Genomic DNA, 57,671 nt, shown 5'->3' on the forward strand with positions numbered 1-57,671 from the left:
AAAAACCTCTGCACATCCTGCAGAGGTTTTGTTTTATACTTGAACCGGCGTTGGTTCTTCAGCTGTTTGTTCGTGCTGTATAAGTCCGTAGTTTTCCCATGCTCGGCTTTTCCAGCGGAAAAACATAATAACCGCGCGCGTCCATTCATCGGCTGCGATGGCAAGCCAAATGCCAGCGAGCCCCATGTCTAAATGGAAAACGAAGAAATAACCGAGCGGCAAGCTCATCATGACCATCGACATCGCACCAATTAACACCGGATATTTGGCATCTCCTGCTGCCCGCAGCGAGTTAATCAGCACAATGTTCATCGTTCTTCCCGTTTCAAGCACAATGCTCAGAAGCAGCACCGTCGCCCCAAGCTCAATGATATGCGGATTGTCTGTAAACACGCTGATCAGCTGTGTTCTGAATGTCATCACAAGAACAACCATCATCATCGTTACGGCACTGGCCCATTTGACGCTTTTCCATACGCGATGGTACGCTTCATCTTTTTCGTTTCCGCCTACTAAACGGCCGACAATAATCGCTGTACCCATTCCAATTGCAATGGCAAATAAGTAAATGAACATTGAAATATTCATCGCGTACTGTCTCGCAGCAAGTGATTCTGCTCCTAGGTAGGTTGCATAGTATAAAAAGACAATTTGACAGCCTTGATACATCACTTGTTCAAAAGCCGACGGAATACCAATTTTTAAAATTTTACCGATATATTCTTTTGAAAGCGTAATGTAGTATTGAAATTTCACTCTATATTCCATCACTTGATACAGCAGCCAAAAGAACACAATAAGGGCAACGAATCGGCTGAACGCAGATGAAATTGCTGCTCCTTGTACGCCCATTTCCGGAAAGCCGAACTTCCCGAAGATTAAAGCATAGTTTCCTGCAATATGAAAAATGTTCATTCCAAGTGAAACAAACATTGCCTGCTTCGTAAAGCCATGTACGCGAATAATCGCTGCAAGAGAGTTAATAATGGCTTGAAGAAAAATAGCTCCTCCAACGATGGATAAATAGCTTTGTGCATACATCAGCACGTCACCTTGTAAGTTCATCGCTTCCATCATATGTCTTGAAAACAAAAGAAAACCCGCGCTAATGACTAGCCCGACTCCTAAATTTAACGTAACGGCCAAAGCAGAAATCTTTGACGCTTCCATATACCGTTTTGATCCTAAATACTGAGACACAACAATTGCCGCTCCGTTACCAATGACCTCTAACACCAAAATCGCAATGTGAAGGTATTGATTGGCTGCTCCGACTCCTGATACGGCATCATCCGACAGCGCACTTAGCATAAAGGTATCAGCAATCCCCATTAACATAAAAAGAAACACTTCTAAAAAGATCGGCCACGTTAAGAAAAACAAATTCAGCTTTTCTTTTGGCCCTTTTTTTGTTTCGACCGCGGTCATCCCATCACCTTCTTTACCGATATCCAATTTCAAACAAGAAGTATCTTACCACACATTTCCTTTGTATACATCCCCTTTTTAGCACATTTTTTATTTTATTTGTTTAGGCATAAAAAAAGCCGCTCCCTTGGAGGAAGCAGCTTTTTTTCCGTTATTAAATTGAAATTTTCACTTCCGCATTCATACCTGGAAGAACTTTATCTGATGCGTCATCAATTGAAATTTTCACCGGTACTTTTTGCGTTACTTTTGTGTAGTTTCCTGTATTTTGAGCAGGAAGCATAGAAGACACTGAGTTTGTTGCGCGGCCGATTGCTTCAACATGGCCTTTAAAGACTTTACCTGAATCTCCATCCACTGTAATGTCGACGCTGTCTCCTTCTTCTAAGTCACCTAAGTCTGTTTCTTTAATGTTTGCATTGATATAGATTTTAGATAAATCAGCTGTTTGTGCTAACACATCGCCAGCTTTTACTAATTGATTTTGAGATACGTTGTTTTTAATAATTGTTCCGTCAATCATAGACGTTACGTCTGTTGATTTTTCGCCTTCTTTTAAGCTTCCAACAGAATCACCTTGAGAAACGCTATCTCCTTCTTTTACATTCCATTCGCTTAACTGACCGTTAGCTGAAGCGATGACTTGTGAAAGCGGTGCTTCTACCTGCGCTTCATCTGTTTTAACGTAATTTGCTTTTTCGTAGAAATAATATCCACCAAAGCCTACTAGTAATAAAATCACAATGATTCCAACAATGTTAGTAACCAATAAACGACTTTTACTCATCGGAATTCCTTCTTTCTATAGTTAGTATATTATACAGATGTTTCTTCTGTTTGAGGTGCCGGCAGCATTTTTCTTTCTTCTTGCGGCTCAGCTTCTTCTTGACCCTCTTCTTTTTGAACAAGAATTCTATTTTCACCGCTCCATGCTTTACTTAGTGAAGCAATGAGCATAATTACGCCTAAAATACCAAGCATGAAAAATAAGTTGTGATACGCATGTAAAATCGATGCTTTTTTAGCGCCTGCTACAACAGCCGTCACAGCCGATGTTTTTGCATCCGCTTGACTCATTCCCATACCCATATAACGTTTGATCATTTCAGACAGCTGCACCTTCACCTGAGGATCTACTGAGCTAATTTGACCTCGGAAATCTTCATAATAAATCGCGTTTTGTCGAACAACAAACCATCCAATCACAGGTGCTACAATCGCCCCTAATAAATTTCGAATGGAGTGCAGTGAAATGGAACGCATCGAAGCTTGATGTAAATCTCCGGCTAGTGCCGCTCCTAGCGCACCGGATACCAGTGCCATACTAACACCCATACCAAAGAGCATAATGTGAACATACAAGCTCACTAGTGATGTATCGGCTGATACGTTTACCCAGCTAAATCCTACAATGACAATGAGAAGTGATCCAATCGCTCCAAGATAACCTGGACCAAACTTGTCATACAAAAATGTCGTTGCAAATGCTGAAATCAGTACCCCAACAAAAAAGTATAAATAAAAATAAGAAAGCGTGGTGTACGATGCATTTTGCACATTTTGCATGACGCCATTAATACCTGCGATTGCTAAGATGTATGCCATATGACCGCCAATGGCCATAATTGTACCCGCAACTGGTTTTACGGCTAGCAGCGATTTTAATGGTACTAGCGGATTTTCAGCCGCTAAATCAACTAAGACAAAAATGACAACTAACCCTGCTGCAGCTAGTAAAAACGGCCACACTTGAATAGAAGCGAATCCTTCGTATCTTAGTTCATACAGTGGATACACTAATAAAATCATAATAAGGCTAAGAATAAAGATACTTTTCTTATCCACTGGACGGTCTTCTTGCTGAGTTGGATCATGAGCAGGCAATACCTTATATCCGATAAACAGAGAGACAAGAGAAGCAAGTATTCCTAAAACAAACACCCAGCGCCAATTATCCATGCTAAGAGATACAGCGCCTAAAAAGGCTCCAATTGCTGTTGAACCGAACAGTCCGCCGATCGCTAATACTAAAAAGAAGTTTCGGATTTTATTCGGAAACGAAATCAGCGCAGCTGGAATAATGGTTAAAAACAGCATTCCTGAGCTTAAGCCTTGAATCAGACGACCAAGGGATAAAAACGCCACATTTTCAGAAAAAACGTTGATAATCGAACCTGCTAAAAAGACTAAAACGAACGTTAAGTATGCTTTACGTACGCCATATTTTTTCGCAAGCATCGGACCAATTGGTACCCCAAGTCCAAATGCCAAGTTAGAAATAATAGATGGCAATAGTAAGCTTTGTGTACTCGCATCAAATCGATTTTGAATCAATACTTGATTGACCGTGTAAGATAAATTCAAAAAATACTGAGGGCCAATTGAAAATAGCGTTAAAATCGCCATAATTAAGTATTTAGGTACGCTTAAACCTTGTTTGTCGGAGGCTACTGCTGGATTATTCTGACTCATATTTATTCCTCCTTTTATTAAATTCTTTTCATATGACTAACAATTCCTTACATATTTTATTGTACAAGTTGTATCATGCAAGTTATAGCAGCACTACATATTATACATCTTTTAATGAAGAAATCAACTTCTTTGTTTCAACTTAAAAAGACTATTTTTCAATAGCCTTTTTGTTCATCTATATGTATTCGCTTTAACATCCATTACTGCGCCATCTTTTAAAATCAAGATTCAAGCGTGATAAACTTTTTTCCAGTGCCAAAACCTCTTCTTCCGACCAATTTTCTAACACTTCAGCATAGGCCTGTTTACGCTTGCTTTGTACATGCTGCAAAATATCTTTCCCTGCATCCGTCATTTCAATTAAACTAATCCGCCCATTTTCTGGACTCGGAAAGCGACGAACAAACTGTTTAGTCTCAAGCGCAGATACTTGCCGGCTAGCTGTAGATAAGCTCAGCTTTAAATTTTCAGCTAATGCATTAATCCCGAGCGGACTGCGCTGATCTAGCTCGCTTAACAGTAAATACTCAGAACGGTCCAAGCTTCCAAGCTTAGGACTGTGCGTCGTTGTTAGACGAACAAGCAGCGCAATTTCGTGTTCAATGGTTTGCAGCGAGTCTCGCTTCACCTCTGTCTCCCCCTTTATCTCCTAGAACATTCTGTACTTTTCAATATGTTTACTATACCGCAACCGTTCGCGTGAACCAACCTTTTTTCCGTTTTTCTTCTATTATATAGAAAGATATCATAGATGAGGTACATTTAATTCTAGCATCACAGGACAGTGATCGCTTCCCATTACATGCGGATGAATAGTAGCTTCTTGAATAACGTCTTTGATTCTCTCCGATACGATAAAATAATCAATGCGCCACCCGATATTTCGTTCTCTCACTTTGTTCATATACGACCACCACGTATAGGCTTCTTCTTGATTCGGATACAAATAACGAAATGTATCAAGAAATCCGCTAGCAAGAAGCGTCGTCATTTTTCCTCGCTCTTCTATGGTAAAACCAGAATTTCCTCGGTTTGGCTTCGGATTACGCAAGTCAATTTCTGCGTGTGCTACGTTTAAGTCTCCGCACAAAATCACCGCTTTACGGCTATTTAATTTGTTTAAGTACACGAGCAGATCGTCTTCCCATTGAAGCCTTTCTTCAAGCCTTGCTAAATCTCTTTTAGAATTTGGCGTATACACATTTACTACATAGCATTGTTCAAACTCAAGCGTGATAATACGCCCTTCGTCTTCCGATTCTTTATCTACACCGTATGAAACGGATAAAGGCTTTTGCTTTGTAAAAACAGCCGTTCCGGAATAGCCTTTTTTCACGGCGTAATTCCAATACTGATAATACCCTTCTAGCTGCAAATCAATTTGGCCTTCCTGCAGCTTCGTCTCTTGAATACAAAATACATCTGCATCCACTTCTTGAAAATAATCTAAAAAACCTTTTCGCACACACGCGCGAATGCCATTTACGTTCCACGAAATCAACTTCATAAACTGTCCACGTTCTCCTCACTTGATTTATGTATCAGTGTTTAGTGTAGACAATTTTTTGCACGAGTTCAAATAATTTAAAGAGTACCCTTCTTTTTAAGGTATTCCTGATATTTCTTCTTATTTTATTTTCTGTACCTCAAACACTAGATACAAGAGGTGAAACATAATGTCAACAAACTACACGTATGAAAATAACGAAGAAGTTTCTACTGTTTCTAAAAAAGAAGAGCACCCTACTAAAGAATGCGAAACACAGAATCAAACGGTGCTTACCAAAGAAGATTTTTCTTTAAATGATTTTTCTTTAAATGATTCTGCCATTAAGCACTTCAGCAGATAATGGCTCCGCAAAAATAGAGCTTGAGACATAGTTAAGTAGGCGCAACCTTCGTTTACCAAACCAATAAAAAGATCCGAACGATTCATCGTTCGGATCTTCCTTAAACTATTCCTACCCTAAGTTCTTTCTTTACGAAATAAAGCTGCGAATCGTATCTGCCACAAGTGCATGATCTTCTTCTTGCGACATGCCTGATACGGTAATGGTTCCAATTACGCCGACGTTTTTAACCGAAATTGGAAATGACCCTCCTACTGCTTCGAATTCCTGGGGATTCGCTGCGTAAAACTGCGCGTAAGAACGATCTTTTAACTCGCAGTACAGCTTCATATAGTACGAGCTGTGATGGTGACGAAGAACGGTGTTTGATTTTCGTTTAATCCATTCTTCATGATCGGGAATAGCCCCTTCCATCGCATGTTGAAAGAGAGTTTGACCATTTCGTTTAATACTTACGGTTACTGCCTTACCTTTGCTTTTCGCTTCATTAATAATGGCCGTTCCGATCTGTAAAGCCTGGTCATTTGTAAATTGATGAAAGATCAGTTCTTTTTCCTGTTGAACTACTTTTTCAAGAAGCGTCTCTGCCGAATGATTACTCACTGTTTCTCGCTCCTTAGTTAAAATAAACCGCTTGTTTTTCTTTGCTGCTTTCAAATGCCGCTTCAATGACTTTAACCACGTCACGAGCTTCTTCTGCTGAAACCGGAAGCTCTTCTCCTCGAAGCAGGCTGTCGGCAATTTTTTGATAATACGTCACATAAGAACCGTGCAGCGTTTCAATTTCTGTTGTTTCTCCTTCCCCTGTTGTCAGCTTACCGTAGTGTTCAGGGCTGTCGGCTCCCCACGTATCATCCACAGGCTTCTTGCCGGCTCTTAGCATATCTTCCTGGCCGTCAATTCCGTATTTGATATAGCTTGCTTTTGTTCCGTGAACTTGAAAGCGAGGCCCGTTGCTTGGCACAATAGCGCTTGAATGTAAAATAACGCGAAGAGAACCGTATCCAAGCACTACGTGGAAGTAATCATCCGTACGTGCATGATCTCGCTGACCAAATACATCTGCTTGAACAAATTCAGGCATTCCAAAAAGGTGTAAAGCCTGGTCAATTAAATGAGATCCTAAATCATAAAGCGCTCCTGATCCAGGTCCTTCATTCTCTCTCCAACGGTCTCGAACAGCTGGACGATAGCGATCAAAATGAGCTTCATACATTTTAACGTCGCCTAATTTCCCTTCTTCAATCAGCTGTTTCACTGTCAAATAATCATTATCCCATCTACGGTTATGATAGACGCTTAGTTGAACACCTTGTTCTTTTGCTAATTGAATTAATTCATTTGCTTCTTTTTCTGATACGACCATCGGCTTTTCAACAATTACATGCTTGCCTGCACGTAGTGCGTCTTTCACCATTTCATAGTGCATGCCGCTAGGCGTTGTAATAATAACTAAATCAATGCTGTCATCTTCTAGAAGTTCAGATAAAGTACTCACTACTTCAACGTCTTCTAAGTCACTCGTCACCTTTTCAGGATTTGAACTCATTACCTTTGAAATATGAAATTCGTCTAACACGCTTAAAAGCGGCGTGTGAAAGACCGTTGCTGAAAATCCGTATCCTACTAATCCTACCTTTATTTTCTTCATTTCGTTTCCTCTCCTTTATCAAAATCTGTGACGATAATCCGCACTTGATTTTGTTCTATTTTTTCTTTTACATCCGCTTCTGGGTCTTTATTTGTAATTAAGATATCAATGTCGCTCATATCACAAACTCGATGTAAAAATTCACGTTCAAACTTCGTATGATCCGCAAGCATAATCACTTGTCTTGCACATTGAATCATCTGTCTTTTTAAAAACGCTTCTTCTTCACTTGGAGACGTAATACCATCTGCACCAACGCCGCACGTACCTAAAAACAGCTGATCTACTTTGTATTCCTGCAACGTAGAAATCGTTCTTGGCCCGGTGACGTTACGGTTTTTCCCGTTAAACTTGCCCGGCAGCAAAAACGTATCACACGGGGTATATTGATCAAGCAAATCCACATTATCGATGGAATTCGTAATAACGGTTACATGCTTTACATCCATATACTTCGCCATCAGTGCGATGGTAGAAGACGTATCTAAAAGCACGTCATACCCCTCCGACATTAACAAAGCTGCTTCTTTAGCAATTTGTTCTTTCGCTTTGGTAGGCGTTCGCTCACTGTAATCGATGATATGACTTGACGATAGCGTCGCTCCGCCTTTGACTCTCATAACCTCACCGTGTTCTTCAAGCTTGACTAAATCGCGTCTCGCCGTATCTTTTGAAACGGTGAACATATCGCAAATTTCGTCTAATGTAATTGTGCGGTGTGTGTGAAGGTATTCAATAATCGCACTCATGCGCTGTTCTTGATACACCCGAATACCCTCCTTTTTTACTTTGATATGAGCTAATTGTAGCGCAAAGAAAAGTTAAAAACCAGCAAAAAAACTTAAAAAAATTAAGTTTTTTGCATTTTTAACTTAAATTATAAAAGTACACAAACGATTTCTGGAAATAACTATCTTATTTTGGATAATACTTCTTTTATATCTGATACCCTTTCACGCTTTTCACTAATCGCTTATGGTTTAGACTTCTAGCAAACGTATATGCAAAAAAAGCGGGAATCGTAAAGATTCCCGCTTTTTCGTTACATCTTATGTTCAAGCGCTTTGAAGTTTTCTTGAAATTGCTCCAAGCGAACAAGTCCTTCTTCACGAAGGCGTTTATTTTCTTCTTCGATTGCTTTTGTTTCCTGCATTCCTTTCATAATAATATTCCACGTTTGTTCCATCGTTTCTACTTTTACGCTGGGCGCACCCGACATTTTGGCGATTTTAACGCTTTGCTGTGAAATATTTTCTGCATTTCGAATGAGCAGCTCATTTGTGCGTTTGTCTAATTCGTTCATCGACTCAGCTACTAAATTTTGACGTTTTGCTGCGATTGCGTTAATAAGTCCATTTTTAAAAATAGGAATCGTTGTAATAAACGCCGAATTGATTTTTCCGATCAGCTTTGTATTTCCTCGCTGCAGCATACGGATTTGAGGAGCGGATTGATAAGATACTTGTTTTGCCATTTCTAAGTCATATAATCGCTGCTCCATTAGCTCAACTGCGTTTTTTAAAGTTTGAAGCTCCATTGCCGCCAGCTGATTTCCACTCGACGCTCTTTCTTCAAGCACCTTTAGCTCTTGTTTTAACTCTTCTACTTTCACTTCGCCCGCTACAATGTATTTTTCAAGCTCCATATAATACTGATAGTTTTGCTCGTAAAGCTGTTCAAGCGTTGTGGTCGAATGCTTCATTTCCGTTTCATATTTTGTAATCTCTACATATACTTTATCAATTTCAGAGCCCATTGTTTCATATTTTTGAAACAGCTTATCCACTATTTTTTGACCGCGTTTAAAAAGCTTAGAGAAAAACCCTTTATCTTCAACAAAATCCTTTGCATCAAATTTATCCATAATCTTTCCAAGCTGCTTTAATAATTGACTGGACTCTTCCATACTAGACGATTTAATTGTACTAAGTACTTTTCCAGAAAACGAGGAAATTTCATTAGCTGTTTCTTTCCCGTATTCAAGCAGAGACAGCTGATTTTTATAATCAATTTGTTCTGCTAAGCGACGTACTTCCGGTTCTTCTCGCAGTTTTGCTTTTACTTCGTTAGGCTTTGTTTCTAAAACTTCTTCGGCTTCGTTTACATCTAAAGGCTGTAATTCATTTGTTGCCATTTAAAAACCCTTCTTTCTTTAAAAGATTCGTTTTAACCATTTTTGAATGAGCGACGGCTCTTTGAATTCTTCATTAAAGCTAATATCTTCTAGCCAGTGCATATCGAAATACTTTTCTTCGACGAACGCTTCTATATCCAGTTGACCGGTTGGATTAAAGAGAACAATATCAACGCCGAATTCATTTAATAGAAGCAGTAAAGCTGCATCTTCACGCGTAAACGCTTCTCGTTCATTTCCATGATAAATAATGAGACGGGGTACATGCTGCGTATAATCAAACTTTTGAAGCATGCGAAGCACGTTGTTTGGAAGCTTCAAAGACTGATTAAACAAGTACATTTGATGCTGATACGCATCTTCATGATCTAACCGAAGAAGCTTTGGATGTGCACAGTATCTAGAAATGGCTGCAGCTAGCCCTTGCTGAAGCCCGATAGGCAGTTCTTTATAGCGCCACCAGTTGCTTTCAATCATTTTATCAGGACTGAGCGTCCCATCACTTCCGAGAGCTCCTTGATAGTGAAAATGATTATTCCCCTCTATCTTTTTGGCAAAAGGAACAGAATCAATCGTCAGAGCTAACTCATTTTCCGTTTGCATGAGCTCATGCACTTTACTCCAGTACTCTTTTCGGTTTTTAGAGATGCCAAGCACTTTTGAAAACAGAACCGGCACGTGTACATATGGCTTTGACACTTCAAAATTAGGACGAATAAAGGCCCGTTCTCTCATTAATAAAAAGATTTCATCATACGTCGTTTTGAGAGTGACTGAAGTTGGAAAATACGAACGAAATTGCCAAGGTTTATACAGCATGGACTCCTCTGAATGAAGCACTTGCTCAATTTCTTGAGAAGCTCGAAATGCTACCGTACCTTTTCGAACCGGTTTATCCGTTGGAAAAGGTACAAGAGAGCTAGTAGAAGGAAACGTATAAACCGTTGTTAAGTGCTGATTCTTATCTACTTCTTTTAAATTATCCTTTCCTTCTGGATGAAAGGTAAGGACGTCAAAACCTAGTAAAATTAAATAATGGAGAAAATACTGCTCGCTTTTATTCGCATCCCCATACCACATGATGCGAGGCGCGTGCTCAGGAAATGCTTTATCGACCATCCAAGGTTTTACATGATTCCACTGCCACTTTATTAAATCGATTAATACGCGTTGAAAATGCCCGTCCATAAAGCCCTCTGCGTGCTGTTCTTTAAAACGCGTTAACGTTTCAATAAATTTTTCACGTACTCTTCTATGTATAGCGGGATTTTCTGACTTCACGATCAGCTTTTTTCCTTCTAAAAAAGCAAATAGCCGATTGACAGAAAGGCCGTGCTCTTCTTGATTAATTTTAAGGATCGTTTGTACTTCTTTTAATCTATCATTAGAAATGGACTTATCAAGCTTATCTTGCAAGACAATAATTGATGGTGATGAATGCGCAAGTTCATAAAGAAAATCTGCGTACTCGTCCTCATCAAGATGAGTGCCTAAATATCTGCCTGCCACTTGTTTATAGGTAGTTTGCTGCTCATTTTGTATAAAGTCACCTCGCAGAGAAACATCTTTAGAAAAAAGAGAAGTTCCATCCTGCTCGTTAAGATTAATCATATGAGGATCAATTAATTTACTCACACCTTACAACTCCTTTCTTTTCAGACATATACATGCTAAAAAGAAAGGGTACTCGTTAAAGCACCCTTTCTTTTTCATTTATCCCGCGTCTTTTTTATACGGATAGTCCGTAGTTGCGGCAAAGATCGGCCAATCCGCCAGAAAAACCGCTGCCAATGGCATTAAATTTCCAGTCGTTTCCGTGCTTGTATAGCTCACACACCACAACAGCTGTTTCGATTGAAAAATCTTCGCCTAAATCATAACGAAGCACTTCTTCATTTGTTTCGGCGTCAATGAGACGAACAAACGCGTTGGATACTTGTCCAAAGTTTTGTCCGCGTGCATCCGCGTCGTGAATCGTGACGCTAATTCCGATTTTTTCAACATGGTCAGGAAGAAGAGAAAAATCAACAGCTATTTGCTCATCGTCTCCATCTCCTGCACCTGTACGATTGTCACCGGTATGCTCCACAGCTCCGTTTGGACTTTTTAAATTGTTGTAAAAAACAAACTCCTCGTCATTTACAACTTGGCTTGATTTATTGGCTAAAAATGCACATGCATCTAAATCGAAATCTTGAGATCCAGCATATTTATTTGTATCCCACCCAAGACCTACTATTACTTTTGTTAAACCTGGGTTCGTTTTGGTTAGGTCAATGCGCTGACCTTTTGATAAAGAAATTGACATAAAAACATCCTCCGTACATTTTCTTACTTTAATGATTAGGCGTTTAAACCAAAGTCGTTTACAAGTGCCGCTAAGCCGCCTTGATAGCCGCTGCCAATAGCATTAAACTTCCATTCTCCGCCGTGTCGGTACAGCTCGCCTACCACGACTGCTGTTTCAATAGAGAAGTCTTCACCTAAATCATAACGAATTAACTCTTCGTCATTTGTTGCATTTAAAATACGAACGTAGGCGTTGCTTACTTGGCCAAAGTTTTGACCGCGTGCTTCCCCTTCATGGATCGTAATGGTAAACGCAATACGTTCAATAGATTGAGGCACATTTTTCAAATCTACTTGAACCTGCTCATCGTCTCCTTCACCTACGCCTGTACGGTTATCTCCGGTATGCTCAACCGCTCCGTTTGCACCCGTCGTATTATTGTAAAAAATAAAATCAGATTCTGAAGCACATTTTCCTGCGCCGTTTAATAAAAAAACAGATGAATCTAGATCAAAATCGTTTCCACCGTCATACTTATTTACATCCCATCCAAGACCTACTACTACGTTTGTTAATCCTGGATTTGTTTTTGTTAAATCTACTTTTTGTCCTTTTGAAAGATTAATAGCCATTTCGTTTCCCTCTTTTCAAGTTGTTTATTTTGTATATTTATTTGCAATTTCAGCCAATCCAGTATCTCTCGTTGCATCTCCAGTTGCTGAAAACTTCCACTCTTTTCCGTCTCGATAAATTTCACCTGCAAATAAAGCTGTTGCTCCTGAATGGTCTTCAGATAGATTAAAGTGTACAAGCTCTTCGTTTTTAGCACTGTCCACAACGCGAATAAACGCATTTTTAATCATACCGAAATCTTGGTTTCGCTCAACACACTGATAGATGTTGACTACAAACACAAGTTTATGTACGTTTCCAGGAACATTTTTTAAATTAACAAAAATTTGTTCATCGTCCCCTTCACCTGCTCCGGTAAGATTATCGCCTGAATGCTTGACGCTCCCACAGTTACTATGACGATTCCCAAAATACACAACGGCTGAGTTACTTACAACAAGCTTATCGTTTGAATTGAGCATAAGCACAGACGCATCACAGTCGATATTTGGTCCGCTTCCTCCGAAACCAAAAAAGCTGCGTTTTTTTACAGGATCCCATCCTAATCCAACTGTAATAGAAGATAGGCCTTCTCTTCCTTTTGTTAAATCAATTTTTTGACCTTTTTGTAGATTAATAGCCACGTTTATTTACTCCTTTACTGTAACGCACACATTCTTTTTCAGACTCTATATAGCTCTATATCATAGCGCAAATAAATGAAAAAATAGTGAAATCTTTTATACCACTTTTAACGTTTACGTAAATCTTCTTTCCATGGAAAGAATACCACAATCTGGTGATTGTTTCAAAAATTAAGCGGGCTGTTGTGACATAAATTAGTTGATTTAAAGTTTAAAAGGTAAGTCAGCCTACTAAAAAAAGACTGTCTCTAAACCGGAAATCCGGGTTATGAGACAGTCTTTTTTGGCTTATTGAGCTATTTTCAAAGCAGGCTCTTGCTGTTCAGCTGTTTTAGCAGCTGCCACGTTTTGAATACGTCCTTCTGCTTTGTATTCAAACGGGCTATTAAGTGTTTTAATATAGTTTACCGTTGCTTGTAAATCTTCTGGTCCCACTTCCATATCTGAAGAAAGTGCGCCAATCCCGTATTTTTCATTTCCATACATATAGTTATTGACTACTACTGTATATTCTTTTTCTTTGTCAATTTTACTTCCATCTGGAAGCGTGATATCAACTACTTTATTCGTGCTTCCATCCCACGTATAGTTAAAGCCTGCAATATGGAAATCTAGTCCAGATGATGTAATTTGATTGTTTAACACCGTTTCTAAATCCGCTCCGCTTAGCTTTACTTTATTTAAGACGTTGCCAAACGGCTGAATCGCAAACAAATCACCGTATGTCACGTCACCAGCATCAAGCTGTGAACGAACGCCTCCGCCATTCATTAACGCAAAGTCAGCTTTCATTTCTGCTTTCATACCGTCAGCAATTAAGTTTCCAAGCGCGATATCGCCCGTTGCTCCGCTAGATGGATAACCTTTTGCTAGAGCAGTAGATGAATTTCCAACAACTTCTGCTTTAATAGGTGCTGCTAAGTCTTCATACTTTCTCATAATGCTTGAAACTTCAGGATCTGGCGTATAGTCTTTTTGATAAACGGTCACAATTTTTGCATCTTTTTTCACGATGTCACCCGTATTATCGATTTCAACGTCTACGTCAGAAAACGCTGAACCGTATGAATAAGCTTGAACGATTAGTTTGTTATCTACTACTTTGTTGTTGTATACGTGATTGTGAGCTGAAAAGATCACGTCAACTTCATCATCAATTTTTTTAGCGATATCGGCTGCATCAAATTCGGTAGACGTTCCATTTTGATTAGATGGATTATGAGCAAGTACAACAATTGCTTTAATACCCTTCTTTTTCAACTCTGCCGTATATTTATCAATTGCTTCTGCTTCGTCCGTAATTTTTAAGTTTTCATTTCCTTTACGAACAATCATGCTTGGCGTTTCTTGTGTTACAACGCCGATGAATCCAATTTTCTTGCCGCCTACTTCTTTTATCGCGTAAGGTTCTGTAATTAATTTATCAGTTGAAGTATCATAAGCATTTGCCGCTACTACTGGGAAATTCATGCCGTCGTATCCTTTTGTGCCTTTTGGATGGTCTCCGCCTTCAATCATACGATGAAGCTCAGCAATGCCTTCGTCAAATTCATGATTTCCAAGCGTGCCTACATCAAATCCAAGTGATTCCATTACTTCAACCGTTGGCTCATCTTGAAACAGCGCTGAAACTAACGGGCTTCCGCCAATCATGTCTCCTGCATGAACTAAAAGCGTATTCGGATTTTCAGCTTCTTGTTTACGAATAGCCGCTGCTGTATACTTCATATTTCCAGCTAACAACGATTGGCCATTTGACGTAATTTTTGTATCTGTATCGAGCTGACCGTGCAGGTCGTTCATGCCTAAAAGCTGTACCTTTGTATTATCTTTTGGTTCACCGTTTAGGTTGATTTTGTAAATGCCAAATCCTTTGTCATCCGTTTTATTTGTATACGTAATGTTACTTCCTTCAGTTAAATAGCTTTCTCCGCGCGGTGAGCTTGTGAACGTCACGTTAGCCGTTCCGTTAATTGGTGCAATAGACCAGTTATCGTCAGCTGTAGGCGTAATTTCTTTTTGCTCGGTGATGTAGTCCATTAGAATTTGACGGTTTTCATCAGCTGAATCCACCACAAGCTCGCTTCCTTTTAGACCTGGGAAGTTTCCGCCTCCACCAGCTCGGTAGTTATTTGTCACAACGATAAACTCTTGATTCGGGTCAACTGGTTTACCGTTATACGTTAAGTTAACAACTCGGCTTGAATCTGCGTGAATCACGTTTCCATTCACATCGTATTTTGCTGGTTTTGTGACGTCAATTTGATATTGAACGCCGTCAATGACGTCGAAGTTATAAACAGGGAAGCTTGGGTTTAATAATTCCTGCTCTTCTGTTTTATTCGGTGTAATTTGATTAAATTTACCGGCAGACATATCGATCCAGTCTTTTACAACAGAACCTTTTACTTTGACAGCTTTCAACGTGTTGTCATATAGATACAAATCGCCTGCGCTTCGAATCGTTAAGTCACCTTTTTTAATTTCCGTATATTCATCTACGCCGTTTCTTCCTGCTTTAAAAGGTGCTCCCACTGATAAAATCGGAAGGTCTTTATATTCCGGCTTGTTTTGAGAAACGTATTTTTCCACGTAGTCTTTTTGTGCATTTGTTACAACTTGAATAGATGGATCATCTTTTACAAGAGAAAAATAGCTGTGAATATCATCCGTCGTTTTACCGATTGGCGTGTTCACATATTTAACCGTTGCATCGTGATCTTTTTGAACTGCTTTAACAACACCTTTATCCGGTTCTACCGTACTTTGCGTAACCGTTTTCCCTGACGCATCTTTTACGTCTTTATACGTTTCACGCGTGGACAATTGAGAGCTTACTACTTTCCATTTTCCTTTTTCTTCTTTTAACGTTAAGTCAATTAAGCCAAGTGATCCTCCGCCGTAACCTGCTTGGACAGCCGGAACGCCGTTGATTGTTCCTTTTGCATTATCGACGCCAGGAAGAGGCTTTTTATCTGCTCCGAGGAACAAACCGTCTAGCGCAGCTTCCGTTTTAGCAGGGAAGACTTTATGCGTGTGTGAAAACGTAATAGCATCAATGCCTTTTACTTCACTTAATGAGTAAATCACATCTTCCGTGTTTTGCTTATTGCTGCTAAACCCAGAGTGAGCCATCGCGACAACTACGTCCGCACCTTTTTTCTTCATTTCTGGAATATACTTGTTGGCTGTTTCTACAATACCTTTAGTAATGACTTTTCCGTCAAGGTTTGCTTTGTCCCAATCGTTAATTTGAGGCGGCACAAAGCCAATGAAACCGACTTTAATCGTTCGTTTTTTACCGTTTTCATCAACGACTTTTTTATTCATAATTTTATAAGGCGTAAATTTATTTTTGTCATTTTTCGGGTTGCTGTCATGATCGTCAACATAGACATTGGCATTTATGTAAGGGAAGTTCGCATCGTTGTACGCTTCTTTTAGAAAGTCTAATCCGTAGTTGAACTCATGATTTCCAAGCGTTGCAATATCATAATCTAGCTGATTCATCGCTTTAAATACAGGATGAACTTCGCCTTTTTTCAGCGGATTAATCTTGGCTTTATACGTTCCTAGAGGCGTTCCTTGAATGAGGTCTCCGTTATCTACTAATAAGCTATTTTTTACTTCTTTTCGAGCATTTTTGATTAAAGTAGCCGTTTTAGCTAAACCTACTTTTTCATAAGAAGCGTCTTTGAAATAATCATAGTTTAATAGATTCGTATGAACATCGGTTGTTTCCATCAGGCGTATGTTCACAAGCGCATCTTTTTTATTGTGGCCTTGATGCTTGCTTTGCTGTGAGCTTTGTCCAGGGTGACGCTCTTCTGCTCCTGCCTGTGTAGTTAGAAGCGGCATTGATAATAAAGAAAGTGCCAGTGATGTAGTTAGTATTTTCTTCGTTTTGCTGCGTTTGTTCTTTTTCATCTACCATTCACCTTTCAAGTAAGTTATCATCGCTATAAATCTAGCAACTGTTCAAAAATAGTATAGCAGAAAAGATTTATAAAGGATGTAAATTTTTTGATTTTTTAGTAAACCATTTGTATGCGTTTTATTAACTTTTTGTAAACCGAAAAAATTTTTTTAGTTTCTCTCTTTAAAATAAAGGACTATAGTTTTTATTAATTGGATGAACCCTCCTTTTTAAATGAGTCTTATTACCTAATACATCGACGTTCCCACGTTCTCTTTTCATTCAAAAAAAATTTATTTCAAGCGGTGTGTATATATGTACTATACATAGGATATGAAAAGCAGACATTAAGTTTGTCAAAGTTTCTAACAAAATTTCGTAGATATAAAAAAGAAAGAGAAGGTTTTGTCTTCTAATAAATAGATATATTTATATAATTTTACATTTATAATAGGAAAACGAGGTTGAGTCATAAGACATAGCTACATCAACCCAATCTAAATCATCTATACACATGAAACCTACGTTCACCCTACAAATAAAAAAATCCGAACGAAGTTGATTCTCCATCAAGAATCGTGATTCATCGTTCGGATTTTCTTCAGCTAACACACTTTTGTCCCAGGTTCGTTTTTTTACTGACCTAATTCTTTAATTTGTTTCATAATACTTGATACATCTTGAATTGATTGAAACAATTCACTGTTTTTTAGTGCTTCTGGATTAAAGCTGCCATCCTTTATATTGGCTTCATACGCTTCAATTCCACTAATGATTTTTTCGTTTTGCTGAACAAGCTGATCGTGCACATCAGAAGCGATGTCAGGAGCTTTGGTTTGATTAAATTCTTCAGCTTTCCCTTTCATTTCCTGCAGCTTTTGCTCGAGCTTTTTTATTGCCTCATCGTCATTAACAGCTTTTTCCGCTAGAGGCGGTATTTCTTCAGCAAACTTTTGGGCTTCACTCACGTAATCTTTTGCATCGTTTGCGTAGTTCAGCGTACTGCTTGTATCTTCAAGAAAAGAACAGCCGCTGACCATCAAAAGAACAGCAGTTGATATGACTAGCATCCATTTTTTCACTTAGCACTCAACCTTTCTTGTTTTCTTTTCTGCTATCTTCTTTTCGATTTTCGTTTCTTTAACTCTTTCATAATAATGGGTACAGCTTTTTTTATTCCTTTTTTTACAGCGGGGCTTTTTAACAGTCTCGATAGTTTTGACATTTTTAAGCTCCTCTCTTCTTTTGAAATAACAAAAAACACCTTTACCACATGTGGTAAAGGTGTTTGTATCCAGACCTTTACCAATGGCAACATTGGCAAAGGTCTCGCTAACAATTTGCATTGTCAATAAAGCCGGAGATAATAATCTCGAAATGACGACTTTACTGCAAGAGCTACTCCCCTTTGAGCAAAACAGCATTTTTTGTTAACACAATCATAACGTATGTTCCTGATTATCGTCAACTTATATGGAATTAGTACACATCTTTTTTGGTAAATACCAGAAACGACACGAGCAGCCCGGCAAGCCCCCAAATGGTTAAAACACCTAAGGAAAATCCTAGTGTCATTCCTTCAGTCGGAGGAGCTGTGCCTTGCAGGTAAGAAGTTAAATTTAAATTGACCATAAACAAGTACTTGGCTGAATTCCACGAAGAAACCATACTGCTTAAAATCGTACCTGCAATCAAACAAGCAAGCATCACACCCATACCAGCAGCCGTACTTTTAATTAAAACGGACAGCATAAAAGCAAGCGTTCCAACCACCAGGGATACAAACCAAGCAAGGCCAAATTCCATTAAAATATATCTCCACTGCGAAATTAAATGAACGTCCGCTGTATTCAAATCATTGCCCTGCACGCTAAATCCCGTAAGAATAGGCGCTGTCCAGCCTTTAAATCCAAATACAACGCCAGAAATGAGATACGACAAAACGCCAAACATTAAAATTAAAAACGAGACGGACATGACGAGCGTGATGTATTTACTAAGCAGGATTTTCCACCGTTTCACAGGCCTCGTCAACAGTACCTTGATGGATCCCAAGCTGTATTCTGAAGACACTAAATCCGCTGCAATAATCATAATCATTAGCGGCAGCAAAAGCTGAATGGCGTTTTCAATGAACCCTCGCACAAACGTTGGGGCTCCTGGTTCCGAAGGATTAATATCGTTATCTAAGTAATACTGCTGCTGCGCCACGCGAATTTCAAGCTGCTTGCGCCAATCATCTGAAATTTGGCTTCCGCTCAGCCGGTTTTGCGTATCGATAATTTCTTGCTGCAGCGTACTGCGCCAATCGGTCGTTCCTAGCTTTTCTTGAAGGCGCTGCGTTTCGCGAAGCTGAGCATAGGTGAACATGGAAATCAAAACGCCCATAATAAGGGTAACGATTAACAGGCGCTTTTTTCGAACGAGCTTGATCATTTCATTTTGAACCAAACTAATCAATCGATTCGCCTCCTGTCATTTCGATAAATAAATCTTCAAGAGTTGGAAGCTTTCGATTCATTTCTTTTACCGTTACTCCTGCTTGAATGAGCTGTTTGTTCCACTCTCCCACTTCCGCTTCTTCATAAAACGTCGTAACATATTCTCCCTGCACTTGCACAAAGTCCGTCACTTGTTTTAAGACGTCTATTCCCGCAGGCTGCGGATCTAGCTTCCACAGTAATCGCTCTTGCTGAGTTAACAGGGTCTTCACCGATTCTGTGTGAATAACTTCTCCTTTTGCAATAATCGCTACTCGGTCACACATCAGCTGAATCTCACTCAGCAAATGACTCGATACTAAGACGCTTAGTCCTTCACTTTCAGCTAAAAAGCGAATGAATTTACGCATATCCCGAATTCCAGAGGGATCGAGTCCGTTCGTTGGCTCATCTAAAATGAGCACTTTGGGTTTTCCGAGAAGCGCTTGCGCAATTCCTAAACGCTGCCTCATGCCTAACGAATACGTGCGAACTAAGTCGTGGATACGCTCTTGTAAGCCAACTAATGCCACAACTTCATGAATGCGTTCTTCCGTCATAGAAGGAATCATACGTGAAAAGTGCTGCAGATTTTCCCAGCCGCTTAAGTATGGATACAGCTCAGGATTTTCAACAATACAGCCGATATGCTCCATCGCTTTTGTAAACTGCTTCGATACGCTGTATCCACAGATAGAAATCGAACCAGCCGTCGGGCGAATCAAGCCTACAAGCATTCGGATCGTTGTTGTTTTACCAGCTCCATTTGGCCCTAAAAAACCAAATACTTCGCCTCTTTTTAGTTCAAAATCAATATTTTTGATGATTTCACGTTTTCCTATTACTTTTCTCAGTCCTTTTACTGAAAGTGTTACTTCACTCATATCATTCCCTCCCTTACCACGTAATAAGCGATGCTACACGCTCGGCGATCAGCTTATAGCCTTTTGCATTCGGATGAAACTTATCAGTATATAAGTAGTCATCTACCTTTAGCTGAAACAAATCAAAGGTCGGAACAAAAACAGTTTGCTTATAATTAGCGCTTAATTCACTGCTTTTATAATTCCATTCTCGTACAATAGCCGTTGTCGTTTCTGCATCTTGCAGGTTACTAAACGGATTATATAAACCAATTAAAAAAATCGTTGCGTCTTTATTTGCCGAACGGATGCTTTTTAAGATGCTGTCTACGTTTTTTAAATAGTCATTTTCTAGCTTTTGAATATTGTTTTTATTTAAGTTCTGCAGCGTTTGTCCGCCTTGAAATAAGTCATTTCCTCCAATCGTAATCAACACGGTATCTGCAGACTTAATCTGCCGCTGAATTTGCTGCTGCTTTACTTGACTTGCCAGCTGCGAAGACGTTTGACCTTTTATTCCAAAGTTACTTAAGAGGATTTTTTTCTTCGTTTTTTCTTCAAGATTATCTTTTAAATACCCAACATATCCTTTCCCCGCTGCGTCTCCTGTTCCTCTTGTCAGTGAATCTCCTAAAGCAACAATCGTATAATTTTTGGTACTTTTGTTACTGCTGCTTGTTTCTTGCTTCGGCTTTGGCATTTCTTTTACAGTAGCTTTTGAGGCGCTAACGTAATCATAAATAGACATTCCAAGCCCTGCTGCAAACAGCAGACACGAAATAATCGAAATAAAGGATACGATCCATACCCACTTTCCTTTCGCTTTCACTGGCTGCACTCCTTTTCGTCTTTTTAGTTATCTTTTTTTAGAGCTTCAACTGTTTTTAGTAACGCCGACCAGTCTAAATGACCCCAGCCATTTTCAATTCCTTGTTCATAATGACCTTTCACAAGCTCTCCTAACGGAAGCGGCGCGGACACTTTTTTGGCTGCATCAATAGCCAAGTTTACATCTTTTAGTCCAAGCTCCAGCTTGAATCCGGCTGGATCAAAGTCTCTTTTAGCAATTAAATTGCCGTAATTTTTATACACAGGAGATGCAAATAAGCTGTTAACCACTTCAAGAAACTGCTCCGCTTCCATGCCATACTGCTCTACCATGACTACTGCTTCAGAAATGGCTTCTAACATCGATACTAATAAAAAATTATTGCCCAGCTTAGCTACATTTGATAAGTAAGGCTCGTCTCCTACAGTAAAAATAGTTTGACCAATCGCTTCAAACAGCAGCCAAACGTGCTCTCTTGCTTCTTTATTACCTGCCACTATTACTTTGAGAGCCGCAGCTGCTGCTGCGTCAGGGCGACCTAAAACAGTCGCTGCAACAAAATGCTGTCCTGATGCAGCATGTGCGCTTGTTAATTTTTCGGACAAATCTACGCTAATGGTACTCACAGAAACGTGAATACCGCCTTCTTGGAGGCCTGCAAGTATACCGTCTTGTGACATCGTTACTTCTTCTAAAGCCTCGTCATTGGAAAGAATCGTAAAGACAAGATTCGCTTCTTGTGCTGCTTGAGCAGGTGTCTCTACAACCTTTGCTCCTTTTTTCACAAGACTTTCCGCCTTTGAAGCAGTTCGGTTATAAATCACAAGTTCATGACCCGCTTTTATCATATTTTCCGCCATCGGTAATCCCATATTTCCTAAACCAATTAAACCTACCTTCATCTTTACCACTCCATTTCAGCGCTCAGTATGTACATTTATACTTGTTTTCTACCTTTAGAAAAACCATATTTTCATTATTATATAACTACAGTAAAAGCGAATACAAAGAATAGCCTTTCTAAAATGTTCAAAATGTGACATTTTTTAGACGTGCCTTATGAAAAACTTGTCAAAAAAATACGGATAGTTTTTAAATAAAGCGCTTGCAAGCATAGGAAATTTCTGCTAAGATGTAAGAGAATTATTTTTGTTCGGTGGGGATGTATGAGTATTGTCACTTTTCGTCTTTAGATTTGAGCAAGAATAGTACCACAATGTGCGAGTCCGCACGAGGAGGCAACAATTATGGAACAAGGTAAAGTAAAATGGTTTAACGCAGAAAAAGGTTTTGGATTCATCGAGCGCGAAGGTGGAGACGATGTATTCGTACACTTCTCAGCAATCCAAAGCGAAGGCTTCAAATCTTTAGACGAAGGTCAAGCTGTAACATTTGACGTAGAACAAGGTCAACGCGGACCTCAAGCTGCTAACGTTCAAAAAGCATAAGAAACACAACATATCAGAAACAGATCCTTTAAAGGATCTGTTTTTTTGTGTACAAACATAAAAAAGCCCTGTTTTTCAACAGGGCCAGTCGGTACAAATACAGAAGTAAAGTTAATGGTACTCTTAGTATAGCACAAGATCATAACAATCTATACGAAATAATAAAATAAAACTTTCATCCGGCACGTTTAGCTAGGTTTATAGCTATTCCAAACACTCTAGGGCGCTCGCAAATCGTTTAATTCCTTCTCGAATAACCTCTTCTTCCCCTCTGCCGAACGTAAAGCGAATAGCTCCGCTTTGAGAACTCAGCACGCTTCCTGGGACAAAGGCTACTCCTTTTTTAAGCGATTCTTCCAATAGACGATAGTCATCGACCGGCTGATTTACTTTGCACCATAAGTGAATACCGCCTTGAGGCGAATCGAAAGATACTTTTGATCCAAGCAATTCGTTCAGACTCGACGACAGGGCATACTCTTGCTTTTTGAGCTCTTGTCTAAGCTTTTCAATATGAGAAGAAAACGTAGGAGAATCTAAGAATTGATAAGCGATCCACTGCGGAAAGATGCTGTGACCAAAGTCAATTTGCTGCTTAGCATCTGCCAGGCGCTGAATCACTTGCTCCGGACCCACTATCCAGCCAATTCGAAGGCCTGATGCAACAATTTTAGAAAGCGAGCTGATATAGAGGACATTTCCGTTCTCGTCCATCGATTTCAGCGTTTGATGTACATTGCCATCAAATGCCGTGAGTGAATAAGGATCATCTTCAATAAGCGGAATGCCGTATTCTGAAGAAAGCTCTAAAAACCGCTTTCGGCGCGCTTCTGATAACACAATACCGGTCGGATTTTGATAGTACGGATTTAAAAAAACCATTCGAATGCGATGCTTTTTATGTAATTCTACTAAGTCGTCCGGGTTGGCTCCATTTTTATCTACAGGCAGTAAAAACGTTCGTAGACCTGCTGATTGAAAAAGTGGCAGTGAATAGCTATAGGACGGATCTTCAATCGCTACTGCATCCCCTGGTTTTAACAAGCACTGCACAATTAAATGAAGTGCTTGCTGTGCACCTGATGTAATTAGAATAGAATTAGAATCCGTGGAGATTTTCCGGTACTCATGAACATGAGCAGCAATAGCGTCGCGCAAACGTTCATTGCCGTGGGGATGATCATAGCCTAAATGTTCATTAAAAGGCATGCCCGCTAATATTTGCTGAAAATCTTCGCTTGGAAATAAGCTAGGAGCTAACTCTCCGCTGGCTAAGTTCACAAAATCTGTTCGCAAAGCCTCGCTTCTGATTCGCTGTACGAGCGGCAAATTAGGCAGAAATGAACCGTCTTCTACATATCTCCCCCAGTTTGGAATACGTTTTCGGGAAATCCCCCAGATGCTCGAACTAACTCGCGTGCCGCTTCCTTTTTTACGTTCTACGATTCCAAGTGCCTGCAGCTCTTCATAAGCAGCTACTACCGTACTCCTGTTCACGTTTAGCTCAGCGGCAAGCGTTCGTTCTGATGGCAGCATAGAATCCGGCGGAAACGCTCCCGATGAAATACAGCTTTCAATATATTCTGCAATTTGTTTATAAATCGCTTTTTTGCTAGCGCGATCTGGTTTCCAGTTCATGCGGCGTCAGTCCTTACATTTAAACTTTCTTATTAGTAGTTTATCTCTTATCTTTCTTATCTTAAAGCAGTTTTATGAAAAAAGACCATCCAATTCGGTATTTTTTTACTCATCCACTTTACAAAAAATATGATATCACTACTTTTCATTTGCTAGCACTTAAGTTTACATAATAATTTTATTGTTAATTAAATTATATTCACCATCACAATAAAAAATCCGAACGAAGTTGATTCTCCATTAAGAATCTCGGTTCATCGTTCGGATCTTTACTAAAATACTTTTGTCACAGCCTCTTTTTTATAGAGGAGGTAAATCTAGCTTGCCTTCTTGAAACAATTCTTTCACCATGTGCTTGGCATACCCTGTTGCTTGCCCTAGCGTAATCTTTGCTGGCATAGGCGCTTCATTTGCATCGACGATTACATCGATAATGCACGGTTTATTCTGTCTAACTGCACTTTCAAAAGCCGGAAGCAGCTCGTCTTCCTTTTCTACTCGGTAGCCAACACCTCCGCAGATATCTGCATACCTAGCAAAATTCGGGTTTGTTAAATCCGTCCCAAATTCAGCATTTCCCATTACTTCTTGTTCAAATTTAATCATGCCGATTTTATGATTATTAAATAGCACTACGACTAGCGGAAGATTGTATTTAACGGCTGTAATAAAATCTGCCATTGTCATCGCGAAGCCGCCGTCTCCACATATCGCAAACACCTGCTTCTCGGGATAAGCAATTTTTCCAGCAATTGCGCCCGGTAGCCCGCAGCCGAGAGTTGCTAGCCAGCTTGAAATTACAAACTGCTGATTTGTCATACGAAAATGACGCGCCATCCATACTGTGACGTTTCCTACATCTACAGACAAGACCGCGTTATCATCCGCTACGTGCTGAAGCGCTCGAATCACTCGCTGAGGCTTGATAGGTACACTTTCTTTGGCTTCTTGGGTATCAAGCTGATTCCACCACTTTTTCATACGTTCTTGACTTTGCTCTAAAAACTGGCGATGCTCTGAGCGGCCCACGTTTTCTAAAAACCACTGAACCGTTGCTTTCGCTTCTCCTGCAAGCCCTGCATCTACAGGATATCTTTTGCCAATTTGTGCAGGATCAATATCAATATGAATCGTTTTTGCATGGTCTGGCAAAAAGCCTGTAAACGGATAGGACGTCCCAATCATGATAAGCGTATCCGCTTCTTGCATCGCTTCATACGCTGGCTTTGTCCCGATTAATCCAAGTCCTCCAAGACAATATGGATGCTCATCCGGTATTGCGCCTTTTCCAGGAAGCGTAAGGACAATAGGTGCTGCGATTTTTTCTGCAAATGCAAGCAGCTCTTCTCTCATTTCATGTGTGCCTCGACCGGCTAGGATAACCGGACTTTCCGCTTTACCAATCAAATCTTTTGCTTTTTCAAGATCTTCTCTATGGGGGAAAATGTCTTGCTTGACAATGATGCTTGATGTTTCTCGTGCTTCTGATCCAACTTCAAAACGAGGAATATCATCGGGAATGGTTAACACAGCCACACCTTTTTTAGCATAAGCTGTTCGAATCGCTTGATTAACAACAGTCGGAAGCTGCTCAGCGGACATGACTCGCTGGTTATATACAGCCACGTCATCGAACATTCTCTCTAAATTAATTTCTTGAAACGCATCGCTGCCGATGAGATCTGATTCTACTTGCCCCGTAAGTGCTAAAACGGGCGCTTTGTCTAATTTGGCATCATATAAGCCATTTAGTAAATGAATTGCTCCCGGTCCGGCAATAGCCGTACATACACCGATTTTACCCGTTAGCTTTGCATATGCAGCCGCTGCGAGAGCTCCTGCTTCTTCATGCCTCACTTGAATAAACTTAATTTTATCTTGGGCTTTGCGAAGCGGTTCAATAATTGAGTTAATGGAGTCTCCCGGCATGCCGTAAATATGATCAACGCCCCATTCAATTAGCAGTTCAATCAGTTTTTCTCCAGCTTTTTGTTTAAACATATGACTACCCCTTTCTTCTTATATATAGAGATAGTGTGACCTGATACGCTCTTTCTTACTTATTTTCAGTCGTATAATTTTCGTTTTCTTTCGTTAAAGGAAGACAACATCTTCGTTAAATTTTCTTCATTCCTTGCAATTATCATTATCTTTTGCTATTCTATAAGAAGAATTATTTTTGTTCGGCAACAATCGATAGGTGAATACTTTCGTCTTAAAGATTTTGATCATGAGCAAGGATAGTAATACAATGTGTGCATAGCACACGAGGAGGCAACATTCATGGAAAAAGGTACAGTAAAATGGTTTAACGCAGAAAAAGGTTTCGGATTTATCGAGCGCGAAAACGGCGACGATGTATTCGTACATTTCTCAGCAATCCAAAGCGAAGGATTCAAATCTTTAGACGAAGGTCAAGCTGTAACATTCGACGTTGAAGAAGGTCAACGCGGACCTCAAGCTGCTAACGTTCAAAAAGCATAAGTAGTAAAAAGACTCTGATTTCAGTCAGAGTCTTTTTTTATGTAGAGCTACGCATAAATTTTTTTAACATGTAGTTTGTACACGTTATTATAAATAGTAAACTAAAAGAGTCTCTTCATTCCGAAGAGACCTTTTGTGGAAGAAATAGTTGAAGAAATAAAGTGTGGATGTTGCGTCGTCCTCATTTTTTAATAATTAGCACCAGCCGCCGCCGAAGCAAGAAGCGCCGATGATGATTAATAAGATGAAAAGTACAATGATTAAAGCGAAACCGCCGCCGCAGCCACCACCGCTATAACCACAACCGTATCCGTAACCTCCGTAGTATCCCATGTGTTTCACCTCCATTTGCTATACTTTAAGATATGTGGATTTAGTTAAATTGCTCCTAATAATTCCATAGAACTTTTGAAAATGTTTGTCATACACTAAAATACTGAGCTTCTCAAACAAGTTCCACAAAGTGATAAAATATCTGATTTTATGGGCATTTACTCCTCTTTTCTGTACCTTTTAAAAATGTAATCGCTCCCTTTTTCATGAATGTACACCCCGCTGAATACCTTTAGTTATGTACACTCACACAGGAGGGATTCAATATGTTAACACTCGAAATTTCAAAGCAAATCGTTAAAAACGTCTACCCTATTGTCTTATCGAATCGCAGTAAAATCTTTCAAGAGGAAGTGAGCGTCGCCGCCTTGCAAGACTACTTTGGTCTTGATCATGCCTTTAGCGTGTATGCAGCTGCCACCATTATTTATCAGCTAGAAGCTGACGGATATGTATCCAAACCTCTGAAGCGCAGCGAATACAAGCGAATTTTGCTCAAATAAAAACAAGCATCCCCGCAAGGATGCTTGTCTTATTTATAGCTATACCTGTCGAATAATTGCTCGACTCTTTTGTGATAGTCCGCAAGGTAATCAGAGAGCTCCGTTTTGCTCAAATTATTGGCCTGCTCCTCAAATAGTGACAGCAGCGAAATTTTAATCATTTCCATTTCCGTTTCCGAACGATTTTCATTTCGCAAATCTTTTCTTAAATTCCACAGGCTTTGCTCCATTTCATGCTTTAATTGTTCTAGTGAGTGTGGTTCTTCAGATCCGGCACGAATGTCTTTTTTAAATCCACTCATCTTATCACTCCTCGCATTTGCACCTGCTAGATAGTATCTAATGTATACTATACCATAAATAGCTATACGAGGCTTAAGCATGCATTTTAAGCAATTGGTCACAAAATAAAAAACATCTCTTTGGATGTCTTTACGTTACTTTTTATCTTACTTCGTCTTCTTCACCTTTTACATATTTAAAAAATGAATCAATCATTTCATTTAAAAAATCATTTCGATCTTCAAAATTCATAATTTCTAAAAACTCCACAATATCCTTATCTAAGCTAATAGAAGCGGGAACATAAGCAGCTGCTTCCCTTCTTTGCGGGAATGGAATCACATTATCTTTCTTCTTCATAAAACACCGTCCTTTTTCTGTGCTTTACTAGTGTAAGCTTTCAAGGAACGATTTGCAAGTCCCTCTGATGTAAAATTTTATATAAACATTCTTCTGAAAAGACAGAGTATATCTTTAGCTACTCAAGTAAGCCTATTTGAGATTAGCCTTTTTCGTGTTCTGGCGTCATATTAATAATTCGCCGCTGTTTTCTCTTTTCCTTTTGGCATCTTTTAGCAAATTTAAACACAAATAGTTTAAAAGAGGTTTTTATTTCCTTCTTATAGGTTAAAGAAAGGAAACAACATTTTTATATGGAGGGGTTACAAATGATTGCATTAACTGGAAAAGTTGCGCTTGTGACGGGAGCGGCATCTGGAATTGGACGGGCTTCAGCCATTACCTTAGCTGAACAAGGAGCGCGCGTTGCTCTTTTAGACTTAGAGGAAGAAAAACTACACGAAGTAAAAGAGACCATCATGGCGAGTGGCGGAGAGTGTATAGCCATTAAAACAGACGTATCTGACTCTGAAAGTATAAAAGAAAGTATCGAAACGATTAGCAGCTTATGGAGTCAATTACATATTGTTTCTATTAACGCAGGCATCAACGGTACGTTTTCTTCTATTGAAGAACTATCACCAGAAGATTGGACAAAAACAATTGATACAAATTTAACGAGTACTTTTTTAACCGTGAAGCATTCTATTCCTTATTTGAAAGCTCAGGGAGGAAGCGTTATTATTACTAGCTCGATTAACGGCAACCGTACCTTTTCAAACATCGGCATGAGCGCATACAGTTCCTCAAAGGCTGGCCAAATGGCCTTCGGCAAAATGGCAGCTCTTGAACTTTCTACATACGGAATACGCGTTAACGTTATTTGTCCAGGAGCAGTTGATACAAATATTGAAAGCAATACATTCCGTCAAGAAGACAAATTAAAAGAAGTCGCGATTCCAATTGAATATCCAAATGGCAATCAACCGCTTGCTAAACGCTCGGCTAAGCCTGAAGAAGTAGCAGATTTAATTTCCTTTTTAGCTTCTGACGCGTCCAAACATATTACCGGAAGTGAAATGTTTATTGACGGCGGAGAATCGCTGCTGTAACGTACAAGCCCCTGCATTATCTGCCAGGGGCTTGTTTTTTGCTTTTATGAACAACGTCTACTCCACCCGAAGCGGATATAATACTGCCTGTAATCATATCTGAGTTTTCATCACAAAGAAACTCAATAATACGCGCAATGTCTTCTCCTGTCCCTGATCGACCGACAGGCGTTGCTTTGTCTTCTAGTAATCTTGCTTTTATAATATCACTTTCTTTCATGTCTCCTACAATATCTCCGGGGCAGACCATATTGGCCGTAATCCCGTATTCCGCTACTTCTAGAGCAAGCGATTTGGTCAGAGAAGCTAGCCCTGACTTAGCGGCACTAAAAGCCGCGCGGTACATCCATCCAGGGGTATGCTCTACATCTTGAAAGCCGTATGTAATAATCCGTCCAAACTGCTGGTTTTTCATAATAGGAACAACAGCTTTGACAAAGTGAAAAACAGAGCTTAAATTCCCTTCCACCATTTCATACCATTCACTGTCTGTGTACTCTATTAATTTCTTTCTTTCAAATACATACGGACCTGCATTATTAATTAAAACATCAATACGTCCAAACCGCTCCATAGCCTGCGCAACGACATGTTCAATATCTTCTTTATTTGTTATGTCTCCTTCTATAAACTGTACGTTATCACTATATTGATGCCATTCTTCTTGCAGTTCTCGCACTTTATTTTTATCACTGCGAAAATGGACGGTAACGGAATACTGCTTTTTTAGAAACTGTTCTGTTACTTTTTTGCCGATACCTTTATGACCTGCTGTAATTAATGCATGTTTCATCGACCTTCACCTCTTTTACTCTACTTCTCTACTATATATATTAGACAGCTTCTTGATTTCTCCTTTACTAACGGAAAAAAGCCCTTGACGAAAGGGCTTTTCTTTTACGGTCTTAACAAAATTTTACCTGTACTTTTTCGGCTTTCAAGAAGCTCATGTGCTTTCGCTCCGTCTTTTAAGTCAAATACCACAGGATCGATTAGCACAAGCTGACCTTTACTGATCCACTCAAACAGCTGCTGTGAGCGTACTTTGCGTTCTTCATAAGATACAAGCACGTTCCACAGATCTCCGCCTGTAAGCGTTTTAGAGGTATCCATCAGCATACGTGGGTCGACCGGGGCCGGATCGCCTCCTGCCATTCCGTAAAATACCACGGTTCCGCCTGTTTTTACGGCTTCAAAGCTTTTTTCTAGCGTAACTCCTACAGATTCGTAGGCAACATCTGCGCCTCGCTTCGTTACTTCTTTCACTTGTTCCACCCAGTTATCTTCGTATAAAAAGACGTAGTCAGCCCCTGCTTGAGCCGCTGCTTTTGCTTTTTCAGAAGATGACGTTAAGCCAATAACCTGTCCGCCTAATAGCTTGGCAATTTGAACTAAAAGCTGCCCTACACCTCCGGCAGCTGCGTGCACAAGTACATAATCACCCGGCTGAATGCTGTAGCTGTCTTGTGTTAAATAGTGAGCCGTTAACCCTTGCAAAAGCACAGAAGCAGCTGTGTCAAACGAAATATCGTCAGGTACAACAATTATTTTATCTTGTGGCACAGCAACAAGCTCTGCATTTGCAAAAGGAACGTCAGCAAACGCAATGCGGTCTCCTACGTTAACATGACTTACTTCTGCTCCTACTTCTTCTACCACACCTGCTCCTTCATATCCTAAAATATACGGAAGTGTACCCGTTAAGTGGTAGTTCCCTTTTCTTCGGTACACATCAGCAAAATTAAGTCCAATTGCTTTTGTTCTTACTAGTACGTCTGTTGGACCAATAGAGGGATTCGGTATATCTTGATAGTGAAGAACGTCAGGTCCTCCAAACCTTTCAAATACTAATGCTTTCATAGATAAGTTACCTCGTTTTCTTTATGTATTCCCTTTCATCGTAATTCAAAGAGATACCAAACACAAGTTTCTTACTCAGTGGAAAAACGCTTTGTCTCCTCATGAGACAAAGCGTTTTTTTAATTTGTTTGTGCTACGGTTTCTCTCATCGTTCCATTTTTTTGATAAGACGTATGAAAAGAAAAGGCTTTTTCAAGAACGTGCGGTGTTTGGCCCCCTCGCGTGAGCGCTTCTTCGTAATACGCCATAAGCTGGTCGCGGTACATTGGATGTGCACAATTTTCAATAATGCGCTTTGCCCGTTCTCTTGGAGCAAGTCCGCGTAAGTCTGCATATCCTTGCTCTGTTACAATTACATCCACATCGTGTTCCGTATGATCAACGTGTGAAACAAACGGCACTATGCTTGAAATATCACCGTTTTTGGCAATAGATTTTGTTACAAAAATGCCGAGACGCGCATTTCGGGCAAAATCCCCTGAACCTCCGATGCCATTCATCATTTTTGTTCCCATCACATGCGTTGAATTAACATTTCCGTAAATGTCTAGCTCTAGCGCAGTGTTAATGGAAATTAGTCCTAAGCGACGAATAATCTCTGGGTGGTTTGAAATTTCCTGCGGGCGAAGAATAAGTTTATCTCGATAGGCTTCAAAATTAGAGAAAACTTGTTTCATTTTATCCGCTGAAAGCGTAATCGAGCAGCAGGAAGCAAACGTAACTTTTCCTGCGTCAAATAAATCAAACACGGCGTCCTGCAATACTTCGGAATATACTTCTAAATCATGAAACTCCGAATCTAACAAACCGTGGAAAACAGCATTTGCCACAGATCCAATTCCAGATTGTAAAGGAGCAAGCGATTCAGTTAATCGTCCTTCTTTAATTTCTTGGCGTAAAAATGAAATCAAATTTTGAGCCATTACAACCGTTTCTTCGTCAGGTGCTACAATCGTAGAGGGTGAATCTAGCTGATTTGTAAATACAATACCCTTTACTTTATCTAAATCAATTGGTATGCCTAACGAACCAATACGATCATCAGATTTTTTCAAAGGAATTGCATCACGCTGTCCTTGAACGCCCGGATCATACAGATCGTGAATACCTTCTAACAGCTCTGGCTGCGCTGTGTTAATTTCAATAATAATCGATTTTGCATGCTCGGCAAACACCATCGAATTGCCGATTGACGTTGTTGGAATCATCATTCCGTCATCCGTGATAGAAACCGCTTCCAAAATAGCGAAATCTATTGAATCTAACACGCCTGAACGCACCCATTCAGAAGTATGGGATAAATGCTGGTCGATAAACTGAAATTCACCTTCATTAATTTTTTTACGCATGGTCGGGTCCGCTTGAAACGGCAGGCGTTTGTTTAACATGCCTTTTTCTGCAAATAGCTTATCAACATCTGACCCAAGTGAAGCACCGGTATACACGCTGACTTTTATTGCCTCAGTTTCCGCTCGTTTCGCTAGCGCAAACGGTACAGCTTTGACATCGCCCGCGCGTGTAAAACCGCTTAGACCAAGCGTCATTCCATCTTGAATCCAAGACGCTGCTTCTTCAGCAGAGACAACGCGATTCTGTAATGCTTCATGCTTAATTCGATTACGTACGTTTTCCATTCTCTTCACTCCTTGTTTTTGCTCTTTTTACCATTTTACTGTAAAGAAAGCGTCCACAAGAGTTTTTGGAATGAAATGGACAAAAATAGCGACAAAACAGCATATTTGATGATAATTAAGCTAAATGACGGTTAAAACCCAAGCAGCTTTCGAAAATAACTGGCGTACGACTGACTGACCGGAATTTTTTCTCCATTGTTCATCACTAATAAAAAAGTTGAATGTGTATCAGGATAAATTTCTTGGATTTGCGTCACATTGACGATAAAGGAACGATGACAGCGCACAAACTCTTCTTTTGGAAGCACATAATCAAATTCATTTAACGTGTATTTATGCGTACCCGTATACTTCTGTGCGTACACATATGTTTTTCGGTCACGCGCTTCTACGTAGATGATTTTTGAGAAAGGAACCGGTATCCATCCCTCGTTCACCTTTAACGTCACAACTGACTTTCCGCTCGTTAACGCGGGAAAAATCGCCGTTACGCATCCTTGAACATCTCCTTCATCTAAGAAAGGTACGGCCATGCCGTAGTAAGGTGTGCCGAACACGTCTCGGTGAATAAATTCCGATACTTTTTGCTTTCGTTCTAATGCTTTATATGTAATCGTTCCTTTTTTTATTTGATCTCCAGGGCTGATTTTCAAATTAATTCGTTTGCTTGCTCTGTAATACACGTACGTTTCTAGATCTGAAACGGCAATCGACGCTTCATCGGAGAACAATTCACTGATGACATCTAATAATGCTGATGCTTTAAATGGTTTCATCTTTTCACCTTCTTTTGTCTAGTTAAACACGTTGCTTCTTTATTGTAGCGCAAAAGCAAAAGCGATTGGGAAAGAAGCATGGAATTTATCCTTTTAACTGCATAAAATTTCTATTTTTTCACAACATAAAACAAGGAAATGAAGGAAGGGTGAAATGTATGGGCTATGCTGAATCGACGTTTCGAATCGCCTGTTCATTTTTTGTGCTGCTTCTTTTAACGCGGCTCATGGGAAAAACAGAAATTAGCCAGCTAAATGTGTTTACATTCATTACGGCAATTACGATTGGTAATATCGCTTCTTCTCTCTCCACTGATGAGCGAGTGGAGATTGATAAAGGAGTATACTCACTGCTGGGATGGACATTTTTAACAATCGCTATGGGCTATATTGGAATGAAATCGAAAAAAGCGCGGCATCTTATTACCGGTGAGCCTAAAATTGTGATTAAGCAAGGGAAAGTGATGGAAAAGGCATTAAAACAAGTCCGGCTAGATATTGAATCTCTTTTGGGCATGCTGAGGCAGCAAAACGTATTTTCCATAAAAGATGTAGAATACGCCATATTAGAAATCAACGGAAACCTTTCCGTTATGCAAAAACAAGATAAAAAGCCAAACGCATGGTCAAAAACGCTTTTATTTCCCACTTCAACCGGCGTTATTTACGATGGGAAAGCGAATGAAGATGCTTTGAAGGACCTGCACGTAGACCATAACTGGCTGCATAAGCAGCTAGAAAAAGCGGGAGTCAACTCAATTGATGACGTCTTTTACGCTGAGGTTCAGTCGGACGGATCGCTTTATATTGACTATAAAAAAGACAAATTTAACTCATAAAAAAAATCCGTACCATATAAGGCACGGATTTTTTATTAGCTTGCTTTTTTCACACGATTTGTAATGGTATCTTCTTTTGGTGATGTTTTACGAATAAAGAAGGCTAAAACAAACGCGATTACACTTAAAATCGTTGCGATCATAAACGCATCGTTAATACCCATTGCTGTACCTTGATTCACAGCTTCAGCCATACTGCCTTTATCTGTCGGCAAAATTTGCTGATTCGTTACGATGTTTTTCACGTGTTTTTCACCTTGATTCATCATAATGGATACAAAGAACGCCATTCCTACAGCTCCAGCAACCATTCGAAGCGTATTAACCATTGCCGTGCCGTATTTATTTAGACTAAGCGCAAGCTCATTTAATCCTGCTGTAAAGATCGGCATCATGAGCAGTGACATCCCAAACATACGAACAGTATAGACAATCATCACATACATAAATGTTGTTGTCGTTTCAAGTTTTGTTAATTCATATGTTGTCACAACGGTAATCGCTAAGCCAATAACAGCAAGCCATCTTGCGCCGAACTTATCAAACAGCCTTCCTGTAATCGGAGACATAATCCCCATTACAATTCCCCCAGGAAGTAGCAGCAATCCTGAAAGAAACGGTGAAAAGCCGCGTACGTTTTGCATATAAATCGGCATTAAAATCATACCTGAAAACATTGCCATTGTCACAATCACGTTAATGATTGTTGTCAGCGTGAACATACGGTAACGGAAAATACGGAATTCAAGAAGCGGCTGATCGATTTTTAACTGACGGAAAATAAAGAACAGAATTGAAATACCGCCTACAATGAACATGGCTAATACTTCAGTGCTGGTCCAGCCCTTTGTACCGCCCGTAGCGAACGCATAAAGCAAGCCGCCAAATCCAATTGTTGACAAAATAACGCCAAGCACGTCTAGCTTAGGTCGGCTTGTTTCTGTCACGTTTTTCACTAAAATAATCGCCGCAATTACGTTAATAAGTGCAATTGGAAACATCATAAAGAATAAAACGCGCCATGAGTAGTGCTCAACGATTAAACCAGAAAGCGTCGGCCCTACTGCCGGTGCAAAGTTCATTGCTACCCCAAAAATCCCCATCGCAAAGCCGCGGCGGTCAGGCGGGAATAGCGTAAAAATAACGTTTGTAATTAACGGAAATAAAATTCCCGCTCCTGCTGCTTGCACGACGCGTCCCACTAAAATAACGGAAAATGTCGGTGCGATACCGCAAAGCAGCGTTCCTACTGTAAACAGCCCCATTGCTGTAATATACAGCTGCCTTGTCGTAAATCGATTCATTAAAAATGCTGTAATTGGAATAACAATTCCGTTTACTAGCATAAAGATGGTTGTTAACCAGTTGCCCGTAGCCGCCGTTACATGGAAATGATCCATCATTTGCGGAAGCGCAATGTTAATCAGCGTTTGATTTAAAAAAGCGACGAGCGCTCCCATTATCATTACGCCAAAAATAGACCGAGTTCGGGCTTGATCGGACTGTTGTGTTTGTGTATTCATTTTAACAAGACCTTTCCCTTTAAAATTATCTGTATGTAAATCTTCAGATGACAAACAGGTTAAGAATATAGTTTATGTGTTCATTCTATTAATTTATGTCACGAATATTTAATGAACTTAATTATATACCGGATAAATATATCTGTTTCCGAAATATTTGTCAACAAATATGATCATTTTCGTAAAACTTTTCCATCAGTATATATAAAGTAGCATACCCTTTAATGAAGAAAAAAATGAGAGCCCTTCAACGAAGGCTCTCATTCTCTTAAGAAATACTTATTTTAAGATTTGAACTTTTACTGTTTTTCTTCCCCATTTTAACGCTTCTTTTTGAGAAGGAAGAAGAACATCAATTTTATTTCCTTTAATCGCGCCTCCTGTATCAGCTGCGATTGCCGTGCCATAACCTTCTACGTATACTTTTGAACCAAGCTTAATCACTTTTGGATCGACAGAAATAACTTTTTGATTTGGATTCTTTTTCAAATCGATTCCAATCGCCGTCTTTCCGCTGCAGCCTTTGCAGTTCGCTGTGTACGCTGTTGCTGTTACTTTAAATTCTTTCACAACGTTTGAAGACTTCGCAGGCGCTGCTTTAGCAGGCGTGCTTGATTTTACTTGAGATACTTTTAATACTTGTTTCGGATGAATGCTGTCTGACTTTAAGTTATTCCACTGTTTCAGCTGACTAACCGATACTTTGTATGTCTTTGCAATTTTATATAGCGAATCTCCGCTTTTTACTGTATATGTATTTGTTGCAGCTGATGCACCACTTGCCACTCCGAACAGTGACATTAGAACTAAACTGAACGTAATCATTGTCTTTTTCATGTAATTGATTTCCCCTTTATCTACCAATACATAAAAAATAACACATGAATATTACAGTTATATTTCAGTAACATGTCAATAGTTTGATAGTTTAGTTACAGTAAAAATAAATATTCTTCCTTTTAAACTAGTAAATTAATCACCTTAACATTTCAAAAACATACATATTTAGGCATATAACGGTGCTTTTACACACATTTATATTGGATTATTTCATTTGTAACATTTAACTGGTTCTAGAGGCTTACACTTTATTTTTATATTAGTTATTTAGAACATAGTTTATTTAAAAATAAATAAACGCGTTAAAGTAGATAAAGAAAGGAGCTTAATATAAATCACTTTTTACATCGTGGTTGATTTCCGTGCAAGACGTCGCTTTCCGCGAGTGGCCGATGAGTCTTAATCTTGCCCTCCAATCAACCGCTAAAAGCACCTACATACATGATGATCGCCATAACAATAAAAAAATCCGAACGAGTTAGATTCTCCATCAAGAATCTCAATTCATCGTTCGGGTCTTTCTTCAACTAATATAATTTTTTCATATCCTCTTTATTTGAAATTAAAATACCTGCAATACTTGTTAATACGGCTGCCACTGAAGCATTCTGGCTGCCTCAAATCTTTTTTCTACATTTGGCCAGTAAACGATTTTCCACCAATTATCAACGTAGGGATCACGTTCATTTTTGTACTGCAGATAATAAGCGTGTTCCCATACGTCTAATACGAGCAGCGGAATGGTATCCCACTGCGTGAGAAGCTGATGACGCTCCGCTTGCAAGACTTCAAGCTTTCGCGAACGCGGCGACCATACTAAGATAGCCCAGCCCACACCTTCTACTTTTTTTGCGGCTTGAGAAAAGTGCATCACAAATTTCTCATAGCTGCCAAAGTCTTTTTGAAGCTGCTGCTGCAGCTGGCGCCTCGGCCTTCCTCCTCCTTCTGGACTCATGATTTCCCAAAAGATTGTATGCAGATAATGACCGGAGCCATGAAAAGAAGCTTCCCGTTCCCAATGTTTTATGAGGTCAAAATTATTTGTGTTACGGGCTTGTTGCAGCATGAGCTCTGCTTTATTTAATCCATCGACATAGCTTTGGTGATGCTTGCTGTGATGAAGGCGCATAATTTCTCGGTTAATATACGGCTCAAGAGCTGAGTAACTATAACCAAGCGGCGGCAGCTCATGCTGCCCCGGCGCTATCGATTCCCTCTCCCTGCCATCGTCTCCAAGCCGCTCTTTTAAAACTTTATCAATATGCCGCACTGCATTATTGATTTCTTCTAACGTATATTCGTTGACATCTTCTTCGCTTAAATATTCAAGAACGTCTTCTTGCGTGCGCGTTATATATGACGTTATATCTACTTCTGTAATGGCTTCTTCAAATACAGGATCACATACTTGTTCAAGCCAGGTCTGAACTTCCATCAAGTATCTTTTTCTCTCATCTTGATCGGCCATACTTCCCCTCCTTACACCTCATCTTCACTATCATATTCAAAAGAAAAAGCAACATAACTTCCTACTTGTATCTATTGAGGTAGAAAATTCGACATAAAAAAGCAAGAGCTCCTTAAAGGATAAACTCTTGCCTTTTTTCTTATATCTTCTTTGCCATATTCACATAATCAATCGTTTCTTGCTTGCTAACAGCCGCGTGCTTCAGCTTTGGATTATAATAGAGCTCGACTTTTATATTATTGATTTCACAATCATCTGGCATATCCTGCAAATCCGTTAAAAACGGCAGCAAGTGATTGTTCATATCGTATTCAAACGCCCCATTTTGCAAGTAATACACCTTTGGCACATAGTTAATATGGCGAAAAAACTTCACTACGTTGATTCTCTCACCGTATGAGGCGATCACTTCATCTTCTGTCAGGTTCGGATAAGATAAATTAAACACTTGCCGAACCGGCGTTTTCAGCCACTTGGTCAAGCAAGTCTGCGGATTGTTGACAAGCGCTTTTGCTCCTTTTACGTACCCTGCTAAAAACATCGACATAAAGCCGCCGCCCGATGATCCGTAAAATAGCACATTAGACGAACTCACCTGTACTTTTTTCATGAACTTTTCAATTAAAACCGCAATGTCTTTTAAATAAAAACGATCGCTTGTCCCTTGTCCCCACGCAAGCGACACCTTTCCTAAATAAAGCGTAGGATCGTTATAGTAAATAATTGAATCTTGGAATTCATTCATCCACGAATGGCGCTGAAAATATGGAGGGCCTGCAGGCATTTCCTGACTTGCCCCTCCTCCTGAGCCAAACACAAGCAAATGAGAAGACTCTTTTTTTAACCTGATTAAAAACTCAAACAGCACTCCGTTCCACTCGATTCCTACTAAAACGGGCTTATCAAACGGCAGCTGAAGTTCATCCAGCTTTTCATACGTACTAGTTATCTTTTCATATTGATCAAGCAACAGCTCTGCAACTCACTTTCCTTAAAATGATCTGTCGTATGCGTCTGACATTGATCATGGCTCTGTAAAAAAGAACCTGTTACAGTGTATGAAAATCAGTGGACAAATGTTTGTACACGTTATCAAAAATAGGCCTTACCTACAGATCCTCCTAGGCTTCTGTCACGAAATAAAACTCTTCACATACGATACAGCATCATAAAAAATTCAAGGATAGGAGCTGGAGACCCTTGTCAACGCCCTATATGGATTACAATAATCCAAACGTACAATACTTTTCTGATGTGAATAAAAACAGACTTAATACGCGAAACGATCAAAATTACATTAACCGATTAGGCCGGGATGTGCTCAACACATTAGGAAACGTATCATTACTTGATATTTACTTAAGCAAAAGCCGCGTAGTCGAACCGCACTATCACCAAAATGCCGCTGAGCTAGTCTACTGCATTTCAGGCTCAGCCGTCGTTTCATTAATCAATCCGTTTAACAATGAAGTGACAAATATTCCGATTACTCCCGGTCAAGTAGCTAATATCCCTCAAGGCTGGTGGCACTGGGAAATTGCGTCTGAAGACAATACGCATTTACTTGCCATTTTTGACGCTCCTTATCCGGAATACATTTTTGGATCTGATATTTTAAATAAAACGCCTATTGAAGTCCTTGCTCACACGTACTGCTTAGATCCGAAGCAGCTAAAGAAAACGCTGGCTCCGTTAAAAAATCAAACCATCGTGATTGGACCAACGGACGAATGTGGAGAAAAAGAACACTATAAAAAGAAAAAACAAGCCGGACCCCCTCACCACGAGACTCCTCCTTATACGTATCCTCCGCCTCAAAATTCTTATTACTCTCCTCAAAATCCCTATCACTATCGATATTGGTAGAGACAAAAAAACCCGCTGCCAGTGCAACGGGTTTTTTTAACGAATACATAACGTTATTAATCTGTATATGTACTGTGAAAAGCGGCTTCAATATATGCAACTTGGAAATGATAATGTCCAATTAAATATTTCACAATATCCACTTGATCGATTTTGCCAGGCTTATCGACCATCGCTTCTTTCACCATTTTTTCAAATGTACCTTGATCAAATTGTTCTTCATGAACAACAATTGTTTCAGAGTACGTTTCGCCTTGCCCTTCTGAAATGCGGTAGTAATACAATTTCTTCACCTCAATTTATCTTAAGTGTATGTATACCCTTAACTACTCATTTTAAAACATTTTTTCAGCGTTCTTTTTCTACTTTACGATAGGCTGCGGCTTTTGCTTTTACAAGCAGCCTTGTAACCCAGTACGCCACTAGCGTTATCCCTATATCAATCAGAAAAATATAGAACAAGCTCATTCCTTTTCCTGAATCAATAAATTTAAAATGGTGTTCAAGGGGCGCCAGTCCAAATGAAAAAACAGCGCTCAGCAGAATCGTATACAGATAAAAATTCTTTTGGTGATTCGTACAATATTGATAAAGCAGCAGAAAGCCTACTGGCAAAATAGAAGCCGTAATATTTGTTGCGTTTGGAAGCTGTGGTGTTAAGAAAAATGTGTGCGTTAAATAACCGGTTCTTCCAAGTGCAATATCAATATATGCCCAGAGCATGTGAACTGTATAACCGAAGAAAAACACCTCAAAGATCCTCGTCCGATCTACGGTAAAATACAACAACACAAGAGGAAGAACGAGCGAAGCAACCACCACCCAAAACTGCCAGTTTCCGAAATCTGAGTACTGATGCCAATACGACGATAATAACTCCTGCAGCTTATCGCTTTGTTCATGTATGTTTCCCCAGTATTGTTTATAACTCACTGAAGCACCCTCCTATATAGAATCTCTGCTTATGTATGTACGAATAAGCTCCATTTTATACAGAGAAACATGAAAAGCGGCCATTTATTGCTTGCTATCACCCAAATTGGTCACCGGGAGTTCATGCTCAATGACTTTACTTGCTTTTCGATTAACAACATACGCTTTTGCTGTAGGCCTTGAGCTAACTGATGTTAATAGCTTCTCATCTTTAAAATGCAGCGCTACTCCATCATCTACAGCATAGCCTGCTTTGATTTCCCCGCTTGCCATTAACTCGTGATACGAAGGTCTTCGATTGCTTTCTCCGTCGTAGTGAGGACAAAATCTATAAAGTTTGGTGAAAACAGCGATAAATGAGACGGTTTGCATACCAACTTCTCAAACGCTTCATAAAACCTTTCTATATAATTATCCGCATCTCCGCTGGCTGTAGGGATAAAACAGATTTTCGGCACATCTATATGAGCTTGTGAAAGTATGTATTGATCCAGAAGCAAGTTATCCGGCTCCATCGAAAAACCTCCGCCGCCCATGGCTATAATTTGTCTCATTTCAATCATTCCTTTCAAAAAAGTGATATAGAAAATGTAAATTCATACTATTTCAAACAAGCAGTTTTCCGTATAATGGAAGAGTAAAAAAGGTGGTGCAAAGCTTTTGAAAATAGTACGAACACTTATACTAATACTAGGTATTTTTATTATTTTGTTTTGTATTTTTGGCTATATCGATTATAACGGTCAAAAAATGGAACTTGGAGCCAAACAAGAAAAAAACATTCCTTCTTCCATTAACACTGACGGAGGTGCCATTACGCTATCTGCTGTCAGTAAAAAATACGATAAAACGCAGTTTGGCTTTTTTGTTATCCAAAACAATTCGACGCATACCTTAACAATTCCTTATGAAAATACGGCGGATCACTTAAAAGACGGCAAGTGGTACGAAGTTGTGCTAAACGGATTAGAGTTTCCTGATAAAACCGTCACGCTAAAGCCAGGGAAATCACTCAAACTAGATATCGCAACTCCTAACTACAAGGTAGGAAAATACCGTTTTGTACAGCACTTTAAAGATGAAAACGGAAAAGAGTATGTGTTAGCGGCTCCTTTTGAAATCGTTTGGCCGAGCCTTAAGAATGTTCTGGGGCAGTTTGATTAAAGGTAAAAAAGAGAGATTTAGACATACCGAAATTCATCTCACCTAAAGACGAGCAAACCGGGTGAATGATTAGTATGAATTGCTTGTTACCCCGCTGTTGATTTCCATGCAAGACTTCGCTTTCCGCGGGCGGGCGGTGAGCTTCCTCGTCGCTGACGCTCCTGTGGGGCCTCACCTGTTCTGCTTTTCTCGCAGGAGTCTTCGTCTTGCCCTCCAATCCACAGCTAGAAGCTTCTACGTTCACTATAAAAACAGAAAAAACGAACGGTTAATCGATAAACCGTTCGTACATTACTTCAACTTATCTTTGCCTCTCTTTATCAGCTCTGATTTAAAACACGAAGCGTAATTTGCTTTGTTCCGACTTTTACCGTCTCTCCATCTTCCATCGTTTCTGTCACGCTGAGACTGTGTAGCAGAAGATTTTCTTGAAGCAGCGTTTCAAACTTCGCAACGGCTTCCTTCACTTCTTCGTCTCCGCTAAGCTCCAAATCGACACGTAAATTCACGGGTAAATCCAGCTTTTTGCGATAGTCTTGAACCGCTCGAATTACTTCACGAGCGACTCCTTCCTGCACGAGTTCTTCAGTTAACGCCGTATCTAATACCGCAGTATACGTGCCGTTTGATGCCACTGCAAAACCTTCTTTTGGCACTTTTTCAACAAGTACGTCTGCCGTTTCAAGCGTTAGGTTTTCTCCTGAAGCAAGCGTAACACTCAGCTTGCCTCGTTCAACAAACTCTTTTCCTTGCTCTTCTGAAAGGTTCTTTAACGCTTGGTTGACCTCATTCACTTGTTTTCCAAACTTCGGTCCAGCCTTTTTAAAATCAAGTTTTAACACGTACGAAACAAGTTTGTCGTCGTCTTGCTCCACGTTAAAGTTCTTCACATTAAGCTCATCTTTGATGACATCATGGTATGCTTCCCACTCTACATCTTCTTCCGTTACCACAAGCGAAAGACTTTGCAGAGGCTGCTTTACTTTTAACGAATGCGTATTTCGGATGCTTCGGCCTAGTTCAACTACTTGCAGTACCGCTGCCATTTCTTTTTCCAGCTTTTCATTCACTTTGGTTTGATCATATGCAGGATAGTCTGCTAAATGAACGCTTTTCCCTGTGAGATTTTCATGAACGTCATCCGCAACAAACGGCGTAAACGGTGCTAACAGCTGACTAAGCGTGACTAACACTTCATGAAGCGTATCGTAAGCTGCTGCTTTTTCTCCGTCCATTCCTTCTGACCAAAAACGATCGCGGGAACGTCGCACATACCAGTTGCTTAGCTCTTCAATAAATGCCGCGATTTCACGAGCGGCGCTTGTAAACCCGTAATCTTCAAGATGTGCTGTTGCTCGCTTAACCGTACTATGCAAACGTGAAAGAATCCACTCATCCAATTTTGTTTTTTTCAATTCATACGTTTGCTTCGGGTCATAGCCGTCAAGCTTAGCGTACAGAACGTAAAAGCCGTACACGTTCACAAGTGTATCAATGACTTTTGACTTCGCTTCTTGCACGACACGCTCTGAAAATTTCTTCGGATTCCAAGGTGCACTGTCTGCCAAAAGCGCCCATCTAAGCGCATCGGCACCAAATGTATGAATAAGATCAACAGGGTCCAGCGCATTTCCTTTACTTTTAGACATCTTTTGACCGTTTTCATCTAAGACGTGACCAAGAGACAAAACGCGCTTATACGGTGCTTTTCCTGTAAACAGCGTTGAAACTGCCATCAAGCTGTAAAACCAGCCGCGCGTTTGATCAATTCCTTCTGCGATTACGTCTGCTGGAAACTGTTTTTGAAACAGCTCGCTGTTTTCAAACGGATAGTGATACTGCGCAAACGGCATCGAGCCGCTATCAAACCAAACGTCAATTACTTCCGGCGTGCGCTTCATTTCTCCGCTGCAGACCGGACACGTCAGCTGCACGTCATCTACGTAAGGCTTATGCAGTTCAATGCTGTCATCCACGGAATGTGACGCATGATTTTGCAGCTCTTTGATGCTTTTCGGGGCTACTTGATGCTGGCATGCTCCGCATTCCCATACGTTCAGCGGCGTTCCCCAGTAGCGTTTTCTGCTGATGTTCCAGTCCACCATATTTTCTAAAAAGTTGCCAAAGCGGCCGTGCTTGATATGATCCGGGTACCACGTCACGCTTTCATTGTTTTTCAAAAACTGTTCCTTTAACGCCGTCGTTTGGATAAACCAGCTTTCATTTGCGTAATAAAGAAGCGGCGAGTCGCATCGCCAGCAAAACGGATAGCTGTGCTCATGCTTTTCTTTATGATACAGCACGCCTTCATTTGCTAAATAACGAACGATATCAACGTCGCAGTCTTTCACGAAACGTCCTTGAAAAGGCGGCACTTCAGACGTGTACTGTCCTTTTTCATCCACTACGTTCACAAACGAAAAGCCGTTTTCTTTTACTACTCTGTAATCATCTTCACCATATGCAGGTGCTAAATGAACAACACCCGTTCCGCTTTGGTCCGTTACATAATCAGCCGTTACGACTTCATGACCTTTTTCAACGTTCACAAAATTAAACGGCGGCTCATACGACATCCCTTTTAACTCATTTCCTTTATGATGAGATAAAACGCTATACTCTCCTTTTAACACTTTGTCTGCAAGTGCTTCTGCCACTATATACACGCTGCCGCCTTGCTCAGCGCGAACGTAGTTCATCTCTTCATGCACCGCAAGCGCCACGTTTGACGGAAGCGTCCAAGGCGTTGTCGTCCACCCTAAAAAATACTCATTATCGCGGTTTTTCACTTTAAATTTCACCGTTACCGTTAAATCTTTTACATCTTTATACCCTTGCGCTACTTCATGCGAACTCAGCGAAGTTTGACAGCTCGGGCAGTAAGGTGATACGCGGTGGCCTTTATAAAGAAGTCCTTTGTCATGAATCGTGCCAAGTACGTTCCATACGCTTTCAATGTATGAATTCTCTAAGGTGATGTAAGGGTCTTCCATATCAACCCAATAGCCAAGCTGCTCCGTGAACGTGCGCCATTGTTTTTCATACACAAACACACTTTCCTTACACTTGTTGATAAAAGCTTCTACGCCGTATTTTTCAATATCATGCTTGCCTGATATCCCGAGCTGTTTTTCAACACCGAGCTCAACCGGCAGTCCGTGCGTATCCCAGCCTGCTTTTCGAATCACTTGATGCCCCGTCATCGTTTTATAACGAGCCACCACGTCTTTAATCGTCCGGCCTAGCGCGTGTCCCACGTGAGGCAAACCGTTTGCTGTTGGAGGCCCTTCATAAAATACAAATGACGGATGCCCTTCTCGATTTTGAACCGACTGCTTAAACACATTTCCTTTTTGCCACTGCTGCTGGATACGCTGTTCGCGCTCTTGCGAAGACTCCCTTACATTCACTTCTTTCATGTGATACCACTCCTTTTAAAGTTAAAAGCACACAAAGAAACCCGTCCCTATGACTAGGGACGGGTTTTAACCGCGGTACCACCCTGGCTTCTATTGATCCGTTCATCAATAGCACTCAGCAACGTACAATCATACGCGTTCTTTTTAACGGTAGACTACCGTTCAAACTTACTCATAGATTCAGTTTGACTTCTCAGAGAGGATATTCCCCTGCAGCTTGAACACCAGCTTTCAGCTATCACCAGTTCTCTGTGGAACAAACTTGCAGCGTACTGATTCTCTTCAACGAATTTGTGTGCTTTTATTAGTAGCTATTGTATGCGGTTCGGAAGGGAATGTCAATGTTTTAAAATCCTTATTGAAATCCAAAGGTTTAGATCTAAGTTATTTTGTTTCTGCACTTAACATTTGATCGATTTTATTACGCGCTGTTATCCCGTTCTTATCTTTCCATTCAGAAGTTCCACTGCTTCTTCGCTGTGTCACAAACACTGCCGCAGCTGAGATAGAAGAAAAAATTTGATCTTGTACCAGCACGTATCTACCATCTTTTATTTCTAGTACACCGTTTTCTAGAAAAGTATTAATATGGTCTTGCTGCCTTTTAAGTTTAGCTCCTTCTAGCTGTTGTTCGCTCGCAAGCAAAGCTCCTTTATAGACAAGAAATCCATCGCTAACATATTTCCCGGTCGCATACGCATCTCGGCGCTTACAATATAGAACGTCCTCTACTATTACTGATTTTATATCTTTTGACAAATGTGTCTCAACTTGAACAACCTCTTCTATCGCTTGCTCTGCTTCAATCTTTGGTATGTCACCAGACTGTACAGCTTCGCTTTCATATTCTATTCCATTTGAAGCATCCGCAAAAATTGAAAAGCCTAACCCACCAAGTAAAACTTTAATAACATTAAAAATATCTGTCAGGTCGTCTCGTCTAAATTCACGCACAAACGGTTTTGTGGGAACGGTTTGATTAATATCATATGTACCAGAGCGCATGGCTGCTAGATAAGAAATATGTTCTAAGTATTTTACATCAACTTTATCTAATTGATCTTGAGAAGCATTAGAGACAATTAACACGGCCACATCCCAAAAACTTTTACCTGTTGATGGACTAGCATGCTGTCTTAAACGTTCATATCCCACTTCTGCCTCTCCAATATATGCCTCTTTATCTTCTCCAAATAAAAAATAAATGCCGGGCTTTTCTACTTCGCTTTCACCCTTTAAATCTTTCAAACTATTTCTGGGAATGAATACAGCCTGTATCGTTGTATTCGGCACCTCAGATACTTTAATCCCATTTGGATCTTCATCGTAAAACCAAGTCTGTATTCGTTTCGCACCGCTTTTTCGTAGCATCTTTCTTCCTCCGTTTATATCTTCTTGAACGTATTTTAACTGACATTACAATATGTAAATCACTTCCTAATTATAGACGCAGCAATCTATCATTCACAAAAATTAATTTATATCACCTGCTTGATATCTAGCAGGTCCCCTAAATACTTCTCTAACATGCCACCCAAGAAAATCTTCACTCGGCTGATACGCCGGATGAATAGGATCTCTAAGCTTTTGTCCGTGGAACTTCATAAGCCACTCTTCAAATCCATTCGTCCCATGCGCTTGGGTTGCTACTAACAGCTCATTATGATCTGAAAAAGTAAAAACTCCTCGATCAAATAATTTATGATGCATCGAACATAACGCAATTCCGTTACTTTCAATATCTGGTCCTCCCGCTTGATGCCACTTAATATGAGCGGCCTCTACACCAACTAAATTATGTCCAAGACGAACGTTAAACCCACAAACAGCGCAGCTATATCCGTAAGCTTGAAGAATTTTCTCTCGAAACTTTGGATCTCTTCTTCTCTTCAACTGTGTTTCAAAATCCAACCCTACCGCTCTTAATATATCTTCATGGATCGTATCGGGAAAATGCTCATTTAATAAAAATTGTGCTGCATCTTGAAGTAGCGTAGGATCATTTGCAAAAAGGTTATAAACATCCTGTCTAAAACCGCCTACTATATTTGTACTCAGCAAATATTTATCGGTAAAGCTACGCTTATCAATATCTTCACTTAGCTCCCATATTCCATCTCCTGTCAAACGAACAAAAGGATGCTCCGGATGATAGGAACTCCGAGAAGGTCCAAACTCCATAAGCAGCTCTTTCAAAGGAATTTTCACCTCTCTATACGGCAGGTGCATTTGCTGCTTGGCCTGCAGCTGACCTAGAGCATACAGTATTAACAGTGGTTTGTGCGGAGCTCTTTGATCTCTTTTTTTCCAGATATTTAAGTTTTTTATTTTTTGAAGTACCTCTTCTCTGTTCATGTTTATTTTTAGCTCCTATATATAGTTTTGTTGCAAATTATCTTTTCGCTCTTAATTGAATGATTTCATGTTATCACTTTTATCCAACTATTACTCTCCTAATCGTACATAAATATGTTAACATTCACTTATGAAAATAGGGACTCCACTTTAACTATCTTCGTCTACGTGACCAATTTGACGCTCTTTTCACTAGCTGAATCCCGCTCTTCAGCTACAAAAAAAGCACTTATTTCCTGTAAAATAAGTGCTTCTCCAAGTTAAAGTTTTCTTTATATGAGAGATTAAAGAGATACCTTCTGTTTAATTCTATCTTTTTTCACTATTTCTTTGATACGCTGATCAATTCTTTCGATTTCTCTAGAAGGATTTTTCCACCAGTTCCGGCTCCAAATCCGATCAATATTCCATCCGCGTGATTCTAAGAAACGCTGTCGATAAACATCTCGTTCTTTAGCACTTGGAGAACTATGATACATAGCTCCGTCACATTCGACTCCTAATATATAACGCTGTGGATCATCAGGATGTACAATAGCAAGATCAATACGATATCCTGACATTCCTACCTGTGTTGTTACGTTATAACCTATGTTTGTTAACTGTTTGTATACTTGTTCTTCAAACGGAGAATCGAATTGAAGCGTGCTATTTTCTTGAATATGTGTATTCACGCTTTCAGTAATTTCATTGATGACACTCTTAATTTGATCATGCTGAATACCAGATACTGCTTTAACGTATTTCAAATAAGATTTTAATAATCTTGGGCCGATATTTGCTGTCGCTGATACATTTAATTCTTCTGGCTCTATGCTTGAAATTACTACTATGTTTTCTTTTGCACGTGTAATTGCTACATTTAATCGATTTTCTCCCCCCTGTTGATTAAGCATACCAAATCGATTAAAAATCTTTCCTTCCTCGTTTTTAGCGTAACCGATAGAAAATAGAATGACGTCTCTTTCATCTCCCTGAACGTTTTCTATATTCTTCACAAAAATCCGCTCGTCTAAGTCTTTCCCCATCACTTGACTGTATAGAGCATTAAACTCAGAATCTTCTTGGAGCTTTTTATCAATAACATCCAGTATTTTATCTTGTGGTTTTGCATTAAATGTAATAATTCCTAATGTTTGATGAGGTTTTTGAAGTAAATGCTGCTTCAATACAGCTACAACTTCTATTGCTTCAATTTCGTTACATTGATTTAACCATTGGCCCTCTACTTTTCTCCATAACATATTAGGCGGTTGCTTTAATGGCTCAACATTTGGTGCAATTTGTATTTGACCTTGATAAAAAGCATGATTAGAAAAATTAATAAGCTCTTCAGACTTAGATCGATAGTGCCATTGAAGAATTTTTTCCGGAAATCTGCGCTTTGCTAGATTTAACAAACTTTCTGATTCATCAATATCATACTCTGCTTCATCATCTTGATTATTAGCAGCAGCTCGAAACATATTGAAGGGTGGAAGTTGTTTCTCATCTCCTGCTACAACAATTTGCTTTCCACGATAAACAGAAGGAATTCCGCTTTCTACCGTACATTGAGAAGCTTCATCAAAAATAACCAGGTCAAATAAACCTTCTTCTAGAGGAAAAATAGAAGATACGGTTTCGGGCGAAGCTAGCCACACTGGCATCAAATTGAATAAACCATCATTATGGAATTGTTCTACCAAACGGCGTATTGGCCAAATTCTGCTTTTTTTAGTTACTTCATGTTTTAATTCTTTAATTCTTCTTAAGTTTGTACTATTCACATCCATAGACATTTCCGATAGCTGATGGCGTAAGTATCTTTTGGATGCTTCCCTTTTATCTATAAGGGCTTTGGCAAATATATCTCGAATTCGACTAAATTCGTTTGTTGATATTTTTTGAACTTCGGGATATTTCTTTTCAATTAAATCAATCCAATGAATATAAGTAGAATTTTTCACTACATCTACCCACATTTCAGATAGAGATGAAAAACTGGAATCGTTTAAAGCTTCAATATCGCCTTTATCCTTTAATTTATTTATAACAGTTCGTGAAAGATCTGAACTGTCCTCATAAAATGCATCCATCTGCCTAACATCATCAAAGTCTCGATGGATGTATTCCAACATTTTATCTAACTCTTCATACGGTATGTCACCTTTAGCAATGCGCTCTTTGATTCTACCTATTTCTTCATTATCGATATAACTTTTCAGCTTATCAATTTCGTTGGCCATCGCTGTTGTTTCATTAGCTAATTTATGCATAACAATTAAGCCGTCACGGACCTTCATCCATTCTGGTGAGTTCAAACCTTTAAATTTGCTTCCCAGCAACAATTCTTCAACAATAGCTTTTCCAGTAAAAGATGTCCAGATCCACAGTCTGATCCCTTGCATTGTACGTCTTTTTTCGACGTCCAAATCATCATATATTTTTTCAAGTTTATTATTAATCATCCAAGTATAGGCAGGAGTAATTTTTTCATGATTTAGTTCGTTTATAAATTCAACAGATTGCTTTGCTCTTTCAAGAACACCCTTCAATGTTTCAATCATTTGAAGCTTATCTTTTATCTCAAGCTTAGCGTAAGATTTTCTGTTTTTTAGCGGATAATCTTTTTTTCCAAATTGTTCATACCACTCAGCATACGTATATAGATTGGCTAAAAGATCCTCTAGCTTCGTTTTATTTAGCTGTGAAATCGAATCAGATAAATCTATATAATAATGAAGTTCGTCCATTTGCTTCGCTTGTCCATACAAATCATATAATCGATAACCAAACTTTTGATGCTCAAACAAGCCTTTAGATATCCTGCTAAGCAAGGCTTCCTGATTAGCGATGTTAGTGGAAATATCATGAAACTCTTGAGAAGCTTGCGAAAAAGATTCTTGGGAGTGATTCAAGAGTTGTTGTAAAGCTAAATAGAGTTCTTTTCGATCTGACTTTTCATCATGTATTAAAGCTGTATGTGAAGCCAACTGTAGACTATCCAAACGCTGATAGATAACATCTAAAGCTGCTCGTTTTTGACAAACAACCAATATTTTCTTATTTTGATGAAGAGCATCTGTTATTAAATTTACAATAACTTGTGATTTCCCCGTACCTGGAGGACCATGAACCACTAACCCTTTTTGAAAACGCGCTTCCCGTAGAATATCTTCTTGAGAACCATCTGTCTCTAACAAGTAGAGTTGATCTTGCTCTTTAATTATTTTATCTTCTTTACCCTCTACACCAGAACCAAGCATTGATTGGTCAATTAATTTATCTTTAGGATCAACTAATTCTTCAGCCAATGCTAAATTATTATCTTCACTTTTTTTAATTAGTTCTTCGTAATCTTTTACTAAAGATGAGCCACCTTGTGGAAAATCACCAATAACAGCATGTTCTAGAAGCGTTAGATTTGAAACTTCTGGTATATCTTCTCTTTTATATTCTTTTAATTTAACCAAACCTGTCTCTTCATAAGATATATGACGATCAAACTCTGCTAACCAACTTACCCATGATTTTAAATCTCTTTTAACTGCTAAATTGTTTGCTTCTTCAAGCCATTCATCAGAAAACGTTAAGTTATTTGCTTTCTTGAATGCTAAAAAAAGTGTTCGATTCAATTGAGGTTCTTCTTCCGTTTTTCGCAATATCCACTTTTGTTGATTCGTATTATTTTTCTCCAACCTTACTGGATAAAGAAAAAGCGGTGCTTGAAAAAATGTACCATCACTCATTGTACCTGCTAAAAACGGGTACCCATGTAAAAGTCGTGAACACCTGATTCATCTTCTATAGATTTGACGTTCCGATACAGGTCTGTTAGCTTTTTTGACAAATAAAGCGTTTCTTCATCATCCATTTTTGGAGAGACAATAGAAATATCACTTTTAAAATTAGTAAATATCTGTTGAACAACTTTCTCTGCTGAGCCATTTTCTATTCTTTTATCAAGTTCTGTTAGATCAAAGCTCCACTTGTTATATAGTTTTAGCAAACGTATAGAGCGGTTCCGTTTACTAATGTCATTTAGCTTATCTCGCATATGAAGTAACTTTTCTTTCATTGTGATATGCCTCTTTCCTTACTCTCATGATTTTCCTTTAACCACTATTTATATGGCTATTCGATTGACCACTTTTTTAATCTTATTACTTTGTACTCGTTTTTCATCTTGAAGTGTATGGCAGATAAATAGGCATACTATAATAAACAGTATACCTATTCAAAAATATATTCTTTCATACAAAAGAATTTGATTTTAATTATTTTATAAGAAATTATTTTATAAGAAATCGATAGGATTATTTGTTAAATGATTTATTTTATCTGCTGTTCGCTTTTCAATATAAATATTTAAATATCCAATAAGTATTATATCACTCATTGCGGAGCTATTCATGTAAACCACTTGACTCTTTAAACACCCTATCCTTTATTGATTCCTCCAATTACAGTTATTATCTTTGATTAAGATTAACACATTTTCCTTCAAGCCTTTTTGAAGCTTGTACTTTATAACTTTCTCATCACCCATTATAAACAAAGTATGTGCATAATAAATGCCCACACTGCCAATTAAGCGTATCCTCACCCTATTCTCGTTGTATTTTTATATACTTAATGGAGCCTTTCCTCATATGCTTACCTACTAACCCGACTCCTAAAGAATCAAATAAAAGAGATACTCATACCTCTGCAACACATCAAATAAACATATACAGAATGATACCTCTGATGGGATTCGAAAGGAGAAATCACCTTTGACAAAATATCGGATTATGACCTTTGATGGAGGCGGCACTTTAGGTGCTTTAAGTTTACAACTTTTGAATAGATTGGCTTATCAAAACCCTAAGTTAATTAGTGAAACCAATGTTTTTTCAGGAAATTCGATTGGTTCATTTACTGCTCTTGCGTTAGCAAGCGGAAGATCACCAGAAGAAACGTTTGATTTTTTTAAAGATCAAATCTTACCGGCATTCAGCGTTTCCCGACCGGGCGGACCTGTTTTTAACCAACAAGTACCCTATTCTGGTTTTATTAAAGCCATACGAACATTTTTCCCCCGAGACCTTCGCCTTAGAGACTTAAAGAAACGAATTGTTGTGCCATCCTTTCACTTATTTTCACCGGAGCTGAATCGTTGGAATCCTGTGTTATTTCATAATTTTCCTGGTTCTCCCTATCTTAATGAAAAAGCAAGTGACGTAATACTTAGAAGCAGCGCTGCTCCAGCAACGCAAAGAGCTTACCAAAACTATGTGGATGGGTATACAGTAGCAACTAACACCAGTACAGCTAGTATCGCGTTTGCAGTGGGAAAAGCAAAACAGCCGTTGGATCAAATTGCCGTATTATCCATTGGAACAGGTGAACAGCCCACTCAATTAAGAAGAGATACGAAAGGATGGGGAATGGTGAGTGCCGATAACATACGACCTGAAGATATGGAAGACCTTCCGCCAAATTGGGGAGTACTTTTAGACCGGTCCCCTAATGAACCGTTGCTGCCGTTTCTTCAGATTATCTCCGGTGGATCGAGCTACTATGAATCAATGGTCAGCTCTGAGCTTTTAGGCGATCAGTTTTTTCGGTTAAATCCGCGGATTCCTAATTTCTCTAAAACAGATCCTTCTGTGGTTCCCGCTCTTATTTCAATTGCTAATAAAACAAATTTACGACCGGCATTTCAATTTACAGAGAGAAACTGGAATTAATATGACAGTACTTTAGATTAATTTCTTGTTTCTATTTGAAGTATTTAAAATTTTATATAACAAGATATCCACGCTGGCAGCGTAGCAGTCACTCAAAACACTTCCCTCTCCCCCAACCACAACAACCGCTAGCCCCCAAAAGGAACTAGCGGTTATTCATAACCTCTCAGAAACCGCTCACTCTTCCACCGGCTTCTGCTCATCTGTTAATGTATCAATTTTAGTAATTTGAAGTTTGTCTTTGCCAGCAGCTTTCACATGATAAATTCGTTCTTTTTTAAACTGCGTGCTCGCGTCATATGAGTCGGTGAACGTGTATACTTCGTTTGTATAAATGTCGTAGGTTCCGTCGTCATGTGACTCTGTTTTTGTCACGAGAAACTGATCGTTAGCAAACGATACGTTTTTGCCGGCGAGTGATGTGATGTAGCTTTTCAGCTGTTTATACACTGGCTGATTCGAGTCGATATAGGGTGCCATCCCACTAAAATCTCCACTGTTTAAACTTGAAAAGTACGCGGCTTTATAGGAAATAAAAAAGTTTTCAAGATCCGTTTTGCTTACAGCATCTGGCTTAGGCTGTTCATTTTTTAACAACTTCTTGCTGGCCGTAGCTTTTATGTTTGAGCTTGTTTCTACCGTTTGATTATCACGATTCATATATACAATCGTCAGCAATAAGACCATAACAATAGCGCCTCCTATTAAAATAGGAAAAGTGCGTCTTGATGATTGCTGCTTTTTGAGCACAGGAAAGTCTGCGTAGGCTGGCAGCGTAACAGGTTCTATATCTACCTTTAACCGAGCTAACGGCTTTGGCATCTCCGTGCTTTTTATACTGTTAAGCGGCTGAAGTGCTAAAAATTCTTCGTAGGTAACAATAAACTCGTTTACTGCTATTCCTTTATACATGCCGTAAATTCGGTTCCATAGCTCTTGACACCGAGTATCCTTTATATCTTCACTCAGTTCGTTAAAAAATGGTCGTGATTTTTTAATAAAAGCCGCTAACCACGTTTGATGAACGTCGACTTTGTGGACTTCATTTAGGTCGTTAAGTGATTGCTTTAACTTGGCGTGTTCATTTGCAACGTTTTGGCTAATGACTTCCATAGTGCGTTGCGTTTCTTTCAGCACGGTAGAAAGGCTCTTACTCATTTTTTCTTGTAGCGCATCAAACTGGCTGCGAACATCAGGCCAGTGCAGTTCGAGTAATTGTTTTTGTGCATTTGTTGCTTTTCGGATACTTTCATTTAGCTCATGCTGTTTTGTGCGAAAGGCGGTCGCTTTTTGTTTGGTCACCAATTTGTTTTTGCTTAGCTGATGCCATTCTTGCTTCAAGATCTTGGCTTCTTCGAGTACTGTGGCTATCGCTTGTTTTACATGTTCATGCTTTTTTTGAAAGTCAACGAACGCGGGCAAATACGTATTCCAGTTTTCCTTCATTTCTTTTAACGATGACGTGTTAGCGTGTCTTTCTGTTAGTTGAAAAAAGTCGTTTCTAAACGCTACCATATCCGCTTCAGAAATGAGTTCTTTTCCGAAAAGCCCTGTCACATTCCTATGTATGTTTGTTAACTGTTCAATCTGTCTCATATTGCTTTGACGCTTTTTTATGTACTCCGGATAGTCGCTCGAAAGAAACGTCACCATTGTATATTCAACGTTGTTCATGTTGTACTCTGTCCGTTCTTTTTCTAGTTCGTCATACACTTTCTGCAGCTGACGTTCTACTATGGAGAGAAATTTTTCTTTATCCATCCCGTCTACTTCTTCTTTTAGCATGTTTAAAGATTCCGTTTCTTCAATAAGAAATGTTTTTTCTTTATATAGCTGTATCCACCTTTCTAGTAAATGTGCTGCTGATTCATTCCAGTGGCTTGTATTCATCGTTTGCTTCACCTGTTGTTTTTATTTTTATCCTTTCTTAACTATACAGGAATTGAACAGAAATTCTATTACAGTTTTATTACTCTTGAAAAATCAGGTTCAAGCTTTCTAGAGCCGCTTCTAACGTTTGTTTATCTCCTTGATCGTAGCTATGTGCCACAAGCACTACGGTTGTAAATACGGCTTTCCATTTTGCAAGCCTGTGCGTTTCTTCATCTACTTCTCCGTATTCTTTGAAAAAACGAGCTCTTCCTTTAGATGGTAGGAAGCTATAGGCAATCGCTAGGTCAACTGCCGGATGACCAATATGAACGTCTCCCCAGTCAATAATGCCTGAAACCATATTGGTTTGATCAACAATCATGTTTTTAATATGAAGATCTCCGTGAACTAGTACATGTTTTTCTTGATACTTAATTTCTTGTATGTCATTTACATAGTCTTCAAGAATCTCTTGTTTTGAATAAAGACTACGCTCTTTCATTTGCTTGACATACTTCTCTAGCGCAGGCTTTCGCTTCATCATATCAAGCCGATTTAACTCATCAAACGGAACACTGAGCTCTTGCGCTTTTGAGTAAGGATAGTGATGTAACGTGCGAAGAAACCTCGCTAGTACAGAAGCGGATTGTATGCGCTCTTCTTCTGTTAATCTTCCAGGTGGAGTTCCTTGAACGTAGTGATAGCCCGTAAAAGGCCAAGGATAGCCTGCATTCGGCTTACCGAAAAAAATAGGCTCTGCAATCGATAGAGGCAATTGAGAAGCAAGGCTTGGTAAAAGCTGATTTTCTGTTTTTAATAGTCTCACTGCGAGTTCTCGTCTTGGAAACCTGAAAACAAAGCGGTCGTTTACTTGATAAACCGTATTGTCAAAGCCGTAGCCAAGCAGCGAAACTTTAGCGGGCACAAGTTCTGGAAACTGCGTCTCGATTAGCGTTTTGGCAAGCGGTGCTGATACGATTTGTTCTGCATCCCATGCATTTGGCACTGTGATCACCTTTCTTTAACGTGAAGTTTGTATGTAAAGTATACTATAAATAATTTTGACCATAAAAACCCTCTGACGCAAAGCCAGAGGGTTTCAGTGAGTATATAAATAAGATAGAATGCCTTAGAACGGCACACCCCGCCTCTAAGTTAGAGCCTACGGTACGTTTACTACTTAATACGTAAACCAAAACACCTTATCGGCTGTTTCTTCAACGTGCTCCACCTTAATAAAGTTCAATAAAAGATCCGTTTGGTCATTTCCTGTATACTCATCTTGGTCAACATTATAAAATTGGATAAGTTCGACCTTGTACATACCGTTTTTAATATCAATTCTATACTTGGAGCAGTTTTCATCAGGCACTAACTGATCTTCAAACTGGGCGGCCATCGTAAGGCAGTCATAATCTACGAGATAAAGCTGATGATTGGTTACATTTATATAACCTGTTGCTTTCCTAAAGTATGTATCTATATCCGACTCTGTTCCAATATTCACTTCTACGTTCCAGGAGTGTTCAATTCCTTCTTCTGTCATTTGACATACTAGGATATTTCTTTTTTTCATTTCACTGCCGAAGTGGTTCAAAAGCTGATCTAGCCCCCAATCCTCATCGACAAATGATTGGTACTCTTTTGCGTTTGCCACTCCAATAAAATTGGTATCGCCAAAATCCATACAAAACTTCACTTTATCTCCTCCGAACTTTTGAGTAATTTTTATTATCCATTAACATATATCCGCAAACTTCTTACACGCTTTCTCTAACTCTTCTTTTTTAGCAAGCTGACAAATCCACTCTTTAGGAATGCCATCCAGCTGATAATATGCTCCTGCCATAGTACCGGTAATAAAGCCTATTGTGTCTGTGTCTTCTCCTAAATTCACACCGGTAAGTACAGCTTCTTTGTAGTCATCACTTTGCAGAAAAGACCAAAGAGATGCTTCTAGCGAGCTGACGACGTATCCGGTTGACCCGATTTCCTTTCTCGCTGCGTGCGGCAAGCTTAGGTTTAACACTCGTTCATACGCAGAAAACTCTGCTTCATACTCCGTACCTGTTAACTGCTTTTGACAGAGATTTACCG

Annotated in this window: 53 protein-coding genes, 1 pseudogene and 1 other annotated feature (1 of these 55 only partly in view); of the genes and pseudogenes, 9 read left to right on the plus strand and 45 right to left on the minus strand. The window is 39.4% G+C overall.

Annotation, left to right across the window (positions count from 1 at the left end; all coding sequences use genetic code 11):
• Window positions 1–33: 33 nt before the first annotated feature.
• The 5 genes from ACO1DI_RS12055 to ACO1DI_RS12075 form a co-directional block, all read right to left on the minus strand.
• Window positions 34–1,428 carry an MATE family efflux transporter gene (locus ACO1DI_RS12055; RefSeq protein ID WP_014459767.1) on the minus strand — a complete coding sequence of 465 codons (1,395 nt, stop codon included), beginning with the start codon at window positions 1,426–1,428 and terminating at the stop codon, window positions 34–36.
• Window positions 1,429–1,582: 154 nt separating this feature from the next.
• A complete protein-coding gene (locus ACO1DI_RS12060) occupies window positions 1,583–2,215 on the minus strand; it encodes an HlyD family secretion protein (RefSeq protein WP_014459766.1) in 633 nt (210 codons plus the stop codon).
• Window positions 2,216–2,244: 29 nt separating this feature from the next.
• Window positions 2,245–3,900: an MFS transporter gene (locus tag ACO1DI_RS12065; protein ID WP_226555427.1), complete on the minus strand. Its 1,656-nt coding sequence runs from the start codon at window positions 3,898–3,900 to the stop codon at window positions 2,245–2,247.
• A 193-nt stretch (window positions 3,901–4,093) separates the two neighbouring features.
• Window positions 4,094–4,531, minus strand: a complete 438-nt coding sequence (locus ACO1DI_RS12070) for a MarR family winged helix-turn-helix transcriptional regulator (protein ID WP_014459764.1) — start codon at window positions 4,529–4,531, stop codon at window positions 4,094–4,096.
• A 117-nt stretch (window positions 4,532–4,648) separates the two neighbouring features.
• A complete protein-coding gene (locus ACO1DI_RS12075) occupies window positions 4,649–5,410 on the minus strand; it encodes an exodeoxyribonuclease III (RefSeq protein ID WP_098999557.1) in 762 nt (253 codons plus the stop codon).
• A gap of 169 nt (window positions 5,411–5,579) precedes the next feature.
• On the opposite strand from ACO1DI_RS12075, the gene ACO1DI_RS12080 reads away from it, so the two are divergent.
• Window positions 5,580–5,753, plus strand: a complete 174-nt coding sequence (locus ACO1DI_RS12080; protein ID WP_243556665.1) for a hypothetical protein — start codon at window positions 5,580–5,582, stop codon at window positions 5,751–5,753.
• A 129-nt stretch (window positions 5,754–5,882) separates the two neighbouring features.
• On the opposite strand, the gene ACO1DI_RS12085 is transcribed toward ACO1DI_RS12080, so the two are convergent.
• The 15 genes from ACO1DI_RS12085 to ACO1DI_RS12155 form a co-directional block, all read right to left on the minus strand.
• Window positions 5,883–6,356, minus strand: coding sequence for a heme-degrading domain-containing protein (locus ACO1DI_RS12085; protein WP_098999556.1), 474 nt, complete (start codon window positions 6,354–6,356; stop codon window positions 5,883–5,885).
• 13 nt (window positions 6,357–6,369) lie between these two features.
• Window positions 6,370–7,404, minus strand: coding sequence for an oxidoreductase (locus ACO1DI_RS12090; protein WP_423145285.1), 1,035 nt, complete (start codon window positions 7,402–7,404; stop codon window positions 6,370–6,372).
• Window positions 7,401–8,171: a DeoR/GlpR family DNA-binding transcription regulator gene (locus ACO1DI_RS12095; protein ID WP_423145286.1), complete on the minus strand. Its 771-nt coding sequence runs from the start codon at window positions 8,169–8,171 to the stop codon at window positions 7,401–7,403. Before ACO1DI_RS12095 ends, ACO1DI_RS12090 begins: the two co-directional genes overlap by 4 nt.
• Window positions 8,172–8,446: 275 nt before the next feature.
• A complete protein-coding gene (locus tag ACO1DI_RS12100) occupies window positions 8,447–9,538 on the minus strand; it encodes a toxic anion resistance protein (RefSeq protein ID WP_140450978.1) in 1,092 nt (363 codons plus the stop codon).
• Between the two features lie 18 nt (window positions 9,539–9,556).
• Complete coding sequence (locus ACO1DI_RS12105; protein ID WP_423145287.1) at window positions 9,557–11,173, minus strand: YceG family protein; 1,617 nt, start codon at window positions 11,171–11,173, stop codon at window positions 9,557–9,559.
• Window positions 11,174–11,267: 94 nt separating this feature from the next.
• Window positions 11,268–11,846: a TerD family protein gene (locus ACO1DI_RS12110; RefSeq protein ID WP_013057395.1), complete on the minus strand. Its 579-nt coding sequence runs from the start codon at window positions 11,844–11,846 to the stop codon at window positions 11,268–11,270.
• Between the two features lie 35 nt (window positions 11,847–11,881).
• Entirely contained in the window at window positions 11,882–12,460 is a 579-nt protein-coding gene (locus tag ACO1DI_RS12115; protein WP_025751616.1) for a TerD family protein, read from the minus strand.
• Window positions 12,461–12,484: 24 nt separating this feature from the next.
• On the minus strand, window positions 12,485–13,084 hold the full coding sequence (locus ACO1DI_RS12120) for a TerD family protein (protein ID WP_423145288.1): 600 nt from the start codon (window positions 13,082–13,084) through the stop codon (window positions 12,485–12,487).
• A gap of 288 nt (window positions 13,085–13,372) precedes the next feature.
• Window positions 13,373–17,011 carry a multifunctional 2',3'-cyclic-nucleotide 2'-phosphodiesterase/3'-nucleotidase/5'-nucleotidase gene (locus ACO1DI_RS12125; protein WP_423145289.1) on the minus strand — a complete coding sequence of 1,213 codons (3,639 nt, stop codon included), beginning with the start codon at window positions 17,009–17,011 and terminating at the stop codon, window positions 13,373–13,375.
• Between the two features lie 624 nt (window positions 17,012–17,635).
• Window positions 17,636–18,082, minus strand: coding sequence for a DUF6376 family protein (locus tag ACO1DI_RS12130; protein ID WP_098999551.1), 447 nt, complete (start codon window positions 18,080–18,082; stop codon window positions 17,636–17,638).
• Window positions 18,083–18,346, minus strand: coding sequence for a hypothetical protein (locus ACO1DI_RS12135; RefSeq protein WP_423145290.1), 264 nt, complete (start codon window positions 18,344–18,346; stop codon window positions 18,083–18,085). It lies immediately after the preceding gene.
• Between the two features lie 133 nt (window positions 18,347–18,479).
• Window positions 18,480–19,460, minus strand: coding sequence for an ABC transporter permease (locus ACO1DI_RS12140; RefSeq protein WP_014459751.1), 981 nt, complete (start codon window positions 19,458–19,460; stop codon window positions 18,480–18,482).
• The gene (locus tag ACO1DI_RS12145; RefSeq protein ID WP_014459750.1) at window positions 19,453–20,364 is read right to left on the minus strand and encodes an ABC transporter ATP-binding protein; all 912 of its coding nucleotides are present in this window, start codon (window positions 20,362–20,364) and stop codon (window positions 19,453–19,455) included. The genes ACO1DI_RS12140 and ACO1DI_RS12145 overlap by 8 nt, the downstream gene beginning before the upstream one ends.
• Window positions 20,365–20,377: 13 nt before the next feature.
• Window positions 20,378–21,172: a GDSL-type esterase/lipase family protein gene (locus ACO1DI_RS12150; protein ID WP_014459749.1), complete on the minus strand. Its 795-nt coding sequence runs from the start codon at window positions 21,170–21,172 to the stop codon at window positions 20,378–20,380.
• 23 nt (window positions 21,173–21,195) lie between these two features.
• A complete protein-coding gene (locus ACO1DI_RS12155; protein ID WP_423145291.1) occupies window positions 21,196–22,074 on the minus strand; it encodes an NAD(P)-dependent oxidoreductase in 879 nt (292 codons plus the stop codon).
• Window positions 22,075–22,419: 345 nt separating this feature from the next.
• Between ACO1DI_RS12155 and ACO1DI_RS12160 the strand changes: the two genes are divergently transcribed.
• Window positions 22,420–22,620 carry a cold-shock protein gene (locus ACO1DI_RS12160; RefSeq protein ID WP_013057405.1) on the plus strand — a complete coding sequence of 67 codons (201 nt, stop codon included), beginning with the start codon at window positions 22,420–22,422 and terminating at the stop codon, window positions 22,618–22,620.
• A gap of 204 nt (window positions 22,621–22,824) precedes the next feature.
• Here ACO1DI_RS12160 and ACO1DI_RS12165 read toward each other — a convergent pair whose 3' ends face one another.
• Window positions 22,825–24,258, minus strand: a complete 1,434-nt coding sequence (locus tag ACO1DI_RS12165) for a PLP-dependent aminotransferase family protein (protein ID WP_116740407.1) — start codon at window positions 24,256–24,258, stop codon at window positions 22,825–22,827.
• A gap of 300 nt (window positions 24,259–24,558) precedes the next feature.
• Complete coding sequence (locus ACO1DI_RS12170; RefSeq protein ID WP_140450984.1) at window positions 24,559–26,259, minus strand: pyruvate oxidase; 1,701 nt, start codon at window positions 26,257–26,259, stop codon at window positions 24,559–24,561.
• Between the two features lie 282 nt (window positions 26,260–26,541).
• Between ACO1DI_RS12170 and ACO1DI_RS12175 the strand changes: the two genes are divergently transcribed.
• Window positions 26,542–26,742 (plus strand): cold-shock protein, encoded by a 201-nt coding sequence (locus ACO1DI_RS12175; protein WP_013057408.1) that lies wholly within the window; start codon window positions 26,542–26,544, stop codon window positions 26,740–26,742.
• A gap of 195 nt (window positions 26,743–26,937) precedes the next feature.
• Here ACO1DI_RS12175 and ACO1DI_RS12180 read toward each other — a convergent pair whose 3' ends face one another.
• Window positions 26,938–27,075, minus strand: a complete 138-nt coding sequence (locus ACO1DI_RS12180; RefSeq protein ID WP_098113090.1) for a YjcZ family sporulation protein — start codon at window positions 27,073–27,075, stop codon at window positions 26,938–26,940.
• 266 nt (window positions 27,076–27,341) lie between these two features.
• Between ACO1DI_RS12180 and ACO1DI_RS12185 the strand changes: the two genes are divergently transcribed.
• Complete coding sequence (locus ACO1DI_RS12185; RefSeq protein ID WP_014459745.1) at window positions 27,342–27,578, plus strand: hypothetical protein; 237 nt, start codon at window positions 27,342–27,344, stop codon at window positions 27,576–27,578.
• 29 nt (window positions 27,579–27,607) lie between these two features.
• Here the strand turns inward: ACO1DI_RS12185 and ACO1DI_RS12190 are convergent, their stop codons facing one another.
• Both ACO1DI_RS12190 and ACO1DI_RS12195 read right to left on the minus strand, forming a co-directional pair.
• Window positions 27,608–27,880, minus strand: a complete 273-nt coding sequence (locus tag ACO1DI_RS12190) for a hypothetical protein (RefSeq protein ID WP_033579235.1) — start codon at window positions 27,878–27,880, stop codon at window positions 27,608–27,610.
• A 142-nt stretch (window positions 27,881–28,022) separates the two neighbouring features.
• The gene (locus ACO1DI_RS12195) at window positions 28,023–28,220 is read right to left on the minus strand and encodes a hypothetical protein (protein ID WP_014459743.1); all 198 of its coding nucleotides are present in this window, start codon (window positions 28,218–28,220) and stop codon (window positions 28,023–28,025) included.
• Between the two features lie 308 nt (window positions 28,221–28,528).
• On the opposite strand from ACO1DI_RS12195, the gene ACO1DI_RS12200 reads away from it, so the two are divergent.
• Window positions 28,529–29,311 carry an SDR family oxidoreductase gene (locus ACO1DI_RS12200; RefSeq protein ID WP_014459742.1) on the plus strand — a complete coding sequence of 261 codons (783 nt, stop codon included), beginning with the start codon at window positions 28,529–28,531 and terminating at the stop codon, window positions 29,309–29,311.
• Window positions 29,312–29,327: 16 nt separating this feature from the next.
• Here ACO1DI_RS12200 and ACO1DI_RS12205 read toward each other — a convergent pair whose 3' ends face one another.
• From ACO1DI_RS12205 to ACO1DI_RS12220, 4 genes are all read right to left on the minus strand, one after another.
• On the minus strand, window positions 29,328–30,104 hold the full coding sequence (locus tag ACO1DI_RS12205) for an SDR family oxidoreductase (protein WP_014459741.1): 777 nt from the start codon (window positions 30,102–30,104) through the stop codon (window positions 29,328–29,330).
• A gap of 104 nt (window positions 30,105–30,208) precedes the next feature.
• Window positions 30,209–31,171, minus strand: a complete 963-nt coding sequence (locus ACO1DI_RS12210; protein WP_423145292.1) for a quinone oxidoreductase family protein — start codon at window positions 31,169–31,171, stop codon at window positions 30,209–30,211.
• 119 nt (window positions 31,172–31,290) lie between these two features.
• A complete protein-coding gene (locus tag ACO1DI_RS12215) occupies window positions 31,291–32,805 on the minus strand; it encodes an acetyl-CoA hydrolase/transferase family protein (RefSeq protein ID WP_423145293.1) in 1,515 nt (504 codons plus the stop codon).
• A gap of 131 nt (window positions 32,806–32,936) precedes the next feature.
• Window positions 32,937–33,581: a LytTR family DNA-binding domain-containing protein gene (locus ACO1DI_RS12220; protein ID WP_014459738.1), complete on the minus strand. Its 645-nt coding sequence runs from the start codon at window positions 33,579–33,581 to the stop codon at window positions 32,937–32,939.
• 158 nt (window positions 33,582–33,739) lie between these two features.
• Between ACO1DI_RS12220 and ACO1DI_RS12225 the strand changes: the two genes are divergently transcribed.
• Window positions 33,740–34,420, plus strand: coding sequence for a DUF421 domain-containing protein (locus ACO1DI_RS12225; RefSeq protein ID WP_349802989.1), 681 nt, complete (start codon window positions 33,740–33,742; stop codon window positions 34,418–34,420).
• A 35-nt stretch (window positions 34,421–34,455) separates the two neighbouring features.
• Here ACO1DI_RS12225 and ACO1DI_RS12230 read toward each other — a convergent pair whose 3' ends face one another.
• From ACO1DI_RS12230 to ACO1DI_RS12245, 4 genes are all read right to left on the minus strand, one after another.
• Complete coding sequence (locus ACO1DI_RS12230) at window positions 34,456–35,943, minus strand: DHA2 family efflux MFS transporter permease subunit (RefSeq protein WP_028413037.1); 1,488 nt, start codon at window positions 35,941–35,943, stop codon at window positions 34,456–34,458.
• 279 nt (window positions 35,944–36,222) lie between these two features.
• Window positions 36,223–36,780, minus strand: a complete 558-nt coding sequence (locus tag ACO1DI_RS12235; protein ID WP_014459735.1) for a 3D domain-containing protein — start codon at window positions 36,778–36,780, stop codon at window positions 36,223–36,225.
• Between the two features lie 586 nt (window positions 36,781–37,366).
• Window positions 37,367–38,251: a superoxide dismutase gene (locus tag ACO1DI_RS12240; protein ID WP_423145294.1), complete on the minus strand. Its 885-nt coding sequence runs from the start codon at window positions 38,249–38,251 to the stop codon at window positions 37,367–37,369.
• Between the two features lie 139 nt (window positions 38,252–38,390).
• A complete protein-coding gene (locus ACO1DI_RS12245; RefSeq protein ID WP_116740395.1) occupies window positions 38,391–39,221 on the minus strand; it encodes a glycosyl transferase family 2 in 831 nt (276 codons plus the stop codon).
• A 230-nt stretch (window positions 39,222–39,451) separates the two neighbouring features.
• On the opposite strand from ACO1DI_RS12245, the gene ACO1DI_RS12250 reads away from it, so the two are divergent.
• A complete protein-coding gene (locus ACO1DI_RS12250; RefSeq protein ID WP_243556648.1) occupies window positions 39,452–40,117 on the plus strand; it encodes a cupin domain-containing protein in 666 nt (221 codons plus the stop codon).
• A gap of 56 nt (window positions 40,118–40,173) precedes the next feature.
• Here ACO1DI_RS12250 and ACO1DI_RS12255 read toward each other — a convergent pair whose 3' ends face one another.
• The 3 genes and pseudogenes from ACO1DI_RS12255 to ACO1DI_RS12265 form a co-directional block, all read right to left on the minus strand.
• Window positions 40,174–40,410, minus strand: a complete 237-nt coding sequence (locus ACO1DI_RS12255; protein ID WP_223546060.1) for a hypothetical protein — start codon at window positions 40,408–40,410, stop codon at window positions 40,174–40,176.
• 55 nt (window positions 40,411–40,465) lie between these two features.
• Entirely contained in the window at window positions 40,466–41,050 is a 585-nt protein-coding gene (locus tag ACO1DI_RS12260) for a hypothetical protein (protein WP_316910090.1), read from the minus strand.
• Between the two features lie 84 nt (window positions 41,051–41,134).
• A pseudogene (locus tag ACO1DI_RS12265) lies at window positions 41,135–41,604 on the minus strand (Type 1 glutamine amidotransferase-like domain-containing protein).
• A 106-nt stretch (window positions 41,605–41,710) separates the two neighbouring features.
• On the opposite strand from ACO1DI_RS12265, the gene ACO1DI_RS12270 reads away from it, so the two are divergent.
• Window positions 41,711–42,214, plus strand: coding sequence for an immunoglobulin-like domain-containing protein (locus ACO1DI_RS12270; RefSeq protein WP_423145295.1), 504 nt, complete (start codon window positions 41,711–41,713; stop codon window positions 42,212–42,214).
• Between the two features lie 320 nt (window positions 42,215–42,534).
• On the opposite strand, the gene ileS is transcribed toward ACO1DI_RS12270, so the two are convergent.
• The 5 genes from ileS to ACO1DI_RS12295 all read right to left on the minus strand — a co-directional run bounded on the left by ileS (window position 42,535) and on the right by ACO1DI_RS12295 (window position 52,048).
• Window positions 42,535–45,633: an isoleucine--tRNA ligase gene (gene ileS / locus ACO1DI_RS12275; RefSeq protein WP_423145296.1), complete on the minus strand. Its 3,099-nt coding sequence runs from the start codon at window positions 45,631–45,633 to the stop codon at window positions 42,535–42,537.
• A 52-nt stretch (window positions 45,634–45,685) separates the two neighbouring features.
• Window positions 45,686–45,928: a binding site (T-box leader), on the minus strand.
• Window positions 45,929–46,017: 89 nt separating this feature from the next.
• A complete protein-coding gene (locus tag ACO1DI_RS12280) occupies window positions 46,018–47,004 on the minus strand; it encodes a GIY-YIG nuclease family protein (RefSeq protein WP_423145297.1) in 987 nt (328 codons plus the stop codon).
• 102 nt (window positions 47,005–47,106) lie between these two features.
• Window positions 47,107–47,988: a phosphorothioated DNA-binding restriction endonuclease gene (locus ACO1DI_RS12285; protein WP_423145298.1), complete on the minus strand. Its 882-nt coding sequence runs from the start codon at window positions 47,986–47,988 to the stop codon at window positions 47,107–47,109.
• A gap of 284 nt (window positions 47,989–48,272) precedes the next feature.
• Entirely contained in the window at window positions 48,273–51,719 is a 3,447-nt protein-coding gene (locus tag ACO1DI_RS12290; RefSeq protein ID WP_423145299.1) for an AAA domain-containing protein, read from the minus strand.
• Between the two features lie 8 nt (window positions 51,720–51,727).
• Window positions 51,728–52,048, minus strand: coding sequence for a hypothetical protein (locus tag ACO1DI_RS12295; protein ID WP_423145300.1), 321 nt, complete (start codon window positions 52,046–52,048; stop codon window positions 51,728–51,730).
• A gap of 697 nt (window positions 52,049–52,745) precedes the next feature.
• Between ACO1DI_RS12295 and ACO1DI_RS12300 the strand changes: the two genes are divergently transcribed.
• Window positions 52,746–53,702 carry a patatin-like phospholipase family protein gene (locus ACO1DI_RS12300; protein ID WP_423145301.1) on the plus strand — a complete coding sequence of 319 codons (957 nt, stop codon included), beginning with the start codon at window positions 52,746–52,748 and terminating at the stop codon, window positions 53,700–53,702.
• Between the two features lie 177 nt (window positions 53,703–53,879).
• Here ACO1DI_RS12300 and ACO1DI_RS12305 read toward each other — a convergent pair whose 3' ends face one another.
• The 4 genes from ACO1DI_RS12305 to ACO1DI_RS12320 form a co-directional block, all read right to left on the minus strand.
• Window positions 53,880–55,592, minus strand: coding sequence for a TcaA NTF2-like domain-containing protein (locus ACO1DI_RS12305; RefSeq protein WP_423145302.1), 1,713 nt, complete (start codon window positions 55,590–55,592; stop codon window positions 53,880–53,882).
• Between the two features lie 79 nt (window positions 55,593–55,671).
• Complete coding sequence (locus ACO1DI_RS12310) at window positions 55,672–56,580, minus strand: phosphotransferase (protein WP_423145303.1); 909 nt, start codon at window positions 56,578–56,580, stop codon at window positions 55,672–55,674.
• 174 nt (window positions 56,581–56,754) lie between these two features.
• Complete coding sequence (locus tag ACO1DI_RS12315; protein ID WP_423145308.1) at window positions 56,755–57,261, minus strand: hypothetical protein; 507 nt, start codon at window positions 57,259–57,261, stop codon at window positions 56,755–56,757.
• Window positions 57,262–57,312: 51 nt separating this feature from the next.
• A protein-coding gene (locus tag ACO1DI_RS12320) for an ADP-ribosylglycohydrolase family protein (RefSeq protein WP_423145304.1) crosses the window boundary here: on the minus strand, window positions 57,313–57,671 show its 3' end. 571 nt of this gene lie beyond the right edge of the window; 359 of the gene's 930 nt are visible here — the last part of the coding sequence; the start codon falls outside the window, past its right edge — the gene reads right to left on this strand; it ends in the stop codon at window positions 57,313–57,315.

The sequence above is a fragment of the Priestia sp. 40 genome, from assembly GCF_049368575.1.
Classification (GTDB): domain Bacteria; phylum Bacillota; class Bacilli; order Bacillales; family Bacillaceae_H; genus Priestia; species Priestia zanthoxyli.

What these genes read in the sequence shown, in the direction of transcription:
- ACO1DI_RS12055 (WP_014459767.1), bottom strand. Translation starts at nt 1,428, where the DNA reads ATGACCGCGGTCGAAACAAAAAAAGGGCCAAAAGAAAAGCTGAATTTG.
- ACO1DI_RS12060 (WP_014459766.1), bottom strand. Translation starts at nt 2,215, where the DNA reads ATGAGTAAAAGTCGTTTATTGGTTACTAACATTGTTGGAATCATTGTG.
- ACO1DI_RS12065 (WP_226555427.1), bottom strand. Translation starts at nt 3,900, where the DNA reads ATGAGTCAGAATAATCCAGCAGTAGCCTCCGACAAACAAGGTTTAAGC.
- ACO1DI_RS12075 (WP_098999557.1), bottom strand. Translation starts at nt 5,410, where the DNA reads ATGAAGTTGATTTCGTGGAACGTAAATGGCATTCGCGCGTGTGTGCGA.
- ACO1DI_RS12080 (WP_243556665.1), top strand. Translation starts at nt 5,580, where the DNA reads ATGTCAACAAACTACACGTATGAAAATAACGAAGAAGTTTCTACTGTT.
- ACO1DI_RS12090 (WP_423145285.1), bottom strand. Translation starts at nt 7,404, where the DNA reads ATGAAGAAAATAAAGGTAGGATTAGTAGGATACGGATTTTCAGCAACG.
- ACO1DI_RS12100 (WP_140450978.1), bottom strand. Translation starts at nt 9,538, where the DNA reads ATGGCAACAAATGAATTACAGCCTTTAGATGTAAACGAAGCCGAAGAA.
- ACO1DI_RS12110 (WP_013057395.1), bottom strand. Translation starts at nt 11,846, where the DNA reads ATGTCAATTTCTTTATCAAAAGGTCAGCGCATTGACCTAACCAAAACG.
- ACO1DI_RS12115 (WP_025751616.1), bottom strand. Translation starts at nt 12,460, where the DNA reads ATGGCTATTAATCTTTCAAAAGGACAAAAAGTAGATTTAACAAAAACA.
- ACO1DI_RS12125 (WP_423145289.1), bottom strand. Translation starts at nt 17,011, where the DNA reads ATGAAAAAGAACAAACGCAGCAAAACGAAGAAAATACTAACTACATCA.
- ACO1DI_RS12135 (WP_423145290.1), bottom strand. Translation starts at nt 18,346, where the DNA reads ATGCAAATTGTTAGCGAGACCTTTGCCAATGTTGCCATTGGTAAAGGT.
- ACO1DI_RS12145 (WP_014459750.1), bottom strand. Translation starts at nt 20,364, where the DNA reads ATGAGTGAAGTAACACTTTCAGTAAAAGGACTGAGAAAAGTAATAGGA.
- ACO1DI_RS12155 (WP_423145291.1), bottom strand. Translation starts at nt 22,074, where the DNA reads ATGAAGGTAGGTTTAATTGGTTTAGGAAATATGGGATTACCGATGGCG.
- ACO1DI_RS12160 (WP_013057405.1), top strand. Translation starts at nt 22,420, where the DNA reads ATGGAACAAGGTAAAGTAAAATGGTTTAACGCAGAAAAAGGTTTTGGA.
- ACO1DI_RS12165 (WP_116740407.1), bottom strand. Translation starts at nt 24,258, where the DNA reads ATGAACTGGAAACCAGATCGCGCTAGCAAAAAAGCGATTTATAAACAA.
- ACO1DI_RS12170 (WP_140450984.1), bottom strand. Translation starts at nt 26,259, where the DNA reads ATGTTTAAACAAAAAGCTGGAGAAAAACTGATTGAACTGCTAATTGAA.
- ACO1DI_RS12175 (WP_013057408.1), top strand. Translation starts at nt 26,542, where the DNA reads ATGGAAAAAGGTACAGTAAAATGGTTTAACGCAGAAAAAGGTTTCGGA.
- ACO1DI_RS12180 (WP_098113090.1), bottom strand. Translation starts at nt 27,075, where the DNA reads ATGGGATACTACGGAGGTTACGGATACGGTTGTGGTTATAGCGGTGGT.
- ACO1DI_RS12185 (WP_014459745.1), top strand. Translation starts at nt 27,342, where the DNA reads ATGTTAACACTCGAAATTTCAAAGCAAATCGTTAAAAACGTCTACCCT.
- ACO1DI_RS12190 (WP_033579235.1), bottom strand. Translation starts at nt 27,880, where the DNA reads ATGAGTGGATTTAAAAAAGACATTCGTGCCGGATCTGAAGAACCACAC.
- ACO1DI_RS12195 (WP_014459743.1), bottom strand. Translation starts at nt 28,220, where the DNA reads ATGAAGAAGAAAGATAATGTGATTCCATTCCCGCAAAGAAGGGAAGCA.
- ACO1DI_RS12200 (WP_014459742.1), top strand. Translation starts at nt 28,529, where the DNA reads ATGATTGCATTAACTGGAAAAGTTGCGCTTGTGACGGGAGCGGCATCT.
- ACO1DI_RS12205 (WP_014459741.1), bottom strand. Translation starts at nt 30,104, where the DNA reads ATGAAACATGCATTAATTACAGCAGGTCATAAAGGTATCGGCAAAAAA.
- ACO1DI_RS12210 (WP_423145292.1), bottom strand. Translation starts at nt 31,171, where the DNA reads ATGAAAGCATTAGTATTTGAAAGGTTTGGAGGACCTGACGTTCTTCAC.
- ACO1DI_RS12215 (WP_423145293.1), bottom strand. Translation starts at nt 32,805, where the DNA reads ATGGAAAACGTACGTAATCGAATTAAGCATGAAGCATTACAGAATCGC.
- ACO1DI_RS12220 (WP_014459738.1), bottom strand. Translation starts at nt 33,581, where the DNA reads ATGAAACCATTTAAAGCATCAGCATTATTAGATGTCATCAGTGAATTG.
- ACO1DI_RS12225 (WP_349802989.1), top strand. Translation starts at nt 33,740, where the DNA reads ATGGGCTATGCTGAATCGACGTTTCGAATCGCCTGTTCATTTTTTGTG.
- ACO1DI_RS12230 (WP_028413037.1), bottom strand. Translation starts at nt 35,943, where the DNA reads ATGAATACACAAACACAACAGTCCGATCAAGCCCGAACTCGGTCTATT.
- ACO1DI_RS12235 (WP_014459735.1), bottom strand. Translation starts at nt 36,780, where the DNA reads ATGAAAAAGACAATGATTACGTTCAGTTTAGTTCTAATGTCACTGTTC.
- ACO1DI_RS12240 (WP_423145294.1), bottom strand. Translation starts at nt 38,251, where the DNA reads ATGGCCGATCAAGATGAGAGAAAAAGATACTTGATGGAAGTTCAGACC.
- ileS (WP_423145296.1), bottom strand. Translation starts at nt 45,633, where the DNA reads ATGAAAGAAGTGAATGTAAGGGAGTCTTCGCAAGAGCGCGAACAGCGT.
- ACO1DI_RS12280 (WP_423145297.1), bottom strand. Translation starts at nt 47,004, where the DNA reads ATGCTACGAAAAAGCGGTGCGAAACGAATACAGACTTGGTTTTACGAT.
- ACO1DI_RS12285 (WP_423145298.1), bottom strand. Translation starts at nt 47,988, where the DNA reads ATGAACAGAGAAGAGGTACTTCAAAAAATAAAAAACTTAAATATCTGG.
- ACO1DI_RS12290 (WP_423145299.1), bottom strand. Translation starts at nt 51,719, where the DNA reads ATGAGTGATGGTACATTTTTTCAAGCACCGCTTTTTCTTTATCCAGTA.
- ACO1DI_RS12295 (WP_423145300.1), bottom strand. Translation starts at nt 52,048, where the DNA reads ATGAAAGAAAAGTTACTTCATATGCGAGATAAGCTAAATGACATTAGT.
- ACO1DI_RS12305 (WP_423145302.1), bottom strand. Translation starts at nt 55,592, where the DNA reads ATGAATACAAGCCACTGGAATGAATCAGCAGCACATTTACTAGAAAGG.
- ACO1DI_RS12315 (WP_423145308.1), bottom strand. Translation starts at nt 57,261, where the DNA reads ATGGATTTTGGCGATACCAATTTTATTGGAGTGGCAAACGCAAAAGAG.